The sequence below is a fragment of the Acidovorax sp. GW821-FHT11A03 genome (genome assembly GCF_058809075.1).
Window position 1 is genome coordinate 1 of the sequence record NZ_JBXASG010000005.1, and the last position, 55,729, is coordinate 55,729.

General features: G+C 68.7%; 51 protein-coding genes (1 of these 51 cut by a window edge). 36 read left to right on the top strand and 15 right to left on the bottom strand.

What is annotated here, in order from left to right; genetic code table 11:
• Positions 1-368: 368 nt before the first annotated feature.
• Entirely contained in the window at positions 369-1,448 is a 1,080-nt protein-coding gene (locus AC1RVY_RS13245) for an MBL fold metallo-hydrolase (RefSeq protein WP_492253997.1), read from the bottom strand.
• Positions 1,449-1,579: 131 nt separating this feature from the next.
• On the opposite strand from AC1RVY_RS13245, the gene AC1RVY_RS13250 reads away from it, so the two are divergent.
• The 10 genes from AC1RVY_RS13250 (at position 1,580) to AC1RVY_RS13295 (ending at position 11,191) form a co-directional block, all read left to right on the top strand.
• Positions 1,580-1,975, top strand: coding sequence for a MerR family transcriptional regulator (locus AC1RVY_RS13250; protein ID WP_218296297.1), 396 nt, complete (start codon positions 1,580-1,582; stop codon positions 1,973-1,975).
• A gap of 48 nt (positions 1,976-2,023) precedes the next feature.
• Positions 2,024-2,485 (top strand): PaaI family thioesterase, encoded by a 462-nt coding sequence (locus AC1RVY_RS13255; protein ID WP_492806821.1) that lies wholly within the window; start codon positions 2,024-2,026, stop codon positions 2,483-2,485.
• A gap of 41 nt (positions 2,486-2,526) precedes the next feature.
• Positions 2,527-3,717, top strand: a complete 1,191-nt coding sequence (locus AC1RVY_RS13260) for an isovaleryl-CoA dehydrogenase (RefSeq protein ID WP_218339915.1) — start codon at positions 2,527-2,529, stop codon at positions 3,715-3,717.
• Positions 3,718-3,751: 34 nt separating this feature from the next.
• The gene (can, locus tag AC1RVY_RS13265; protein ID WP_010466789.1) at positions 3,752-4,411 is read left to right on the top strand and encodes a carbonate dehydratase; all 660 of its coding nucleotides are present in this window, start codon (positions 3,752-3,754) and stop codon (positions 4,409-4,411) included.
• Between the two features lie 48 nt (positions 4,412-4,459).
• Entirely contained in the window at positions 4,460-6,265 is a 1,806-nt protein-coding gene (aceK, locus tag AC1RVY_RS13270; RefSeq protein ID WP_492244689.1) for a bifunctional isocitrate dehydrogenase kinase/phosphatase, read from the top strand.
• Positions 6,266-6,320: 55 nt separating this feature from the next.
• Positions 6,321-7,514 carry an acetyl-CoA C-acyltransferase gene (locus AC1RVY_RS13275; RefSeq protein ID WP_218339913.1) on the top strand — a complete coding sequence of 398 codons (1,194 nt, stop codon included), beginning with the start codon at positions 6,321-6,323 and terminating at the stop codon, positions 7,512-7,514.
• 46 nt (positions 7,515-7,560) lie between these two features.
• Positions 7,561-8,616, top strand: a complete 1,056-nt coding sequence (locus AC1RVY_RS13280) for a DUF695 domain-containing protein (RefSeq protein ID WP_369643485.1) — start codon at positions 7,561-7,563, stop codon at positions 8,614-8,616.
• A 13-nt stretch (positions 8,617-8,629) separates the two neighbouring features.
• Complete coding sequence (locus AC1RVY_RS13285) at positions 8,630-9,262, top strand: pyridoxamine 5'-phosphate oxidase family protein (protein ID WP_369643484.1); 633 nt, start codon at positions 8,630-8,632, stop codon at positions 9,260-9,262.
• An 87-nt stretch (positions 9,263-9,349) separates the two neighbouring features.
• The gene (locus AC1RVY_RS13290) at positions 9,350-10,018 is read left to right on the top strand and encodes an SDR family oxidoreductase (protein WP_369643483.1); all 669 of its coding nucleotides are present in this window, start codon (positions 9,350-9,352) and stop codon (positions 10,016-10,018) included.
• Positions 10,019-10,060: 42 nt separating this feature from the next.
• A complete protein-coding gene (locus tag AC1RVY_RS13295) occupies positions 10,061-11,191 on the top strand; it encodes an acyl-CoA dehydrogenase family protein (RefSeq protein ID WP_492806822.1) in 1,131 nt (376 codons plus the stop codon).
• Here the strand turns inward: AC1RVY_RS13295 and AC1RVY_RS13300 are convergent.
• The 4 genes from AC1RVY_RS13300 to AC1RVY_RS13315 all read right to left on the bottom strand — a co-directional run bounded on the left by AC1RVY_RS13300 (position 11,173) and on the right by AC1RVY_RS13315 (position 15,133).
• Positions 11,173-12,363 (bottom strand): hypothetical protein, encoded by a 1,191-nt coding sequence (locus tag AC1RVY_RS13300; RefSeq protein ID WP_492806823.1) that lies wholly within the window; start codon positions 12,361-12,363, stop codon positions 11,173-11,175. The two genes, AC1RVY_RS13295 and AC1RVY_RS13300, sit on opposite strands and share 19 nt — an antisense overlap.
• An 89-nt stretch (positions 12,364-12,452) precedes the next feature.
• Positions 12,453-14,267, bottom strand: coding sequence for a hybrid sensor histidine kinase/response regulator (locus tag AC1RVY_RS13305; protein WP_369643480.1), 1,815 nt, complete (start codon positions 14,265-14,267; stop codon positions 12,453-12,455).
• Complete coding sequence (locus tag AC1RVY_RS13310; RefSeq protein WP_218296287.1) at positions 14,264-14,458, bottom strand: hypothetical protein; 195 nt, start codon at positions 14,456-14,458, stop codon at positions 14,264-14,266. The genes AC1RVY_RS13305 and AC1RVY_RS13310 overlap by 4 nt, the downstream gene beginning before the upstream one ends.
• Before the next feature lie 21 nt (positions 14,459-14,479).
• Positions 14,480-15,133, bottom strand: a complete 654-nt coding sequence (locus AC1RVY_RS13315; RefSeq protein ID WP_218296286.1) for a LuxR C-terminal-related transcriptional regulator — start codon at positions 15,131-15,133, stop codon at positions 14,480-14,482.
• A 183-nt stretch (positions 15,134-15,316) separates the two neighbouring features.
• Here AC1RVY_RS13315 and AC1RVY_RS13320 point away from each other — a divergent pair, with 183 nt between their 5' ends.
• The gene (locus tag AC1RVY_RS13320; protein WP_369643479.1) at positions 15,317-16,384 is read left to right on the top strand and encodes a hypothetical protein; all 1,068 of its coding nucleotides are present in this window, start codon (positions 15,317-15,319) and stop codon (positions 16,382-16,384) included.
• A gap of 73 nt (positions 16,385-16,457) precedes the next feature.
• Here AC1RVY_RS13320 and AC1RVY_RS13325 read toward each other — a convergent pair whose 3' ends face one another.
• Complete coding sequence (locus AC1RVY_RS13325; protein ID WP_218296284.1) at positions 16,458-16,937, bottom strand: DUF421 domain-containing protein; 480 nt, start codon at positions 16,935-16,937, stop codon at positions 16,458-16,460.
• 132 nt (positions 16,938-17,069) lie between these two features.
• Between AC1RVY_RS13325 and AC1RVY_RS13330 the strand changes: the two genes are divergently transcribed.
• From AC1RVY_RS13330 to AC1RVY_RS13345, 4 genes are read left to right on the top strand one after another with little or no spacing between them, the layout of a single operon-like run.
• A complete protein-coding gene (locus tag AC1RVY_RS13330) occupies positions 17,070-17,768 on the top strand; it encodes a DUF4197 domain-containing protein (protein ID WP_218296283.1) in 699 nt (232 codons plus the stop codon).
• A 15-nt stretch (positions 17,769-17,783) separates the two neighbouring features.
• Entirely contained in the window at positions 17,784-18,236 is a 453-nt protein-coding gene (locus AC1RVY_RS13335; RefSeq protein ID WP_492806824.1) for a YchJ family protein, read from the top strand.
• A 50-nt stretch (positions 18,237-18,286) separates the two neighbouring features.
• Entirely contained in the window at positions 18,287-18,940 is a 654-nt protein-coding gene (locus AC1RVY_RS13340; RefSeq protein ID WP_218296282.1) for an HAD family hydrolase, read from the top strand.
• Between the two features lie 27 nt (positions 18,941-18,967).
• Positions 18,968-20,386, top strand: a complete 1,419-nt coding sequence (locus AC1RVY_RS13345; protein WP_369643478.1) for a patatin-like phospholipase family protein — start codon at positions 18,968-18,970, stop codon at positions 20,384-20,386.
• A gap of 57 nt (positions 20,387-20,443) precedes the next feature.
• On the opposite strand, the gene AC1RVY_RS13350 is transcribed toward AC1RVY_RS13345, so the two are convergent.
• Both AC1RVY_RS13350 and AC1RVY_RS13355 read right to left on the bottom strand, forming a co-directional pair.
• A complete protein-coding gene (locus AC1RVY_RS13350; protein ID WP_369643477.1) occupies positions 20,444-21,124 on the bottom strand; it encodes a glutathione S-transferase family protein in 681 nt (226 codons plus the stop codon).
• Positions 21,125-21,240: 116 nt separating this feature from the next.
• Positions 21,241-22,251: an AraC family transcriptional regulator gene (locus AC1RVY_RS13355; RefSeq protein ID WP_369643798.1), complete on the bottom strand. Its 1,011-nt coding sequence runs from the start codon at positions 22,249-22,251 to the stop codon at positions 21,241-21,243.
• A gap of 210 nt (positions 22,252-22,461) precedes the next feature.
• Here AC1RVY_RS13355 and AC1RVY_RS13360 point away from each other — a divergent pair, with 210 nt between their 5' ends.
• The 8 genes from AC1RVY_RS13360 (at position 22,462) to AC1RVY_RS13395 (ending at position 31,548) form a co-directional block, all read left to right on the top strand.
• Positions 22,462-24,198, top strand: a complete 1,737-nt coding sequence (locus AC1RVY_RS13360; protein ID WP_369643476.1) for an AMP-binding protein — start codon at positions 22,462-22,464, stop codon at positions 24,196-24,198.
• 22 nt (positions 24,199-24,220) lie between these two features.
• A complete protein-coding gene (locus tag AC1RVY_RS13365; protein ID WP_369643475.1) occupies positions 24,221-25,828 on the top strand; it encodes a carboxyl transferase domain-containing protein in 1,608 nt (535 codons plus the stop codon).
• Between the two features lie 17 nt (positions 25,829-25,845).
• Positions 25,846-26,355 (top strand): DinB family protein, encoded by a 510-nt coding sequence (locus tag AC1RVY_RS13370; RefSeq protein ID WP_218339893.1) that lies wholly within the window; start codon positions 25,846-25,848, stop codon positions 26,353-26,355.
• Positions 26,352-27,134, top strand: coding sequence for an enoyl-CoA hydratase/isomerase family protein (locus AC1RVY_RS13375; RefSeq protein WP_369643474.1), 783 nt, complete (start codon positions 26,352-26,354; stop codon positions 27,132-27,134). Before AC1RVY_RS13370 ends, AC1RVY_RS13375 begins: the two co-directional genes overlap by 4 nt.
• Before the next feature lie 171 nt (positions 27,135-27,305).
• The gene (locus tag AC1RVY_RS13380) at positions 27,306-28,025 is read left to right on the top strand and encodes a DUF4126 domain-containing protein (protein ID WP_369643473.1); all 720 of its coding nucleotides are present in this window, start codon (positions 27,306-27,308) and stop codon (positions 28,023-28,025) included.
• A gap of 2 nt (positions 28,026-28,027) precedes the next feature.
• Positions 28,028-30,055 carry an acetyl/propionyl/methylcrotonyl-CoA carboxylase subunit alpha gene (locus AC1RVY_RS13385; RefSeq protein WP_492806825.1) on the top strand — a complete coding sequence of 676 codons (2,028 nt, stop codon included), beginning with the start codon at positions 28,028-28,030 and terminating at the stop codon, positions 30,053-30,055.
• 63 nt (positions 30,056-30,118) lie between these two features.
• Entirely contained in the window at positions 30,119-31,039 is a 921-nt protein-coding gene (locus tag AC1RVY_RS13390) for a 2-hydroxyacid dehydrogenase (protein WP_492806826.1), read from the top strand.
• Positions 31,040-31,080: 41 nt separating this feature from the next.
• Entirely contained in the window at positions 31,081-31,548 is a 468-nt protein-coding gene (locus AC1RVY_RS13395) for a DUF3592 domain-containing protein (RefSeq protein WP_492806827.1), read from the top strand.
• A 19-nt stretch (positions 31,549-31,567) separates the two neighbouring features.
• Here AC1RVY_RS13395 and AC1RVY_RS13400 read toward each other — a convergent pair whose 3' ends face one another.
• The 3 genes from AC1RVY_RS13400 to AC1RVY_RS13410 all read right to left on the bottom strand — a co-directional run bounded on the left by AC1RVY_RS13400 (position 31,568) and on the right by AC1RVY_RS13410 (position 34,546).
• Positions 31,568-32,644, bottom strand: a complete 1,077-nt coding sequence (locus AC1RVY_RS13400) for a Bug family tripartite tricarboxylate transporter substrate binding protein (protein ID WP_492806828.1) — start codon at positions 32,642-32,644, stop codon at positions 31,568-31,570.
• 88 nt (positions 32,645-32,732) lie between these two features.
• Complete coding sequence (locus AC1RVY_RS13405) at positions 32,733-33,569, bottom strand: beta-keto acid cleavage family enzyme (RefSeq protein WP_492806829.1); 837 nt, start codon at positions 33,567-33,569, stop codon at positions 32,733-32,735.
• The gene (locus AC1RVY_RS13410) at positions 33,566-34,546 is read right to left on the bottom strand and encodes a 3-hydroxyacyl-CoA dehydrogenase family protein (RefSeq protein WP_492806830.1); all 981 of its coding nucleotides are present in this window, start codon (positions 34,544-34,546) and stop codon (positions 33,566-33,568) included. The genes AC1RVY_RS13405 and AC1RVY_RS13410 overlap by 4 nt, the downstream gene beginning before the upstream one ends.
• A gap of 88 nt (positions 34,547-34,634) precedes the next feature.
• On the opposite strand from AC1RVY_RS13410, the gene AC1RVY_RS13415 reads away from it, so the two are divergent.
• The 7 genes from AC1RVY_RS13415 (at position 34,635) to AC1RVY_RS13445 (ending at position 40,300) form a co-directional block, all read left to right on the top strand.
• The gene (locus tag AC1RVY_RS13415) at positions 34,635-35,546 is read left to right on the top strand and encodes a LysR family transcriptional regulator (RefSeq protein WP_492806831.1); all 912 of its coding nucleotides are present in this window, start codon (positions 34,635-34,637) and stop codon (positions 35,544-35,546) included.
• Positions 35,547-35,743: 197 nt separating this feature from the next.
• Positions 35,744-36,652, top strand: a complete 909-nt coding sequence (locus tag AC1RVY_RS13420; protein WP_218296266.1) for a hydroxymethylglutaryl-CoA lyase — start codon at positions 35,744-35,746, stop codon at positions 36,650-36,652.
• Positions 36,653-36,678: 26 nt separating this feature from the next.
• Entirely contained in the window at positions 36,679-37,206 is a 528-nt protein-coding gene (locus AC1RVY_RS13425; RefSeq protein ID WP_218296265.1) for a YbaK/EbsC family protein, read from the top strand.
• A complete protein-coding gene (locus AC1RVY_RS13430) occupies positions 37,203-37,478 on the top strand; it encodes a DUF1289 domain-containing protein (protein ID WP_218296264.1) in 276 nt (91 codons plus the stop codon). Before AC1RVY_RS13425 ends, AC1RVY_RS13430 begins: the two co-directional genes overlap by 4 nt.
• Complete coding sequence (locus AC1RVY_RS13435) at positions 37,475-38,128, top strand: 2-hydroxychromene-2-carboxylate isomerase (protein ID WP_218296263.1); 654 nt, start codon at positions 37,475-37,477, stop codon at positions 38,126-38,128. Before AC1RVY_RS13430 ends, AC1RVY_RS13435 begins: the two co-directional genes overlap by 4 nt.
• Before the next feature lie 173 nt (positions 38,129-38,301).
• Positions 38,302-39,963, top strand: a complete 1,662-nt coding sequence (locus AC1RVY_RS13440) for an MFS transporter (protein ID WP_218296262.1) — start codon at positions 38,302-38,304, stop codon at positions 39,961-39,963.
• A gap of 142 nt (positions 39,964-40,105) precedes the next feature.
• Entirely contained in the window at positions 40,106-40,300 is a 195-nt protein-coding gene (locus tag AC1RVY_RS13445) for a hypothetical protein (protein WP_218296261.1), read from the top strand.
• A 116-nt stretch (positions 40,301-40,416) separates the two neighbouring features.
• Here the strand turns inward: AC1RVY_RS13445 and AC1RVY_RS13450 are convergent, their stop codons facing one another.
• Positions 40,417-41,541, bottom strand: coding sequence for an ABC transporter substrate-binding protein (locus AC1RVY_RS13450; protein ID WP_492806832.1), 1,125 nt, complete (start codon positions 41,539-41,541; stop codon positions 40,417-40,419).
• Between the two features lie 140 nt (positions 41,542-41,681).
• Complete coding sequence (locus AC1RVY_RS13455) at positions 41,682-42,797, bottom strand: ABC transporter substrate-binding protein (protein ID WP_492806833.1); 1,116 nt, start codon at positions 42,795-42,797, stop codon at positions 41,682-41,684.
• Between the two features lie 184 nt (positions 42,798-42,981).
• Between AC1RVY_RS13455 and uvrA the strand changes: the two genes are divergently transcribed.
• From uvrA to AC1RVY_RS13470, 3 genes are all read left to right on the top strand, one after another.
• Positions 42,982-48,849, top strand: coding sequence for an excinuclease ABC subunit UvrA (uvrA, locus tag AC1RVY_RS13460; protein ID WP_492806834.1), 5,868 nt, complete (start codon positions 42,982-42,984; stop codon positions 48,847-48,849).
• A 167-nt stretch (positions 48,850-49,016) separates the two neighbouring features.
• Complete coding sequence (locus AC1RVY_RS13465; protein ID WP_492806835.1) at positions 49,017-49,517, top strand: hypothetical protein; 501 nt, start codon at positions 49,017-49,019, stop codon at positions 49,515-49,517.
• Between the two features lie 232 nt (positions 49,518-49,749).
• Positions 49,750-50,106: a hypothetical protein gene (locus AC1RVY_RS13470; RefSeq protein ID WP_218339872.1), complete on the top strand. Its 357-nt coding sequence runs from the start codon at positions 49,750-49,752 to the stop codon at positions 50,104-50,106.
• A gap of 34 nt (positions 50,107-50,140) precedes the next feature.
• Here AC1RVY_RS13470 and ctlX read toward each other — a convergent pair whose 3' ends face one another.
• Complete coding sequence (ctlX, locus tag AC1RVY_RS13475; RefSeq protein ID WP_492806836.1) at positions 50,141-51,124, bottom strand: citrulline utilization hydrolase CtlX; 984 nt, start codon at positions 51,122-51,124, stop codon at positions 50,141-50,143.
• 122 nt (positions 51,125-51,246) lie between these two features.
• On the opposite strand from ctlX, the gene AC1RVY_RS13480 reads away from it, so the two are divergent.
• From AC1RVY_RS13480 to AC1RVY_RS13490, 3 genes are all read left to right on the top strand, one after another.
• Positions 51,247-51,678: an Lrp/AsnC family transcriptional regulator gene (locus tag AC1RVY_RS13480; protein WP_218296254.1), complete on the top strand. Its 432-nt coding sequence runs from the start codon at positions 51,247-51,249 to the stop codon at positions 51,676-51,678.
• Between the two features lie 218 nt (positions 51,679-51,896).
• On the top strand, positions 51,897-52,859 hold the full coding sequence (locus AC1RVY_RS13485) for a Bug family tripartite tricarboxylate transporter substrate binding protein (protein WP_218296253.1): 963 nt from the start codon (positions 51,897-51,899) through the stop codon (positions 52,857-52,859).
• 293 nt (positions 52,860-53,152) lie between these two features.
• The gene (locus tag AC1RVY_RS13490; protein WP_492806837.1) at positions 53,153-54,667 is read left to right on the top strand and encodes an NYN domain-containing protein; all 1,515 of its coding nucleotides are present in this window, start codon (positions 53,153-53,155) and stop codon (positions 54,665-54,667) included.
• A gap of 219 nt (positions 54,668-54,886) precedes the next feature.
• Here AC1RVY_RS13490 and AC1RVY_RS13495 read toward each other — a convergent pair whose 3' ends face one another.
• Positions 54,887-55,729 carry the 3' portion of an HAD family hydrolase gene (locus AC1RVY_RS13495; protein WP_492244668.1) on the bottom strand. 15 nt of this gene lie beyond the right edge of the window, so only the last 843 of its 858 coding nucleotides appear in the window; its start codon lies off the right edge, out of view; the stop codon is at positions 54,887-54,889.

The window sequence follows — 55,729 nt, forward strand, 5'->3', positions numbered from 1 at the left end:
ACAGTGAAACGACTTTGCGCCGATGATAGTGCGGGTTCCCGTGTGAAAGTAGGTCATCGTCAGGCTCTTACAGCCCAGAAAACCCCAGTCAGCAATGACTGGGGTTTTTTGCTTTGGGGAACGGCAAAAAGCAAGCATCCATTCAGCTGGGTTCTCTGCTGGTCTGGACCTTGGTGAGCTCTATGAGCGTCTGGATGGGATGGACTCACCCTGGTCTTGTGCTCCCGCTTCGGGAAAAATCCCGCCACGCGTCTTCTTCATCACTCTGCGGCACCTGCTTATACGCGGGTAGCGCCTTTCCACCACTGCGCCACCCACACGCATGGCGAAGGCGCCTGAGCTCCAATTCACCGGCGGTTCGCGCAAGTTCAATGCTTGCGTGGGGGGGCAAACCTGTGAACGCCAGCGGCGTCGAGAACCCGATGCAGTTGGCTGTCAAACCACAGCAGGTGCAGATGGGCCAGCGCCTCGCCCATCGCAAAGGTCATCTGGTGGGCATCCAGCTTTCGCTTGAACATGATGGGCAGCACATCCGCCGCTGACAAAGGGCCCGATTTCGCAGCCTCCAGGATTTCTGCCAGCCGATCCCGGTGATGGTTCTGCAGTTGCTGGATGCGTTCATGCAATCCCTGGAAGGGTTTGCCATGAGACGGCAGGACAAGCGTGTCAGCCGGCAATGCGAGGTACCGGAGCAGGGAGGCCAAAAAAAGCCGCAGAGGGTCCGATTCGGGTTCTGCCGCGTGGACGCTGACGTTGGTGGAAATGCGCGGCAACACCATGTCGCCACTGATCAGGGAGGACAATTCTGCGCAATACAGGGCAATGTGCTCAGGCGCATGCCCGTACCCGCTGATGCACTGCCAATCGCGGCCACCGATTTCGATGACATCACCTTCCATAAGCCTGCGGAAGGTCGGAGGCAGGGCGGGCACCAGGGTCGGGAAGTACGACACGCGTCCCCGGACATGCTGGAGAAATTCCACATCCTGCATGCCATGCAGGGCATAGAAGTCGGCGCTGGCCTCGCCACCGAATCCATTGCGGTCGTATACCGCGGTTCTCGCCACGTTGTAGTCGGTGGCGCTGATCCAAAGGCGTACTTTCCATCGGTCGCACAGCCAATGCGCCAGCCCGATGTGGTCCGGATGCATGTGGGTCACGATCACGCGCAAAATCGGCAACCCTTCCAGGCTGCTCGCAAAAACCTGCTCCCATTGTGCACGCGTGGTCGCACTGTCGATGCAGCAGTCCACCACCGTCCAGCCGCTGACCATGGTGCCGTCGGCGTCGGGTTGCCGGTCGCGCAGCAACCACAGGTTGATGTGGTCCAGCGCGAATGGCAGGCCCATGCGGATCCACTTGACGCCAGGTGCGACTTCCATGGTGCCCCCCTGCGGAGGGAGTGCATCGCCAAGCGGGTAGTGGATCTGGTGTTCGAGTGGGTTCATGGCGGTCGTGGTATGGGTTAGCATTGACGTTAACGTTAACGTAAACGTCATGCATCCGATGCATTGTAGGGAGCTGCGGCCGCGGGGCTGTCTCCTGTGCGAAACCGACCTTGCTGCACGCAGTACCCACCATGGCCAACACCTACACCATCAGCGATCTCGCCAAAGAGTTTGATCTCACCACGCGGGCGATCCGCTTTTATGAAGACATGGGCCTGCTGCAACCGGAACGCACGGGACCAGCGGGCCGAAACCGCGTCTACAGTGCCCGTGACAGGACCCGATTGCGCCTCACGCTCCGCGCCAAGCGACTGGGGCTGTCGCTGACGGAGGCCAAGGAGATCATCGACCTGTACGACAGTCCCCGCGACACGGGCGTGCAGCTGCGCAAGTTTCTGGATGTGCTTGTCGTCCATCGCAAGCAGCTCGAGGAACAGATGGCTGACCTGCAGGCCAATCTGGAGGAGGTCCAGGAGCATGAAAACGAGGCGCGGGCACTCTTGCTGAAGGTCGAAAAGCAAAAATGATTCATAATTGACGTTTACGTAAACGTAAATGCTGATCAGGAGATTGCCTTGAGCACGCCCCCCCTTGAGCCCCGGTGCGCTGACTACGCGGAGCGCGTGCGCGCCAGCTTCGCCCTTCAGGGCGCCATGCAGACGTTGGGCGCGCGCCTGGCCCGCGTGGCGGCGGGGGCGGTCGACATCGAGCTCGAATGGGCTCCGGCACTTACCCAGCAGCATGGCTTCCTGCATGCCGGCATGGTGGCCACCGCCCTGGATTCGGCCTGTGGCTATGCGGGGTTCACCCTGATGGGCCCCGAGGCCGCCGTGCTCACCATCGAATTCAAGATCAACCTGCTGGCCCCCGCCAAGGGCCAGCGTTTTCGCATGGAGGGACGGGTGCTGAAGCCCGGCCGCACCATCACCGTGTGCGAGGGCCGTGCCTTCGCCATAGAAAACTCCCAGGAAAAGCTGGTGGCCACCATGGGGTGCACCCTCATGGCCGTCACCGGGCGCGACAACATCCAAGGCTGAACAAGCCACCTTCCACCATCTGTTTTGAGGAGACATTCACCATGAGCATTCCCGCCAACCTGCCTGGCCTCAACTTCCAACTGGGCGAGGATATCGATGCCCTGCGCGATGCCGTGCGCGACTTTGCGCAGGCCGAGATCGCGCCGCGCGCGGCCGAGATCGACCGCAGCGACCAGTTCCCCATGGACCTGTGGCGCAAGATGGGCGACCTGGGCGTGCTCGGCATCACGGTGCCCGAGCAATATGGCGGCGCCGCCATGGGCTACCTCGCCCACATGGTGGCCATGGAGGAAATCTCCCGCGCCAGCGCCTCCGTGGGCCTGTCTTACGGCGCGCACAGCAACCTGTGCGTGAACCAGATCAACCGCAACGGCAGCGAGGCACAAAAGGCCAAGTACCTGCCCAAGCTCATCAGTGGCGAGCATGTGGGTGCGCTGGCCATGAGCGAGCCGGGCGCGGGCTCCGATGTGATCAGCATGAAGCTCAAGGCCGAGGACAAGGGCGGCTACTACCTGCTCAACGGCAACAAGATGTGGATCACCAATGGTCCGGATGCCGACACCCTCGTGGTGTACGCCAAGACCGAACCCGAAATGGGCGCGCGTGGCGTCACGGCCTTCCTGATCGAAAAAGGCATGCCTGGATTCAGCATTGCGCAAAAGCTCGACAAGCTGGGCATGCGTGGCAGCCACACGGGCGAGCTGGTTTTCAACAATGTCGAAGTGCCCGCCGCCAATGTGCTCGGTGGCCTGAACCAGGGCGCCAAGGTGCTGATGAGCGGCCTGGACTATGAACGCGCCGTGCTCACCGGCGGCCCGCTGGGCATCATGCAGTCCGTGATGGACAACGTGATCCCGTACATTCACGACCGCAAGCAGTTCGGCCAGAGCATTGGCGAGTTCCAGCTCATTCAGGGCAAGGTGGCCGACATGTACACCGTGCTGCAGGCGGGGCGCTCGTTTGCCTACACTGTGGCCAAGAATCTCGACATGCTCGGCACCGACCACGTGCGCCAGGTGCGCAAGGACTGCGCCAGCGTGATCCTGTGGTGCGCGGAAAAGGCGACCTGGATGGCAGGCGAAGGCGTGCAGATCTACGGTGGCAATGGCTACATCAACGAATACCCGCTCGGCCGCCTGTGGCGCGATGCCAAGCTGTATGAGATCGGTGCGGGCACCAGCGAGATCCGCCGCATGCTGATCGGCCGCGAGCTGTTCGCCGAAACCTGCTGAGCTTCACTTCTTTCACTGACTCTCCAAGGACAACATGCCCTCCTCGATCGACGACCTGTTTGTTCACAACCGCGCCTGGGCGGCCCAGATGGAGCGCGAGCGGCCCGGGTTCTTCACCAGCCTGCTGGCCCAGCAAAAGCCCAAGTACATGTGGATCGGCTGCTCCGACAGCCGCGTGCCCGCCAACCAGATCACGGGCCTGGAGCCGGGCGAAGTGTTCGTGCACCGCAACGTGGCCAATGTGGTGGTGCCCACCGACCTGAACTGCCTTTCCACCATCCAGTACGCGGTGGACCAGTTGCACATCGAGCACCTCATGGTGGTGGGGCACTATGGTTGTGGTGGCGTGCTGGCGGCCCTGGAAGGCACGCGCGTGGGCCTGGCCGACAACTGGATCCGCCATGTGCAGGACGTGCGTGACCGCCACCGCGACCTGATTGCCGCCACCGCCCCGGAGTGGCGCCACGACGTGCTGTGCGAACTCAACGCCATCGAGCAGGTGGTCAACATCGCCCAGACCACGGTGATGCTCGATGCGTGGGGACGGGGCCAGAAGGTCACGCTGCACGGCTGGTGCTATGGGCTCAAGGACGGTCTCATCAACAACCTGCACATGTCCGTGGGCAGCACCGAAGGCCTGGACTCGCTGTACAAGGCGGCGATCGCTGGTGTGGCTGCCGTCAAAAGGCAATAGCCCGCCTCTTGCCTGACCGCATTGCGATGCCTGCGCTGAAAGACTGCCATGTTCCCGCAACGGCTTGATGCTCCCCAGGCCTACGGCATTGCCAAGGCCATGATGGACGGTTTCAACCGGCACTACCGGCTGTTCCGCACCGAGTCGGCGCGGGCCAAGCACCGCTTCGAAACCGGCGACTGGCACGGCCAGCAGCGGGCGCAGCGCGAACGCATCGAGTTCTATGACCTGCGCGTGAAAGAATGCGTGCGCCGGCTGGAGAAGGAATTCAACGCGGGCGCGCAGCCCATGGACGTGTGGCACCAGATCAAGCTGCATTACATCGGCCTCTTGGTCAACCACCACCAGCCCGAACTGGCCGAGACCTTCTTCAACTCGGTCACGACCAAGATCCTGCACCGCACGCATTTTCACAACGACTTCATCTTCGTGCGGCCCGCGGTCAGCACCGAATACATCGAGAACGAAGAGCCCGCGGCGCGCCCCACCTACCGCGCGTACTACCCCTCCGGCGACAACCTGCACGAGACGTTCCAGACCATCATCGAGAACTTCCAGTTGCAGCGTGAGTTTGCGGACTTGGCGCGAGACAGTGCCTGCGTGGTGGCCGCCGTGCGCGGCCGCCTCGACAAGGTGCGGCTGCGCGCCAACTTCCAGATCCAGGTGCTCACCAGCCTGTTCTTCCGCAACAAGGGCGCCTATGTGGTGGGCAAGATCATCAACGGCTTCAACGAAGTGCCGTTTGCGCTGCCCATCCTGCACGACGATGCTGGGAGGCTTTTCATCGACGCCGCGCTGTTCGGCGAAGACGATATGCAGATGCTGTTCAGTTTCGCCCGCGCCTACTTCATGGTGGACATGGAGGTGCCCAGCGCCTACGTGCAGTTCCTGCGCAGCCTCATGCCGCGCAAGCCGCGGGCCGAGATCTACAACGCGCTGGGCCTGGCCAAGCAGGGCAAGACCCTGTTCTACCGCGACTTCCTGTACCACCTGAAGCATTCCAGCGATCAGTTTCGCATCGCCCCTGGCATCAAGGGCATGGTGATGCTGGTGTTCGACCTGCCGAGCTTTCCGTTCGTGTTCAAACTCATCAAGGACTATTTCCCGCACCAGAAGGAAACCACGCGCGAGCAGATCAAGGCCAAGTACCTGCTGGTCAAGCAGCACGACCGCGTGGGCCGCATGGCCGACACGCTGGAGTACAGCGAGGTGGCCTTTCCCCGCGACCGTTTTGACGATGCGCTCATCGCCGAGATCGAGAAGTTCGCCCCCAGCCAGCTGGAGATCAGCGACCGCGATGGCGACGGCCAGACCGAAGTCATCATCAAGCACCTGTACATCGAGCGGCGCATGATCCCGCTCAACATCTACCTGCAGGAAGCCTTTGACACCGGGCTCTCCGACCCGCGTGCGCGCCAGCAGATGGAGCACAGCGTCATCGAATACGGCAACGCCATCAAGGACCTCGTGGCCGCCAACATCTTCCCCGGCGACATGTTGTGGAAGAACTTCGGCGTCACGCGCAATGGCAAGGTCGTGTTCTACGACTACGACGAGATCGAATACCTCACCGACTGCAACTTCCGCCGCGTGCCCACGCCGCGCAACGAGGAGGAAGAGATGAGCGGCGAGGTCTGGTACAGCGTGGGCCCGCGCGATGTGTTCCCCGAAACCTTCGGCCCTTTCCTGCTCGGCAACGACGCCGTGCGCGAGGTGTTCATGTCGCACCACGCCGACCTGCTCGACGCCGCGTTCTGGCAGTCGCACAAGGAGCGCATCCAGGCGGGCCACATGTTCGACGTTTTTCCCTACGACACGGACCGGCGCTTCGCGCAGGGCGCGCCGGCCCGGTAGTCCATTTCATTCAACCCCCGACTTTCGTCTGAACCCTTCCCAGGAGATTTGCACCATGTCCGCATCCACCCAAGACCCCATCGTCATCGTCGGCGCCGCGCGCACCCCCATGGGCTCGCTGCAGGGCGACTTTTCCAGCCTGGCCGCGCACGACCTGGGCGGCGCCGCGATCCAGGCCGCCATCGAGCGCGCCGGTGTGTCGCCCGACGCCGTGGGCGAGGTGCTGTTCGGCAACTGCCTGATGGCCGGCCAGGGCCAGGCGCCCGCGCGCCAGGCGGCCTTCAAGGGCGGCCTGCCCAAGGGCGCTGGCGCGGTCACGCTCAGCAAGATGTGCGGCTCGGGCATGAAGGCCGCGATGATGGCGCACGACATGCTGCTGGCCGGCACGCACGACGTGATGGTGGCCGGCGGCATGGAGAGCATGACCAACGCCCCCTACCTGCTGCAGAAGGGGCGTGGCGGCTACCGCCTGGGACATGACCGCATCTTCGACCACATGATGCTCGACGGCCTGGAAGACGCCTATGAAGCAGGCCGCAGCATGGGCACCTTTGGCGAAGACTGCGCGGCCAAGTACCAGTTCACGCGCGAGCAGCAGGACGCGTTCGCCACGGCCAGCGTGCAGCGCGCCAAGGCCGCCACCGAGTCCGGCGCGTTCGCGGCCGAGATCGTGCCCGTCACCGTCAAGACCCGCGCGGGCGAGACCGTGGTGTCGGTGGACGAAGGCCCGGGCAAGGTCAAGCTGGAGAAGATCGCCACCTTGAAGCCCGCCTTCAAGAAGGACGGCACCATCACCGCCGCATCCAGCTCCAGCATCAACGACGGCGCCGCCGCGCTGGTGATGATGCGCGAATCCACCGCGAAGAAGCTCGGGGCCAAGCCGCTGGCGCGCATCGTGAGCCACGCCACCCACGCGCAAGAGCCCGAGTGGTTCGCCACCGCCCCCCTGGGCGCCACGCAGAAGGCGCTGGCCAAGGCCGGCTGGGAAGTGGGCGACGTGCAGCTGTGGGAGATCAACGAGGCCTTCGCCGTGGTGCCCATGGCGCTGATGAAAGAGCTGGACCTGCCGCACGACAAGGTCAACGTGAACGGCGGCGCCTGCGCCCTGGGCCACCCCATCGGTGCCAGCGGTGCCCGCATCATGGTCACGCTGATGTATGCCCTCCAGGCACGGGGCCTGACCAAGGGCCTGGCCACGCTGTGCATCGGCGGCGGCGAAGCCACGGCGGTGGCGCTGGAACTCGTTTGATGCGGGAGGGAGATGGGATGATTTGGCTCTTTTCGCAAGGACAGTGATGACCGCACCCTCTCCCGAGATCACCGCCTTCTGGCGCGCGTTTTCCGATGCCCAGGCATCGCTCCAGGCCCAGCCGCTGCGCGAGCGGGTCGAGTCCGCCAACGCGCTCATCGAGCGCCACCTGGGCGGCCTGGCGCTGGAGATGTCCGGCGGCGACGGCGATGCGGTGGTGGACCTCATCGTCACCGCCCACGGCAGCACCGAAAAATTTCCACTGCTGATGCAGGCGGTGGCGGCCGCGCCCGCGCTGCAGAACTACCGCGTGCGCGCGTTCCGCGAGCGCACCACGCAGCCGGACTTTCCCATCGGCATGGACGGTTTCCAGCTGGCCACGTCCGAGGTGCTCATCGCCCTGGACCAGGATGGCGGGCAGGCCGCGCTGGAGATCCGCTTTGGCCGCGAGATCCCGAGCGACTACCAGGACCATGCGCGCAACATGGCGTTCATCATGCTCGACCATGTGCTCGGCGAGTACGATTTCGCCGTCAAGGTGGGGGCGGTGGATTTTGTCGGGCAGGCTGGCGACCCGCAGGCGCAGTGGGTCCCACTCAGCCAGTTGCCTCCGGTGTTTGATCGCTACTGGGTCGAGACGCTGGGCCGCACGGGAGACTTCCCGGCGGGTGAACACGACTGGTCGGGCATGACGCTGGCGTTCGGCGGCGAGCCCGGAGATGGCGACGGCGACGAAGGCCCCGGGGGGCGCGAGGACACCGCCATTGTCATGGTCAACCGCAGCGCCAGCCCCGTGGCCATGCGCGCCGACCTGTCGCACGCTCTGGTGCTGGACCTGGCCGTGGGGGACCGCGATGAGCTGGCCGCCGTGCAGGCGCTGCAGGACCAGGCCGCCACGCTGCTGGAGCTGCCCCAGCTGGGCATCCTGGCCTACACCCTGACCCGTGCCGGGCACCGCAAGGCCGTCTACTACGTGGGCGACGAGCAACTGGCCAGGCAGGCGCTGGCACCCCTGCTGCTGCGGGACGAGGCCGAGTCGCTGGTGCTGTCCACCACCTATGACCCGGCGTGGTCGGGCTACTTCGAATTTGCCGTGCATTGACCTGGACGCGACCATGATCGAAACCACCGAGCAGCTGCGCGCCCTGTATGCCGCCCCAAGCGAGCGGGCCCTGCACAAGCAGCAACCGCAGCTGGATGCGCACTGCCAGCGCTTCATTGCCCTGTCGCCGTTCTGCGTGGTGGCCAGTGGTGGTCTCCATGGCGCATTGCTCGATGCCTCGCCGCGCGGCGGTGCGCCCGGTTTCGTGAAGTCGCCCGATGCGCACACCCTGCTGCTGCCCGACGCGGGGGGCAACAACCGGCTCGACACCCTGACCAACCTGCTCGATGACCCGCGCATCGGCCTGCTGTTCATGATTCCGGGCGTGGACGAAACCCTGCGGGTGAACGGCACCGCGCGCCTGCGCGACGAGGCGCTGTACACGGACTTCTTCACGGCCGGGCGCCAGCGCCCAAAGATGGTGATCGAAGTGCGCGTGGCCGAGGCGTATCTGCACTGCTCCAAGGCCTTCATGCGCTCGCGGCTGTGGTCCGCCGATGCGCAGGTGGACCGCGCCGCGCTGCCCACGATGGGCCAGATGATCCACGACCAGATGGGCCTCGCCACCGAGCCTGAGTCGCAAGTGGCGATGCTGCAGCGCTACCGCGCCCAACTGGCGCAGGAGCAGCAGCTCGGCGACGCCTGAGGGTGTTGAGAGTGATTGCTACTATTTTGATAGCTATTGGCGCTTGATACATAGGCGCCAGGGCCCAATTCAATCCAAATTTCAACCATGAAATCCATACTTGTCATCGGCGCATCGCGCGGCATCGGTCTGGAGCTGGTGCGCCAGTACGCCGAGGCGGGCCGCCGCGTGATCGCCACCGTGCGCGACGACGCGGGCCGCGAACGGGTGCAGGCCCTGGGCGCCGAGGTGCTCACCGTGGACGTGGCCAACCCCGCCAGTGTGAGCGCGCTGGCCTGGCAACTGGACGGCGAAAAGATCGAGACCGCCTGGTACGTGGCGGGCGTCATCCGCCGTCCCAACGCGCTCACGCCGCCCACGCAGCAGGACTTCGACGCCGTCATGCACACCAACGTGCTGGGCGCCATGCAGGCGCTGCCGCAGGTCGCGCCCCTGGTGGCCGACGCGCAGGGCGTGTTCGCGTTCCTGTCCTCGTCCATGTCGCAGATTGGCAGCGTGCCGGGCAGCGGCTCCTGGCTGTATCGCACCAGCAAGGCGGCGCTGAACATGGCGGTGGCCGCGGCCCAGCATGACTACCCAGGCGCCACGCTCATCACCATCGACCCCGGCTGGGTGCAGACCGACATGGGCGGCGAAGGCGCCGCGCTGACGGTGCAGGACAGCGTGCGCGGCCTGCGCGCCACCGTGGCGGGCGTCACCGCCGCCGACAAGGGCCGCCTGCTGCACCACGACGGCCGCCGCGCCACCCACTGGTAACCCTTTCGACCGAACCCACAACGACTTCTGGAGACAACCCCGATGCTGCTGACCCAAGACCAGGAAATGATCCGCGACGCGGTGCGCGACTTCGCGCAGGAACAGCTGTGGCCCCACGCCGCGCGCTGGGACAAGGAACACCACTTCCCCAAGGAGGCGCACCAGGGCCTGGCCGCGCTGGGCGCGTATGGCATCTGCGTGCCCGAAGAATTTGGCGGCGCACACCTCGACTACGTCACCCTCGCGCTGGTGCTTGAAGAGATCGCGGCCGGCGACGGCGGCACCAGCACCGCCATCAGCGTGACCAACTGCCCGGTCAACGCCATCCTCATGCGCTACGGCAACGCCCAGCAAAAGCGCGACTGGCTCACGCCGCTGGCCCGTGGCGAGATGCTGGGCGCGTTCTGCCTGACCGAGCCGCATGTGGGCTCCGACGCGTCCGCACTGCGCACCACGGCGGTGAAGCAGGGCGATGAATACGTGATCAACGGCGTCAAGCAGTTCATCACCAGCGGCAAGAACGGCCACGTGGCCATCGTCATCGCCGTCACCGACAAGGGCGCGGGCAAGAAGGGCATGAGCGCCTTCCTCGTGCCCACCAGCAACCCGGGCTACGTGGTCGCGCGGCTCGAAGACAAGCTGGGCCAGCACAGCAGCGACACCGCGCAGATCAACTTCGACAACTGCCGCATTCCGGCCGAAAACCTGATCGGCGCGGAAGGCGAGGGCTACAAGATCGCCCTCGGCGCGCTCGAGGGCGGCCGCATCGGCATCGCCGCGCAAAGCGTGGGCATGGCACGCAGTGCCTTCGACGCGGCGCTGGCGTATTCGAAAGAGCGCGAGAGCTTCGGCACCGCCATCTTCAACCACCAGGCCGTGGGCTTTCGCCTGGCCGATTGCGCCACGCAGATCGAGGCCGCGCGCCAGCTCATCTGGCACGCCGCCGCGCTGCGCGATGCGGGCCGGCCCTGCCTGAAGGAAGCCGCCATGGCCAAGCTGTTCGCCAGCGAGATGGCCGAACGCGTGTGCAGCGCCGCCATCCAGACGCTGGGCGGCTACGGCGTGGTGAACGACTTCCCGGTGGAGCGCATCTACCGCGACGTGCGCGTGTGCCAGATCTACGAAGGCACGAGCGACGTGCAGAAGATCATCATTCAGCGCGCGCTGGCTTGACGTAACTCGCGCTGCAGCAGGGCCAGCCGCTCGGGCTCGGCATGGTGCCGGGCCACGGGGTGGACGCTGGCAAACGCCGCGAGTGCCGCTTCAGTGCGCCCGCTCCACGCCAGGGCCAGCGCGTAGTCGCAGGTGCAGACGGCCAGGGAAGGCCATGCACCCGGGGCCGTGCGCACCAACCCAAGGAACTGCCCGCAGGCTTTGCCCAGGAGACTCGCGGCCTCGCCAGCCAGGGCCGGGTTGCGCAGCGCGACGAGGCCCTGCACCCAGTCGATGAACGCCTGCCCATGGGGCGGCAACAGCGCGGACTGCAGTGCGCCCAGCAGGCGAGCGGCCTCTTCCGTGTGGCCTGCGCGTGCTTCCCCCAGGGCAAGATCCAGCTGCAGCGTAGGCTCTGCGGGGCGCGAGGCGATCAGTTCCCGCAAGCGCGCCGTAAAGCCGGCGTGGTCGCCCGTGGCCAGCGGCAGGGTATAGGTGCGAGCCAGAAACTCGTCTTCTTCCGGTGGGCGCATGGGATGGATGCGCAGGCGCAGGAGCACCGAGTCCACGCCTTCGGCGCGCGCCTCAAACCACGCCACGCGCACAGCCGCATCCCACGCGGGCTGACGCAGGAACCGGTGGCGCTCGGCGGAGCGGGCCAGCCGCTGTGCCAGCACTTCCAGGCGCGGGACATCGCCCGTGGCGTGTGCTTGAAGCACCTGCTGGTACATGCGCTGGAACCGGTGCATGTAGGCAAACAGGGCAAAGGGCACCAGCATTGCCACGATCAGGCTGCCCACCGCCCAGGGACTCCACTGGCGCCACAGGGCCACGGCCAGCAATGCGGCGCAGACCAGCAGCCAGGTGCGGTTGTTGCGCAGCAACTGGCGCAACGTGGTAGACAGGCCCGGGCGTTCCAGGGCCTCGATCTGGTCCCGCGCGAGCTGGCGCAGTGCCTTCACATCCAGAGGTCCCAGCACATCGTCTGCCATTTCGGTCATGGCGCGGGCGTACAGCCCTGAGGTGTGGAGCTGGATATGGCTCAGTGGAGGCTGTATCGCCGCAATGGCCTGCAAGGCCTCTTCGGCGGTCTTGGCGTGGACAAAGCCCTCTATGGGGCGGCCTTTTCCGTCGCTGGCCTGGTACAGCCAGCGTGGCTGGGATTCCTGGGCGGCGGTCTGGGTAGTGTTCATGGCGTGGCTCCCTCGGACGTCTGGCTGCCAGCGCGCGGTGGGCGCCGGTCTTTGCCGCGCATGTTAGAGGGACCTGCGCATGCCGCGCATCACGGGCCGACGGCCGGCGCCGTTGGCTCATCGGACGGCGTGTCCAGCCATCGCTCCAGCACCGCATGCAGCGCGCCCGCATCCATCGGTTTTTTCAGCACGAGGTAGCCCTGCTCCTGCGCTTCATGCAGTTCGAGGGCATCAAACTCGCCGCTCACCATGGCGCCCCGGGCGCCGGGGCACTGCGCCAGCAGCATCTGCAGCACATCGAAACCACTCTCGCCGGAGCGCAACTGCTGGTCGCACAGGATGGCGTGTGGCACGAAGCCTGCATCGAGGTGTGAAAGCGCCTCGCGCGCATCGCTGGCCAGTCGCACTTCGATGCCCCAGGCCTGCGCCAGCATGGCCCAGGCCCGCAGCACGTGGGGATCGTCGTCCAGCACCAGGCACCGGCCCTGCAGGCGGGGCCAGGTGCGTGGCGCGGCGGTGCCACGTGCGTCGGGCGCCAGCGCAGGCGCGGCCGTGGCCGGCAGCTCGATCCAGAAACACGACCCCCGCCCCGGACGCGAGGCCATGCCCTGGCGTGCACCCATCAGCGCCACGCAGCGCGCCACCACGGCCAGCCCCAGGCCGTGGCCTTCGCGGTGGAGGTGCCCCGCGCTCTGCGGGCGGTAGAAGGCCTGGTAGATGGCGGCCTGCTCCTGTGGTGCCACGCCTTCGCCGGTGTCCCACACCTCCAGCCGCCAGTGGCCACCGCGCTGCCGTGCGCCCACCAGCACCCCGCCCCGCAGTGTGTAGCGCAAGGCGTTGTGCACCAGGTTGGCCAGCGACTGCCGCACCAGCGCGGGGTCGGCCAGCACCGTGGCGTGCGCCGGGGGCGGGCGCATGCGCAGGGCCAGCCCGCGCGCGGTGGCTTCGGTGACGAACTGGTGGCGCAGGTCGTCGAACAGGTGGGCCAGCGGCACGGGCGCGGGCCGCAGCTCCACCGTGCCTGATTCGATGCGCGACAGGTCGAGCAGGGCGTCGAACATCTGGCTGAGCGAGTGCATGCTCAGCCGCCACTGGCCCAGCAAGGGGCCGATGTGCGGGTGGTCCTGGCCCTGCAGCGCAATGGCTTCGGCCAGCAACGCCATGGCGTGCACGGGCTGGCGCAGGTCGTGGGCGGCGGTGCTCAGAAACCGGTTCTTCTCGGCCAGCGCGGCTTCGGCCGCGTCGCTGGCCTCGCGGTAGCGCTCGGCCAGGTCGCGGCTGCGCTCTTCCAGCACCACCTGGCGCACGAAGAACCGGTGCGAGTTCATGGCGCTGCGGTAGATCACGGCGGCCATCACCAGCGTCATGGGCAGTACAAACGGCCACTGCGCCGGAAACGCCCAGGGGATCATCGCCAGCCCACCCACCGCACCCACGAAATACATGCGGTAGACAGCGAGCGTGGCGGTCATCTGCGCTGCGTTGGCGGCCAGAATGCCCGCCAGCGTGATATGCAGCAACAGCATGAATTCGTAGCTGGCGTGGCCCAGCGACAACGCTATCGAGAGTGAAACACCTACCCCGTGCACCAGGGCCAGGTAGCACACGCGGCGGGTCCAGGGGGGCAGCAGGGCTTCGGGCGGCCGCAAGGCGCGTTCGCGCCGGTACTGCCGGTGGCCCCACCCCACGAACAGCAACACGGGCAGGTATGCGCCTCCCCACGCCAGCAGCGGCATGGCCTGCCCACCCTGCCAGCCCAGCAGCAGGCCAAACAGCAGCCCCATGGCGGGCATGACCGACATGCCCAGCCGCAGGCGCGCAAAAGAGGCTTCGAGCAGCAGCAGCCAGCCTTGTGCGCTGGGCGCGCCGTGCGCGTGGCCCGGGGCCTTGGTGTTGGGCGTCATGTGCCTGCGAAGGTGGCCGCCGCCTCCCGGCGGCGCCGCAGCCGGCGCACCTGCCGCCACATGCCCAGGGCCGCGCGGGCGTGGACCGCGGTCCAGGCCGGGATGCGCACCTGGCCGCGCTCGCCCGGTCCGGTGCCGGCGCGGGGATGGGGGTGGGGAAACCAGCGGCGCGGCAAGAACTGGAGTGGCATGGGGCGCGGGCGGGCCGGTGTTCAGGCGGGTGGATCGGGCAGGACCAGCCGGCGCCCGCGCAGTCCCGTGATGGCCTCCACGCGGGTGCGTGCGCCCAGGCGCAGGAGGATGGCGCTCATGTGCTCCTTGACCGTGCTCTCCGACAGGTCGTACTGCAGCGCGATGCGCTTGTTGGGCAGCCCCTGCAGCACCAGCGCCAGGATTTCGCCCTGGCGCACCGACAGGCCCAGTTCGGCAGGCGTGACCGGCAGGTCGCGGCTGCGCGGGGGCTGGTTGCCGGGGGGGGCGGGCACAAACCAGGCCAGGCCGCCCAGCAGGGCCTCCACCGCCTGGGCGAAGATCTCTGGCGGAGTCTGCTTGTGGATGAAGCCGTGCGCGCCCGCCTGGCGCACGCGCTCCATCATGGCCGGGTCGTCGTCGCCGCTGACGACCGCCAGCGCGGTGCCGGGGCAGTGCTCGCGCACCAGCGCGATCAGGCCCAGCGCGGCACCTTCGGCCAGCCAGAAGTCGACGAGCGCGATGGCGGGGGCACCCCGCGTGGCCACCAGCGGCAGAAAGTCATCGGCGCACCCGGCCACGGCCACCTCCAGGTAGGGCAGGCGCAAGCGCAGGAATTCGGCCACGCCGCGTGCTACCAGCGGGTGGTCGTCCAGGATGAGTGCATAGGGTGACATGGGGGCCGGGGGGCGCTGCGGCGCCGGGCGCCAGGATGCCGCAGCAAAGCAAATTCTGCCAAGTGTGGACCGGAAGGGGCGGCGCGCAAACCCTACCTCGGTAGGGTTTTGCGGCGGGCGGCGTGCCGCACAGAATCCGCCCCTCTTTCACCCATTCATTCACCACCCAGGAGGTTTCCGTTCATGACCCCCACAAGCGCAAAGTTCACCCGGCACCACGCACGGCCCGCAGTCCGCTGGGCCCCTCTTGGGCTGGCCGCGGTGTTGCTGGCGGGCTGCGGGGGCGGCGATGGCGACGGCGGCACCACGCCCCCGCCCACGGCCGGGGCCTTCACCGTGGGGGGCTCCGTGGTCGGCCTGGGCGCCGGCAAGGCGCTGACCCTGCAGAACAATGGCGGCGATGACCTGGCCGTGAACGCCAACGGCGGTTTTGTGTTCGCGGCCCGGCTGGACCGCGGCGTGGCCTATGCCGTCACCGTCAGGACGCAGCCCGGCGGCCAGCGCTGCGCCGTGGCGCAAGGCACGGGCACCGCCACCGCGAACGTGGGCGATGTGCAGGTGCGCTGCGAGAACCTGGCGGCGGCCACCTTCACGGTGGGGGGCTCGGTATCGGGCCTGGCGGGCGGCGCTGTGGTGCTGCAGAACAACGGCGGCGATGACCTGTCCCTGGCCAGCAACGGCGGCTTCGCGTTTTCCACGGCGGTGGCCACGGGCAGCCCCTATGCCGTCACGGTGAAGACCCCGCCCGCAGGCCAGAACTGCGCGGTGCGCAACGGCAGCGGCACGGTGGGTTCGGCCCATGTCGGCTCGGTGGAGGTGGCCTGCGCCACGGCCGTGGCACTGCCGCAGGGGGACTGGAAGCAGGAGCGTTGCACGCCCATCGGCCCGGGCCAATGGGGCCGGTCGCTGTGGCGCATCGTGCGGCAAGGCGAGACCCGGGCCACGGTCAGCCTGGGCGTGGCGACCTACTCCGACGGGAACTGCACCGCCGCGGGCGCGGTCATTGGCGGGCAAGGGGGCGATGGGGGCAATTTCACGTTTGACCGCACGGGCGCGACACCCACGCTCGCCGCCTTCTGGGGCAGCTGGGCCCAGGTCACGGGGTTGACCTCGCGCACCGTGTGGGCGCGCAAGGGCCCCTACCTGTGCCCGCTGGGCGACCAGAACCCCAGCCTGTTCGGCTCGGCCGCCGCCGTGGAGGCCTCGGCCGACATCTCCATCCAGAACAAGGCCTGCTACACCCAGAACTGAACCCCCGTGCTCCCTGCGGGCCGTGGCGGCCCGTGGGCACGGCCGGGCGGCTGGACGGGGGGCGGGCGGAATTTCAGCCGCCACTGCCCCGGCGCCGCAGCACCACCGTGATCTGCCCATTGGTCTCGATGGTCGCGCGCTCCACCTCGTGCAGGTGCAGGCATCCGCTGGCGCGCAGCGCGGCCTCGAGGTCGTCCGGTGAAAGCAGCTCCTTGCGCAGGAGGTCGGCGTTCACCTGTCCCTGCTCCACCAGCACCCGCGGCGTGCCGTCGATCAGCCGCTCCATCCACGCGAAGCGGAACGTCAGCTGCGCCAGCACCACGTGGCAGCCGATGAGCGTGGTGGCCGAGACGAGTCCGCCCACCAGCGAGTTGTCGCCCGCGTTCATCGAGTTCTGCACCGCGTTGGACAGGATCAGCAGCAGCACGAGGTCGAACGGCGCGTACTGCCCTGTCTGCCGCTTGCCTGTCAGGCGCAGGAACACCAGCAAAAAGACATAGACCACCACGCCGCGCAGCACGAACTCCCACCACGGCACATTCATTTCCCACATTGCAGGCTCCTTCTTGGAGGGTTGTGTCGCGTGCCAGTCTACGGCGCTGAGCGAAAATCCCGGACATGCCACCTGCCAGGCCGGCCCACGCCCCGTGCGGCCCCGGTCCCTTCACAGAAAGAAAACACCTCCATGCAACGCCGCCAATTCCACCAAGCCAGTGCCCTGGGGGCGCTGCTGTGCGCCAGCTGGCAGCAGGCCTGGGCCCTGTCGCTGGGCGATCTCTCCAATGCCGATGCCACGGGCGGCCTCAAGGCCGCGCTGGGCCAGGGCGCCCAGGCCGCGGTGTCGCTGCTGGGGCGGCCCGACGGTTTCCTGGGCAATCCCAAGGTGCGCATCGGGCTTCCCGGCTACCTGGACGACGCGGCCAAGGTCATGAAGTCGCTGGGCCAGGGCAAGCGCGTCGATGAGCTGGTCACCTCCATCAACCGCGCCGCCGAGGCCGCCGTGCCCATGGGCAAGGACCTGCTCGTGGGCGCGGTGCAGAACATGACGGTGACGGACGCCAAGAACATCCTGGCGGGAGGAAGCACCTCGGTGACGGCCTTCTTCGCCGAGAAGACGCGCGTGCCGCTGGGGGAGCGCTTCCTGCCGGTGGTGGACCAGGCGACGGAGAAGGTGGGCCTCACCCAGAAGTACAACGCCTTCGCTGGCAAGGCCGCGGGCTTCGGACTGCTCAAGCCCGAAGAGGCCAACCTGGCGCGGTACGTCACCGGCAAGACGCTCGATGGCCTGTACACCATGATCGGCGAGGAAGAGCGCCGCATCCGCCAGGACCCGGCCGGCGCGGGCAGTGCCATCGCCCGCAAGGTGTTCGGCGCGCTGCGCTGATCGCCGTTCACCGCAATGCGCACCCCGCCCATGGCCCTGGCCGACAGCGCACCCTGCCCGTGCGGACGCACCGTGGCGCCCGCGGGCCGGCGCGCCGGCGGCATGGCCGCCGTGCTGCGTTATGCCGACTGCTGCGGCCGCTATGTGGACCATCTGGAAGCGGTGCCCGCGCCCGACGCCGAAAGCCTCATGCGGTCCCGGTACACCGCGTTCGTGGGCGAGCGGGCCGAGTACCTGCAGGCCACCTGGCACCCCACCACGCGCCCCGCGTCGATGGATTTCGATGCGGGCGCGCGGTGGCTCGGGCTTGCGGTGCGCGGCCACCGCGCCACGGGCGAAGGCCGTGCGGAAGTCGAGTTCGTGGCGCGCTACCGCGTGGGCGGCCGTGCCGTGCGCCTGCACGAGACCAGCCGCTTCGTGCGCGAAGGCGGGCGCTGGTTCTATGTGGATGGCGATGTCCACGGTTGAAATTTGCATGAAAATGACTTCAAGCCCTTTATCCATAAGCGCCATAAGCTATGAAATTTGAAGCAATACTGTTCGACTGCGACGGGGTCCTGGTGGACAGCGAACCGATCACCAACGGCGTGCTGCGCGACATGCTCGCGGAGGCCGGCTGGGCCCTGAGCGCCGAGGAGTGCATGCGCATCTTCATCGGCAAGACCGTGCGCAGCGAGGCCGCCCGCATCGAGACCCACACCGGCCGGCCGCTCACCGATGCATGGATGGCCGATTTCTATGCGCGGCGCAATGCCGAGCTGGACCAGCGCCTCACGGCCATCGAGCACATCCACGGCACCATCGAGCGCGTGCACGCGCACCACGGCGGGCGCATCGCCTGCGCCTCGGGGGCCGACCGGCACAAGGTGGAGATGCAGCTGGCCAAGGTGGGCCTCACGCCCTTCTTCGAGGGCCGCATCTTCAGCGGCCACGAAATGCCGCGCACCAAGCCCGCGCCGGACGTGTACCTGGCGGCGGCCGCCGCGCTGCAGGCGCAGCCCCTGCGCTGCGCGGTGGTCGAAGACACGGTGACGGGCGTCACTGCGGGGGTGGCGGCGGGCGCCACGGTGTTTGCCTATGCGCCGCTGGACGATGGGGAGGCCCTGCGCGCGGCGGGGGCGTCTGAGGTGTTTCGCAGCATGGCCGAGCTGCCGGCCTTGCTGGGCTGCTGACCGCTGCTGTTCGCACCAGGACACGCCATGCCCAAGCACAGCAGCCAGCTGCCACGGTGGCTACGCAACTGCGCCGCGCTCGCGGCCCTCGGCGTTCTCATGGGCTGCTCGTCGGTGCGCCCCTGGATCAACGAGCCGCTGCCGCCCGAAGACCGGGACATCCCCGTGCGCAAGTCCGAGCGCGACCCCACCATCCTGGTGGCCGTGACGCTTTCGGGCGGCGGCGCGCGCGCGGCCGCCTTCGGCTTCGGCGTGCTGACCGAGATGCAGCAGACCCGCTTTCGCTGGAATGGGCGGGACACCACCCTGCTGGACGCCACGGACGTGGTGAGCGGCGTGTCGGGCGGCAGCATTGTTGCCGCCTACTTCGCGGCGCATGGCATCGAGGGGCTGCCCCGGTTCGAGCACGACTTCCTGCGGCAGAACTTCCAGAACAGCCTCATCACCCAGGCCCTGCGGCCCGGCAACCTGGTGGACCTGACCTCGCCCTGGCTGGGCCGCACCCACCTGCTCGCGCGGCGGCTGGACGACCTGTACGGCGGGCTGACCTTCGGCGATGTGGAGCGGCGCCCGCGCCACCCGCAACTGTTCATCACCGCCACCGACATGTCGCTGGGCACGGGCTTCGAGTTCACCTGGGAGCAGTTCACGCTGATCTGCTCGGACCTGCGCAAGGTGCCGCTGTCGTTTGCGGTGGCGTCCTCGTCGGCCGTGCCGCTGCTGCTCAGCCCGATGACGCTCAAGAACTACGCCGACCAGTGCCCTGAACGCCGCACCGGCTCCACGGCCAGCGCGCGCGCCGCGGCCGCTGGCGACTACCGTGCCCGGCTGTACCGCGCGCACGAACTGAGCTACACCGACGCGCAGCGCAAGCCCTACATCCACCTGGTGGACGGCGGTCTGGCCGACAACCTGGGCGTGCAGCGCCTGCTGGACCGGGCCCTGGCGGGCGGCGGCCTGCGCCAGACGTTCAGCGAGGTGGGCATCCCGCCCGCCACCATCCGCAAGCTGGTGCTGATCACCGTGAACGCGGAGCGCGACCCGTCGGTCAACATCGACATGAGCGACCAGGTGCCCAACATGGCCCAGGTGGTGGATGCGCTGCTGTTCGGCACCGGCGCACGCGCCACGCGCGAGACGCAGGAGTTCCTGCGCGACATCACCCAGCAGTGGCGCCAGGCCCTGGCCGCGGGCTCCACGGGCAGCGGCGATGCCTTCGCGCCCGATGCCGAGATCCATGTGATTCCCGTGAACCTGCGCGACGCGCCGGACGACGTGGCGCGGCGGCGCCTGCTGCAGGTGCCCACGGCGTTCTCCATCTCCCACGAAGAGGTCACCGACCTCATCGAGGCCGGCGGCAGCGTGCTGCGGCATTCGCCCGAGTTCCGCGCGCTGGTGCAGTCATTGCTGCACGGCGCACCCAGGCCGCCGCAGCCGTCGCAGTGACAGAGGCGCGGGGCCGGTCGGCCGACAGCCCGCGCGGGCAGGCCTTTCGTCCCTGGCTCAGGGCCGCGTGTCGGGCGCGGGGGTGGTGGGCACGTCCTGGTCCTCGGCCGCTTCGATCTGCGCGGCCAGGGCCCTCTGGTAGCCGGGGCGCTGCTGCAGCCGCTGCCAGTAGGCGCGCGTGGCCTCGCCGAACTGCGGCTCCAGGTCCAGGTGCTGGGCCAGCAGCAGCGCATAGCCCACCGACACATCGGCCGCCGTGAAGCGGCCCGCGCACAGGTAGTCGCTGCGGGCCACGGCGGCCTCCACCGCGCGCAGGCGCGCCAGGAACCAGCGGCTGTAGTCCACCACCACCTGAGGCTGCTTGCGGTCCGCGGGTTCGAAACGCCCATAGCGCAGCACCAGCGTCTGCGGAAAGGTGAGCGTGGCCTCGCCCAGGTGCAGCCAGTTCAGGTAGGCGCCAAAGGCCGGGTCGGGGGGGCGCACGTCCAGCCCGGCGTCCGGGTGCGCGGCGGCCAGGTACTGGCAGATGGCGGCCGATTCGGTCATGCGCACCTGGTGTGGCGCCTTGCCCTGCACCAGCAGCGGCACGGTGCCCAGCGGGTTCTCTTCCAGGAACCAGCGGGCGTGCGCGCGCGGCGGAAACGGCAGCATGTGCAGCACGTACGGCAGCCGCAGCTCTTCCAGCATCCACAACGGGCGGAAGGAGCGGGCGCTGACGCAGTGGTACAGATGGATCATGGGTGCGGTGGGGGCATGGCGGTGTGGTGACCGGGCCCGCCAGTGTAGTGGCGGGTGGCGAAAGTGCGCTGGCCGGTGCCGTCCTGGCGACGCTCGTCACGCAGCGCCGCAACGCTTCATGCGGCGTTGCGCGCCTTGCGCCGGAACTCCGCCGGCGAATCCCCCGTCCAGCCGCGGAACGCGCGGATGAAGCTCTTCTCGTTGACGAAGCCCGCCGCCTCGGCCACCTGCTTGATGGGGCGGTCCGTGCGGTGCAGCAGGTCCACGGCGCGGCTTTGGCGCACCTCGTCCTTCAGGCCCTGCAGCGTGGCGCCTTCTTCCTTGAGCTGGCGGTGCAGCGTGCGCGGCGACACATGCAGCAGGCCCGCGAGCGATTCGGCGCTGTGCTGGGGCAGCGCATGCGCCAGTTGCCCGGCCACGGGGGCGCCCAGCAGCTGGCGCACGCGCTGCACCAGCAGCCGGTCGCGCCGGTACTGCAGCACCGTCAGGGGCAGGGCGTGCTGCAGCATCTGGCGCAGGGCCTGCTCGTCGCGCCGCAGGGGCAGGCTGAGGTAGCGCGCATCGAAGTGGATGGCCGTCCGCGGGGCGCCAAAGGCCACCGGGCCGCGGAAGAGCACCGCGTACGCGTCCGCATGCGGCGGCGCGGCGAACGCGAACTCGGCGGCGATCAGCGGTATGCGCGAATCCACCAGCCAGCAGGCCAGCCCGTGTGCATTGCGCAGCACCGAGACCAGGCAGAACTCGCGCAACGCGCCCAGGTCGCGTGCTTCGGCGATGCCCAGGGTGGCGGTGCCGCCCTGGGCCGTGAGGTGCAGCGCGATATCGTCCGCGAGCAGCCCGTGGTGGCGGCACCAGCGTGCCAGCGCCACCTGCAGGTTGGGCGAGCTGATGGACGCGCGCGCCAGCATGCCGTAGCTGCCCCAGGGCAGGCGCCGGCTGAACCAGCCCAGGGCCTCGTCGTCCAGCTCCTGCATGGCGGCATCGGAGATCTGCTCCATCTGCCAGGCGGTGATGCGGGCATGGGTATCGTGCAGCAGCTCCGGCGCGATCTGTGCCTGCGCCAGGGCGCGTTCGGGGCCCATGCCCCGGCGTTCGTAGGCCAGCGCGATCGCCCGCACGAAGGCCATGGGCGTCACGGCGGGTGCGCTGGTGGGGGCCAGGGCCTGCCAGGCCGGCTCGGGGGTGGGGGCAACGGGTTTCACACAAGGCAGTGTGCCCGATGCGTGGCACGATTTGCAACCTTTGTGGCAACCAGGGCCGGACCAGGGCTTCTATGCTTACGGATCGCCGCCCCCGCCGCCGCACGCGGGAGGAAGAGCCATGCAAGGAGACACAACATGACGACGACCCCTGCCGCCTTTGCCGCCGCGGCCCCTCTCACCGGCAGCCACGCCCGTGGCGCCAGCGGCGTCCCGCTGATCGAGCAGACCATCGGCGATTTCTTTGCCGGCATGGTGGCCCGCCAACCGGGGCGCGAGGCGCTGGTCAGCGTGCACCAGGGGCGCCGCTACACCTACGCCGAACTGCAGGTCCAGGCGCAGCGCCTGGCCAGCGCGCTGCTCGGCCAGGGCCTGGCGCCCGGCGACCGCGTGGGCATCTGGTCGCACAACAACGCCGAATGGGTGCTGATGCAGCTGGCCACCGCGCAGGCGGGCCTGGTGCTGGTCAACATCAACCCGGCCTACCGCACGTCCGAAGTCGAATACGCCCTGAACAAGGTGGGCTGCAAGCTGCTGGTGACCATGGCGCGCTTCAAGACCAGCGACTACCTGGGCATGCTGCGCGAGCTGGCGCCCCAGTGGCAGCACCAGCAGCCGGGCCAGCTGGGCGCGGTGAAGCTGCCCCACCTGCACACGGTGGTGTGGATCGACGAGGCGGGCCAGGGCGCCGACGAGCCCGGGCTGCTGCGCTTTTCGGACCTGATCGCGCGCGGCGATGCGGCCGACCCGCGCCTGGCCCAGGTGGCCGCCACGCTCAAGGCCACCGACCCCATCAACATCCAGTTCACCAGCGGCACCACGGGCTTCCCGAAGGGCGCCACGCTCACGCACCGCAACATCCTGAACAACGGCTTCTTCATCGGCGAATGCATGAAGCTCACGCCCGAGGACCGCCTGTGCATCCCCGTGCCGCTGTACCACTGCTTCGGCATGGTGCTGGGCAACCTGGCGTGCCTGACACACGGCGCCACCATCGTGTACCCCAACGACGGGTTCGACCCGCTCACCGTGCTGCAGACGGTGCAGGACGAGCGCTGCACCGGCCTGCACGGCGTCCCCACGATGTTCATCGCCGAGCTGGACCACCCGCGGTTCGCCGAGTTCGACCTGTCCACCCTGCGCACCGGCATCATGGCGGGCTCTCCCTGCCCCACCGAGGTGATGAAGCGCGTGGTGGAGCAGATGAACCTGCGCGAGATCACCATCGCCTACGGCATGACCGAGACCAGCCCGGTCAGCTGCCAGAGCAGCACCGACACGCCGCTCGACAAGCGCGTCTCCACCGTGGGCCAGGTGCAGCCGCACCTGGAGGTCAAGATCGTGGACCCCGACACCGGCGCCGTGGTGCCCATCGGCCAGCGCGGCGAGTTCTGCACCAAGGGCTATTCGGTGATGCACGGCTACTGGGGCGACGATGCCAAGACCCGCGAGGCCATCGACGAAGGCGGCTGGATGCACACCGGCGACCTCGCCACCATGGACGCCGAGGGCTATGTGAACATCGTCGGCCGCATCAAGGACATGGTGATCCGTGGCGGCGAGAACATCTACCCGCGTGAGATCGAAGAGTTCCTGTACCGCCACCCGCAGGTGCAGGACGTGCAGGTGGTGGGCGTGCCCGATGCCAAGTATGGCGAGGAGCTCTGCGCCTGGATCATCGCCAAGCCGGGCACGAAGCCCACCGAAGACGACATCCGCGCCTTCTGCAAGGGCCAGATCGCGCACTACAAGGTGCCGCGCTACATCCGCTTCGTCACCAGCTTCCCGATGACGGTGACGGGCAAGATCCAGAAGTTCAAGATCCGCGATGAGATGAAGGATCAGCTCGGTCTGGTCGAAGCCAAGACCGCGTGAAACACACAAGAAGCAACACAGCATGACCATTCTCGACACCCAACTCAACGCCCGCTCGGCGGACTTCCTGGCCAACGCCGCGGCCATGCGCACGCTGGTCGACGACCTGCGCGCCCAGCTCGACAAGGTCGCCCAGGGCGGCGGCGAAGCGGCCCGCGCCAAGCACACCGCGCGCGGCAAGCTGCTGCCGCGCGAACGCGTGCAGATGCTGCTGGACCCGGGCACACCGTTCCTGGAGCTGGCACCGCTGGCCGCGCTCAACATGTACAACAACGATGCGCCCAGCTCGGGGCTGATTGCCGGCATCGGCCGCGTGAGCGGCGTGGACTGCATGATCGTGTGCAACGACGCCACGGTGAAGGGCGGCACCTACTACCCGCTCACCGTCAAGAAGCACCTGCGCGCGCAGGAAGTGGCGCAGCAGAACCACCTCACCTGCATCTACCTGGTGGACTCGGGCGGTGCCAACCTGCCCAACCAGGACGAGGTCTTTCCGGACCGCGACCACTTCGGCCGCATCTTCTTCAACCAGGCCAACATGAGCGCCATGGGCATCTCGCAGATCGCCGTGGTCATGGGCAGCTGCACGGCGGGCGGCGCCTACGTGCCGGCCATGAGCGACGAGTCCATCATCGTCAAGAACCAGGGCACCATCTTCCTGGGCGGCCCGCCGCTGGTCAAAGCCGCCACGGGCGAGGTCGTCACCGCCGAGGACCTGGGCGGTGGCGACGTGCACACGCGCCTGTCGGGGGTGGCCGACCACCTGGCGCAAAACGACCTGCATGCGCTGCAACTGGCGCGCAATGCGGTGCGAAATCTGAACAAAAACAAGGCTCCAGCGCCCGCCGATCAAGCGCCAGTAGCTCCTAAATTTGTAGCTGAAGAGCTCTACGGCGTGATCCCCGTCGACACACGCAAGCCCTTCGACGTGCGCGAGATCATTGCCCGCATCGTCGATGGCAGCGAGTTCGACGAGTTCAAGGCGCGCTATGGCACCACGCTGGTCACGGGCTTCGCGCGCATCGAAGGCATGATGGTCGGCATCATCGCCAACAACGGCATCCTGTTCAGCGAGTCGGCCCTGAAGGGCGCGCATTTCATCGAGCTGTGCTGCCAGCGCAAGATCCCGCTCGTGTTCCTGCAGAACATCACCGGCTTCATGGTCGGGCGCAAGTACGAGAACGAAGGCATCGCGCGCAACGGCGCCAAGATGGTCACGGCCGTGGCCACGGCCAGCGTGCCCAAGTTCACCATCATCATCGGCGGCAGCTTTGGCGCCGGCAACTACGGCATGTGCGGCCGCGCGTACTCGCCCCGCTTCCTGTGGATGTGGCCCAACGCGCGCATCAGCGTGATGGGCGGCGAGCAGGCGGCCGGCGTGCTCGCCACCGTCAAGCGCGATGGCATCGAGGGCAAGGGCGGGCAGTGGAGCATGGAGGAAGAAGAAGCCTTCAAGGCACCCATCCGCCGCCAGTACGAAGACCAGGGCCACCCCTACTACGCCACTGCCCGCCTGTGGGACGACGGCGTGATCGACCCGGCCGACACCCGCCGCGTGCTGGCGCTGGGCCTGGCGGCCACGCGCAATGCGCCCATCGAAGACACCAGGTTCGGCCTGTTCCGCATGTGACCGTGCCGGGAGCCGTCATGGACGCCGTCGCCCACTTCACCCAGCTCGCACGCTACAACGTGTGGGCCACGGCGCGCCTGCTCGATGCCGTGCGGGCGCTGCCTGAAGAGGCCTACCGGCGCGATGTGGGCCTGTTCTTCAAGAGCATCCACGGCACGCTCAACCACCTGCTGGTGGGCGAACACCATCTGTGGTTCGTGCGGTTTGCCGAAGGCACCTCGCCCAAGATGGCGCTGGACGCCGAACTGGAAAGCGACCGCGCGCGGCTGGATGCCCGCCTGCGCGAGGGCGCGGCCCGCTGGGCACCGCTGATCGCTTCGTTCGCCCCAGGCCGCTGGGACGGTACGCTGGACTACACCACCATGCGCGGCACGGCGGCATCGCTGCCGTTCGCGGCCACGCTGGCGCATGTGTTCAACCACGGCACGCACCACCGGGGCCAGATCACCGCCGCATTGACCGCCCTGGGCCAGTCCAGCCCCGAGCTGGACCTTGTCTACTTCCTGCAAAACCCGCCCAAGCCATGAGCCAGAACCTGTCCATCACCCACACCGGCGCCGTGGCGCGCATCACGCTCACGCAGCCCGAGATCCGCAACGCCTTCAGCGACGAAGTCATCGCCGAGATCACCGCCGCCTTCATGGAGGTGGGCGGGCGTGCCGATGTGCGCGCCGTGGTGCTGGCGGCCGAGGGCCCCGCGTTCTGTGCGGGCGCCAACCTCAACTGGATGCGCCGCATGGCCGACTACACGCGCGACGAGAACGTGGCCGACGCCGCCAAGCTGGCCGAGATGCTGCGCGTGATCTATGCATGCGAGAAGCCGACGATTGCCCGCGTGCAGGGCGACGTGTACGCCGGTGGCATGGGCCTGGTGGCCGCGTGCGACATGGCCGTGGCGGTGGACACGGCGGGCTTTTGCCTCAGCGAGGTGAAGCTGGGCCTCATCCCCGCCACCATCAGCCCCTATGTGATCCGTGCCATGGGGGCGCGCGCCGCGCACCGCTATTTCCTGACGGCCGAGCGCTTCGGCGCGGCCGAGGCGCTGCGCATCGGCTTCGTGCACGAGGTCGTGGCGGCCGACCAGCTCGACGCCAAGGTGGACGAACTGCTGAAAGCCCTGACCAGTGCCAGTCCCAACGCCGTGCGCGTATGCAAGAAGCTGGTGATGGATGTGGCCGAGCGGGAGATCAACGCGGGCCTGATCGCCGCCACCGTGCAGGGCATTGCCGACATCCGCGCCAGCGACGAGGGCAAGGAGGGCGTGCATTCCTTCCTGAACAAGCGCAAGCCGAACTGGCTGATATGAGACACCCCCCTGAGGCGCTGCGCGCCTTCCCCCCGCTCTCGTTGCGCTGCGCGCACCGGGCAGGTGGACGACGCCCTCGCTGCGGGGCGGCCCTTGCTCGGCGTCCCTGGCCTGGGGCGCGCCAGTTGTCGCGGCCAGCGATCTTTCACAGTGTCGGGGAGACCTACTGACATGGACACCCTCTGGCTCAACATCGTGCAGTGGCTCCACACGCTGGGGCTGCATGTGGATGGCGGCACGGCGCGCGCCGTGGGTGACGCAGCGGCCACGGCCACCGCGCGGCTCGACATGCCCAGCCTGCTGGCGCTGGCCGCCGCGCTGGGCTGGGCCAGCGGCTTTCGGCTGTACGCGGTCGTGTTCCTCGTCGGCGGCATGGGTGCCATGGGCTGGATGCCCTTGCCCCCCGGTCTGCACGTGCTGCAGAACCCGCTGGTGCTGCTGGTGGCGGGCGGCCTGATGCTGGTCGAGTTCTTTGCGGACAAGGTCCCGTGGATCGACAGCGCCTGGGACGCCGTGCACACCGTCATCCGCGTGCCCGGCGGCGCCCTGCTGGCCGCGGGCGTGTTCGGTGCCGACAACGCCACCATGGGCGTGGTGGCCGGTTTGCTGGGCGGGTCGCTGGCCGCCACGTCGATGGCCACCAAGATGACCACGCGCGCAGCGGCCAACACCTCGCCCGAGCCGTTTTCCAACTGGCTGCTGTCGTTTTTCGAAGACGGCCTGGTGGTGGCCGTGGTGTGGCTGGCCACGCAGCACCCGGTGGCCTTCGGCATCGCACTGGTGCTGATGGTGGCCGTGTCGGTGTTGCTCCTGGTGGTGCTGTTCAAGTTTCTGCGCGCCGTGGTGCGGCGCTTGTCTTCTTTCTTTTCTGGTTCTGCCAAGGTGGCTTAAAAATGTTCAAAAAGATTCTGATTGCCAATCGTGGCGAGATCGCCTGCCGGGTCGCCGCTACGGCCAAGCGCCTGGGCGTGAAGACCGTTGCGGTGTACTCCGATGCCGACGCCAAGGCCAAGCACGTGGCCGTGTGCGACGAGGCCGTGCACATCGGTGGCAGCGCGCCCAAGGACAGCTATCTGCGCTGGGAGCGCATTATCGAAGCCGCCCAGGCCACGGGTGCACAGGCCATCCACCCGGGCTACGGCTTCCTGTCCGAGAACGAGGACTTCGCCCACGCCTGCGCGGCCGCAGGCCTGGTCTTCATCGGCCCGCCACCCTCGGCCATCAAGGACATGGGCCTGAAGGCCGAGTCCAAGCAGCTCATGGAAAAGGCCGGCGTGCCCCTGGTGCCCGGCTACCACGGCAGTGACCAGGACCCGGCGCTGCTGCAGCGCGAGGCCGACCGCATCGGCTACCCCGTGCTCATCAAGGCCAGCGCGGGCGGCGGCGGCAAGGGCATGCGCGCGGTGGACAAGAGCGGGGACTTCGCCGCCGCGCTCGAATCGTGCAAGCGCGAGGCCATCAACAGCTTTGGCGACGACGCGGTGCTGGTCGAAAAATACGTGCAGCGCCCCCGCCACATCGAGATCCAGGTGTTTGGCGACACGCACGGCAACTGCGTCTATCTGTTCGAGCGCGACTGCTCCGTGCAGCGCCGCCACCAGAAGGTGCTGGAAGAGGCCCCCGCCCCCGGCATGACGCCGGAACTGCGCGCACAGATGGGCGAAGCCGCCGTGGCCGCCGCCAAGGCGGTGAACTACGTGGGCGCGGGCACGGTGGAGTTCATCGTGGAGCAGCCCGGTGGCTACGAGCGGCCCGACCAGATGAAGTTCTACTTCATGGAAATGAACACCCGCCTGCAGGTGGAGCACCCGGTGACGGAGGCCATCACGGGGCTCGATCTGGTGGAGTGGCAACTGCGCGTGGCGTCTGGCGAGCCGCTGCCTTTGACACAGGACGCGCTGCGCATCACCGGCCATGCGATCGAAGCGCGCATCTGCGCCGAGAACCCCGACAACAACTTCCTGCCCGCCACCGGCGCGCTCAACGTGTATGCGCTGCCCGACTGCGTGACCTTCGAGCGGGGCGCGGTGCGCGTGGACTCCGGCGTGCGCCAGGGCGATGCGATCAGCCCGTTCTACGACTCCATGGTGGCCAAGCTCATCGTGCACGGCGACACGCGCGAGCAGGCACTGGCGCGGCTGGACGAGGCCCTGGCGCAAACGCACATCGTGGGCCTGGCGACCAACGTGCAGTTCCTGCGCCGCGTGGCGCGCACCGGTGCATTTGCCAACGCCCAGCTCGACACCGCGCTGATCCCGCGCGAGCAGGCGGTGCTGTTCCACCAGGAGCCGGTGGGCCTGCCCCTGGCCGCCGCAGCCGCCGTGGCGCAGACGGTGCTGCATGAACGCGCCACCGAAGGCGTGGACCCCTTCAGCCGTCGCGACGGTTTTCATTCCCACGCGCTCACGCGCCGCCGCTTCGAGTTCGAGTTTGGCGGCGAGCACGCCAAGGCCTGGCTCACCTATGAGCGTGACGGCACGCTGCACCTGGCGGTTGGCGAGGGCGATGCGGCCGTGGCAGGGCCGCTGGAATTCGCGGAACAAGGCGGCGCCATCGAACTGCAGTTCGCAGGCCAGCGCACCCGCGCTGCGGTGTACGCCCAGGGCGAGGTGGACCATGTGTTCACCCCGCGCGGCGCGACGCAGATCACCGCCATCGACCTGCTGGCCCATGCGGGCGAGGCAGCGGCCGAAGGCGGGCGCCTCACGGCCCCCATGCCCGGCAAGGTGGTGTCGTTCGCCGTCAAGGCGGGCGATGCCGTCACCAAGGGCCAGCCGCTGGCGGTGATGGAAGCCATGAAGATGGAGCACACCATTGCCGCGCCCGCAGACGGCGTGGTGCAGGAGCTGCTGTACGCCCCGGGCGACCAGGTAACCGAAGGCGCAGAGCTGCTCAAGCTGGTGGTGGCCGAAAAGGCGTAGGCGGCCGCAGGGCACCCCGCATGCGACAGCGCGCGGGGGGCAATGCCGTTACGCTTGGGCGCCATGAAAATCACCTTCTGCTGTACCGACACCAAGGCCGACCCCTGGCTCCAGGGGCTTTCTGCCGCATTGCCCGGCGCTGATATTTCCGTGTGGCAGCCCGGCGCGCCGCAGGCCGGCTACGCCGTGGTCTGGGCGCCGCCCCAGCAGTTCATGGACGAGCAGCCAGGCCTCAAGGCGCTGTTCAATATCGGGGCGGGCGTGGATGCGCTGCTCAAGCTGCGCCTGCCGCCCGGTGCGCTGGTGGTGCGGCTCGACGATGCGGGCATGGCCGTACAGATGGCCGAGTACGTGTGCCATGCGGTCATCCGCCACTTTCGCGAGTTCGACGGCTACGAGGCCGACATGGCGGCCGGGCGCTGGGGCTACCGCAAGCCGCGCCTGCGTGGCGACTACCCCATTGGCGTGATGGGGCTGGGCGTGCTGGGCGAGCGCGTGGCCAAGGCGCTGGCGCAGTTCGAGTTCCCGGTCAACGGCTGGAGCCGCAGCCCCAAGGCCATCGAAGGGGTGCGCGCCTTCAGTGGCGCGGAGCAGTTCCACGACTTCCTGGCGGCCAGCCGCGTGCTGGTCAACCTGCTGCCGCTCACGCCCGACACGGCCAATGTCATCAACAAGGAAACGCTGGGCCGCCTGCTGCCGGGCGCCTACGTCATCAACGTGGCGCGCGGCGCGCACCTCGTGGACGAAGACCTGCTGGCGGCCATCGGCAGCGGCCACGTGGCCGGCGCCACGCTCGATGTGTTCCGCACCGAACCGCTGCCCGCGGGCCACGCGTTCTGGAACCACCCGCGCATCACCGTCACCCCCCACACCTCGGCGCGCACGCTGCGCGAGGAGAGCATTGCCCAGATCGCGCGCAAGATGGCCGCGCTGCAGCGGGGCGAGACGGTCGCTGGCGTGGTGAACCCCGGGCGTGGGTACTGAGGCCGCTGGCCGGCGGTGTCTCCAGCGTTGAAAATGGGGGCATGAACACGTCAACCTTTCGCGGCTTGCTTGGCTTCCTGGGCTGGTTCCTGCTGGTGCCCGGTGCCCTGACCGCGCTGGGCGCGGCGTGGCTGCTGGCCTCGGGCATGAGCCTGCTGGGCGGCACGCTCACCGCCCAGGGCCGCGTGGTGGCGCATGAGGAGACCTTTGTCGGCCCCTCCCACCGCAAGGCGCTCGCCCGGAAAAGCATCGTGGAATTCGTGGCGGGCGACGGGCGAACCCTGCGTTTCACGGACTCGGTGGCGCGCCAGCTTCAGGCCGTGCACAAGGTCGGCGAGGCGGTCACGGTGCGCTATCCCGCCAAGGACCCCGCGCAGGCCGAGATCAGCAACTCCACCACGATCAGGAGCTTCATCGGCGTCGTGATGCTGCTGTTCGGTGCCGTGGGCATGGCGGCGGGCTGGCTGTTGCTGCGCCTGCGCCCGAGGGCCGCGGCCCCACCGCCCTGAGCCCCTGGCTGGCAGCCCGTCAATCCATCGTCACGCCCGCATCGCGCACCAGCTTGCCCAGGCGCTGCGAGTCGGCCTTGATCAGCGCGCCGAAGTCTGCCGCCGTGCCCGCCACCACCGGCGTGCCGATGGCCTCCCACTTGGCGCGGAAGGCGGGTTCCTTGAAGATCGCATTCACCGTGGCGTTGAGCTTGTCCACGGTGGCCTGCGGCGTGCCCGCGCGCACGGCGATGCCGTGCCAGCCGGTGATCTGGTAGCCCGGCACGCCCGCTTCGGCCATGGTGGGAACGTTGGGCAGCACCTTGGCGCGCTCGGCCGACGTGACCGCCAGCGGGATGAGCTTGCCCGACTGGAGGTGCGGCAGCGAGCTGCCCACGATGTCGAACATCACGTTCACCTGGCCGCCCAGCAAGTCGTTGAGCGCGGGGCCCGCGCCTCGGTACGGAATGTGGCCCATCTTCACGTGGGCGGTGGTGTTGAACAGCTCGCCCGCCAGGTGCTGCGGCGTGCCGTTGCCGGCCGATGCAAAGCTCAGCACCGGCTTGCCCGCCTTGGCCATGGCGATCAGCTCCGGCAGGGTCTTCACGCCCAGCGAGGGGTGCACCTCCAGCACCAGCGGAAAGGCCGACAGCTGCACCACGGGCACCAGGTCGGTCAGCGGGTTGAAGGGCATGCTGGCGTACAGCGACGGGTTCACCGCCATCGGGCCGCTGGCGGCCAGCAGCAGGGTGTGGCCGTCGGCGGGCGCCTGCTTGGCCACCTCGGCGCTGCCCGAATTGCCGCCCGCGCCGCCCTTGTTGTCCACCACCACGGTCACGCCCAGGCGGCTTTGCAGCTCGGGCTGCAGCATGCGCGCCATCAGGTCGGTGGGGCCTCCGGGCGGGTAGGGCACCACGAAGCGAATGGTCTTGGTGGGGAAGGCGGCCGGGGCCGTCTGGGCCACGGCGTGGCCTGCCATGCCCAGGGCCAGGGCCCAGGTGGCGGGCACGGCAAGCGCCAGGCGGATGGCCGTGCGTCGCGTGGCCTGGCGGGCCTGCGGTACGGGGGCGTGGGCGTGGGCGTGGGCGTGGGCGTGGGCGGTGGGGTGTTGTTGCATGGTGTCTCCTGCGGATGGATGAAGGCCCGTCTGGCGCGGGCTGATGGGTTTGATGGCGTAATGAGAATGGGCAGAGGCGGGCCGAGGCTCAGCCCGCGCCGAACCGCTGGCGGATGTCCTGCGCCGTGGCCAGCGGCCGCCCCAGCGCAGCCGCGGCCTCGACCGCCTGGCGCACCAGCGCCGCGTTGTCGGGTGCAGTGCTGCCGTCCTTGCGCAGCAGGTTGTTCTCGAACCCCACGCGGGCATGCCCGCCGAAGACCGCGGCGGCGGTGATGCAGGTGTTCTCGGCCGCGCCGAACGCGCACACGGCCCAGGGCTCGGGCCCTTCGTGGGCGGCCAGGAAGGGCAGCAGGTCGCGCGGGCTCGATGTCTGGCCCGCGCTGTAGCGGCCCAGCACGAACAGCAAAAACCACGGCGCATCCGGCACCACGCCGCTGGCGCGCAGCGCCTGCCAGCGGCGCAGGTCGGCCACGTCGTACAGGATGACCTGCACCATGCAGCGGCGCTGCACCAGGCCGGTGAAGAAGCGCTGCAGCCCCGCCTCGCCGATCTCGGGCTGGTCGATCTCGCGCAGGCCGATGGACACGGCCTCGGGCTGCAGCGCCTCGACCATCACGATCTGCGCCGGGGCGCGGTACACGCCCGCGGCTTCGCTCGTGACCTGCACCACCATCGCATCGCCCACGGCTTGGTGCACCACGCGCTGGGCTTCGCGGTAGCCTTCCACGTCCAGGCTGTGGCGGCCCTGGGCGTCGCGGATGTGCATGTGGATCATGGCCGCGCCGGCCTCCAGGCAGGCCTTGGCGGTGGCGGCCAGCGTGGCCGGCGTGGTCGGCACGGCGGGGTGGTCGCTCGGCAGCTTGTAGGCACCGTTGGGCGCCACGGTGACGATCAGCGGGTCAGGCCATTGGCTGGTGGCGCTCATGGCGTGGCTCCCGGCGTGGTGTGTGTGCTGGCGGGCTCGATGGCAGGCAGCTCGCTGGCCAGCAGGGCCAAGCCCTGGCGCAGCAGCGTGTCGTAGCGGGTGCGCTCGGCGCGTTTGCGGTCCTCGGGCCAGTCGAAGAAGCCCTTGCCGGTCTTCATGCCCAGCTCGCCGCTGGCCACGCGGTCGCGCAGCGCCTGGGCGGGCACGTCGGTGTTGGAAAGCGTGGGATACATGGTGGCCGCGGCCGCGCAGTGCACCTCGATGCCCGCGTGGTCGCGCTGCAGCACCGGCCCCGCCGCCAGGAAGCGAAAGCCAAAGCCAAAGCGCACGGCGGCGTCCACGTCTTCGGGCGACGCGATGCCTTCGTCGATGAGCGCAAACGCCTCGCGCGACAGCGCATGCTGCATGCGGTTGGCCAGAAAACCCGGCTTGTCCTTCTTCACCAGCACCGGCACGCTGCCGCAGCGGCGCATGAAGCCGTGCAGCCACTGGCCCAGCGTGGGGTCGCTGCGCTCGCCCAGCACCACCTCCACCAGCGGCACCAGGTGCGCCGGCATGAAGAAGTGCAGGCCCAGCATGCGCCGCGCGGTGGGCAGGCCCTGTGCGATGGCGCTGATCGGAAAACCCGAGCTGTTGCTGGCCAGTACCGCGCTGGCCGGGGCGATGGCTTCCAGCTCGGCAAACAGCTGCTGCTTGGCGGCCAGCTGCTCGGTGATGCATTCGACCACCAGCACCACGCCGTCCCAGGCCACGTCCTGCAGGCTGGCGCACACCTCCACCGGGCCCGCGCTCGTGGCCAGGCCGGCGGCGTCGAGCTCTGCGGCAATGTGCGGCAAGAGCAGATCGCGGCGTGCGGTGTGCGGGTCCACCACCGTGACCCGGGCGCCGCCGCGGGCCAGGACCACGGCCACGTCGGCGCCCATGGTGCCCCCGCCCACGACCACCGTGCGTGCATTGCGCGGCGAACTGATGTCCATGCTGGTGTCTCCTTGTGTTGTCTTGCGGTGCAGTCTAGGCAGGCCGAATTGCGCGGTCCAGACGTATTTTTCGATAGACTGATCGGCCATGAAGATCAATTGGTCGGCCCGCGAGGTCGATGTGTTCCTGGCGCTGGCCGACACGCTGAGCTTTCGACGCACCGCGCTGCAGATGCACCTGTCGCAGTCGGCGGTGTCGGGCACGCTCGCGCGGCTTGAAGAGATGCTGGGCGCGCGCCTGTTCGACCGCACCACGCGCACGGTGCAGCTCACGCAGGCGGGCGAGGTGTTTGCCGAGCAGGCCCGCTTTCTGCGCCACCAGATGGATGAGACCGTGCGCCGCGTGCAGGCCGTGGCCCAGGTGCAGGTGGGGCGGCTGGCGCTGGCGGCGCTGCCGTCGCTGGCGGCGGGCGTGGTGCCCCGTGCGTTCGCGCGCTTTGCGGCGGGGCACCCGGGCGTGCACCTGGAGCTGTTCGACAGCCTGGCGGGCCCGGCGTTCGACATGGTGCGCGCAGGGCGCGTGGACTTCGCGCTCACTGCCGCCAACCCCGCGTATGCCGACCTCGACTACACCCCGCTGTCGTCCGACCGCTTCGTGCTGCTGCTGGCCCGCGCCCACCCGCTGGCGCGGGGCCGCGGTGCGCTGGCCTGGGCCGATGTGGCAGACCTGCCGCACATCTCCATGCCGGCGGGCACCAGCGTGCGGCAGTACGCCGACGAGGCGCTGCTCACGCACCGCATCCGCTTTGCGCCGCGCTACGAGGTGGAGCACCTGGCCACCATCGCGGCCATGGTGGCCGCGCAGCTGGGCGTGAGCGCGCTGCCCGAGCTGGCCGCGCAGGTGGTGCGCCGGCCCGAGGTGGTGGCCCGCCCGCTCAAGCTGCCCTCGCTGCGGCGGCCCATCGGCCTGGTCACGTTGCGCGGGCGGCGCCTGTCGCTGGCGGCGGTGCAGATGGTGGCGCTGCTGCGCCAGGAGATGGAGGAGGGGGCTGCACGCTGAGGCCCCGGACGCCGGCGCCGCAATGGCAGGAGCGGGGAAGGGTCTGGCAGGATATGGGGTGGTGCCGTCCCCGCGAAGCCCGGACAATAGAAGGCCTGTTCCCGGCCGTGGTGCCCGGGCTGCAGCGGCGCCGCCCGGGCGCTGCCGCCGCCAGGCCCGGCCTGTTTCCCGTTTCCTTTTCTTTCAGGTAGCCGCCCATGAGCATTCCTTCCCGCGTCAAACTCATCGATGTCGGTCCGCGCGACGGGCTGCAGAACGAAAAATCGCCCGTGCCCGCCGACGTCAAGATCGCCCTGGTGCACCGCCTGCAGGACGCGGGCCTCAAAGAGATCGAAGTCACGAGCTACGTGAGCCCCAAGTGGGTGCCGCAGATGGCCGACAACCACGAGGTGATGCAGGGCGTGAACCGCGTGGCCGGCGTGCGCTACTCGGTGCTCACGCCCAACCTCAAGGGCTATGAAGCCGCGGTGGCGGACCGGCCCGACGAGATCGTGGTCTTCGGCTCGGCCAGCGAGGCGTTCAGCCAGAAGAACATCAACTGCTCCATCGCCGAGAGCATCGAGCGCTTCGCGCCCGTGGTCGAGGCGGCGCTGGCGGCCGGCATCGGCGTGCGCGGCGCGATGAGCTGCACCGTGGGCTGCCCGTACGAGGGCGAGATCGCCCCCGGGCGCGTGGAGTACCTTGCCGGCCTGCTCCAGGGCATCGGCGTGCAGCGCGTGGACGTGGCCGACACCATCGGCGTGGGCACGCCGCGCAAGGTGCAGCGCGCGCTGGAAGCGACGCTGAAGCATTTCGGCATCGACGATGTGTCTGGCCACTTCCACGACACCTACGGTCAGGCGCTGTCCAACACGCTGGCCGCGCTGGAGCTGGGGGTGTGGAACTACCAGTCCTCCGTGGCGGGCCTGGGCGGCTGCCCGTACGCCAAGGGCGCCACGGGCAACGTGGCGACGGAAGACGTGGTCTACATGCTGCACGGCATGGGCATCGAGACCGGCATCGATCTTGATAAGCTCATCGATGCGGGGGCCTACATCAGTGGCTTCCTGAACCGTAAACCCAATTCCCGCGCAGCGAATGCACTGCTGACCAAACGCGCGGGATAGCGCCATCGGCGCAGGAGAAAACTACCGTGTGCGGAGCTGAACTGAAGAATTTGCCGGACGGCGTGCAGCGCGTGGCCGCGGCGCTGCAATCGCAGGGCCATCCCCACATGCCGCAGATGCTCGACGACGCCGCGCGCACCGCGCAGCAGGCGGCCGATGCACTGGGCATCCTCGTGGGGCAGGTGGCCAAGAGCATCATCTTCCGGCGCAAGAGCGACGACGTGGCCGTGCTCGTGGTCACGTCGGGCGACCGGCGCGTGGACGAGAAAAAGGTCGAGGCCCATGTGGGCGGCAAGATCGGCCGGGCGGACGCCGAGTTCGTGAAGTCGCGCACCGGTTTTTCCATCGGCGGCGTGTCGCCCGTGGCGCATGCCACGCCGCCCGTCACGCTGATCGACCAGGACCTGCTGCGCTTTGACGTGGTGTGGGCCGCGGCCGGGCATCCGCACAGCGTGTTTGCGCTGCATCCGGGCGACCTGCAGCGCCTGACCGGGGCGCCCGTGGTCGACGTGGTGCAGGCGCCCGTGGACACCAGCGTGCAGCCCGCCGCATGAATGCTATTGATTTGCTAGCTGATCGTGCCCGCCAGTTGGGCGCTGGCGGCCATTTTGATGCCCGGAGCATGGAGCCCGTGCCCTCGCCGTGCATCTCGGTGTGCCGCATGTCGCCCGACCGCAGCCATTGCGAAGGCTGCTTTCGCACGCTCGACGAGATCCGCATCTGGTCGCGTGCCGACGCCAGTTTGCGCCGGGGCATCTGGGCGCAGCTGCTGGGCCGCGCTGGCATCCCGGCCGCCCCGCAGAAGGCACAGGAGACATCGCCGTGAAGCGCATCACCTTTTACCTGGACTTCGTGTCCCCCTACGCCTGGCTGGCGTTCGAGCGCCTGCCCGAGGCGCTGCAGGGGCTGAGCTACAGCGTGGCCTACCAGCCCGTGCTGCTGGGTGCGCTGCTGCAGCAGCATGCCAACCCCGGGCCGGCGGGCATCGCCCCCAAGCGCGACTGGACCTACCGCCATGTGACCTGGCTGGGCCACGCGCAGGGCACGCCGCTGCAGATGCCCGCGCGCCATCCGTTCAACCCGCTGCCCCTGCTGCGCACGGCGCTGGCCTGCAGCGACGACGGCCACATCAACCGCTTCGTGGCCGGCACGGTGCTGCGCCATGTGTGGCAGGGCGGGCACGATGCGCTCGACCCGGCGCGCCTGGCCGATCTGGCCACGCAACTCGCGGACCAGCTGCGTCCCGGCGAGGATGCGGCCAGCGATGGCCCCAAGGCCCTGCTGCGCGCCAACACCGAAGCCGCGCAGGCGGCGGGCGTTTTTGGCGTGCCGGCGTTCGAGGTGGACGGCAAGCTTTTCTGGGGCCTCGACGGCCTGCCGATGCTGCGCGCGTACCTCGACGGCGACGCGTGGTTCGACGGTCCGGGCTGGGAGGCTGTCAGCCAGCTCCCATCGGGTTTACCCGGCAAGGTGTGAGCGATTTCCGGATGCTGAAAGGGGCGCTGCGGGTTTCACCCTAAGTTGTCAGAGAGCGGTCAGTTTGGTGAAAGCTCGTGTTGGTTTCGCGTCAGAGCGTGGTCAGTGCCATCTCCAAGAATGCGTGCAGCCCGCCGCAGCGCGGTCTGAACAACCAACAGGAGACACACACCATGGCAACCGTTCATCCCGCACCGCGGCCGATGTCGCCCGAAGAGAGGAAGGTCATCTTCGCGTCGTCCCTCGGCACCGTTTTCGAGTGGTACGACTTTTATCTGTACGGCTCGCTCGCGGCCATCATCGCCAAGCAGTTCTTCAGCGGCCTGGATGCCGGCTCGGCGTTCATCTTCGCGCTGCTGGCGTTTGCCGCGGGCTTCATCGTCCGCCCCTTCGGCGCCATCTTCTTCGGCCGCCTGGGCGACATGATCGGGCGCAAGTACACGTTCCTGGTCACCATCCTGATCATGGGCCTGTCGACCTTCATCGTGGGTATCCTGCCCACGTATGCATCGATCGGCGTGGCGGCTCCCGTCATCCTGATCGCACTGCGCCTGCTGCAAGGCCTGGCGCTGGGCGGTGAGTACGGCGGCGCGGCCACCTACGTGGCCGAGCATGCCCCGCACGGCAAGCGCGGCGCCTACACGGCCTGGATCCAGACCACGGCCACGCTGGGCCTGTTCCTGTCGCTGATGGTGATCCTGGGCACCCGCACGGCCATGGGCGAGGAAGCCTTCGCCGACTGGGGCTGGCGCATCCCGTTCATCGTGTCGATCCTGCTCCTGGCCATCTCGGTCTGGATCCGCCTGTCGATGAACGAATCCCCCGCCTTCCAGAAGATGAAGGCCGAAGGCAAGACCTCCAAGGCGCCGCTGACCGAGTCTTTCGGCCAGTGGAAGAACCTGAAGATCGTGATCCTGGCGCTGGTGGGCCTGACCGCCGGCCAGGCCGTGGTGTGGTACTCGGGCCAGTTCTATGCGCTGTTCTTCCTGACGCAGGCGCTGAAGGTCGATGGCGCCACCGCCAACATCTTCGTGGCCGTGTCGCTCTTGATCGGCACGCCGTTCTTCATCGTGTTCGGCGCGCTGTCGGACAAGATCGGCCGCAAGCCCATCATCCTGGCGGGCTGCCTGCTGGCCGCGCTGACGTACTTCCCCGTGTTCGGCGCGCTGACCAAGGCGGCCAACCCCGCCCTGGCCGAAGCACAGGCCAAGAACCAGGTGATCGTGACGGCAGACCCCAAGGAATGCTCGTTCCAGTTCAACCCCACCGGCACCTCCAAGTTCACCAGCTCGTGCGACATCGCCAAGCAGGTTCTGGCTGGCGCTTCGGTGAGCTATGAGAACGCCACGTCCGCCGCCGGCACGCCCGCCTCGATCAAGATCGGCGAGACGGTCATCACCTCGTACTCCAGCAAGGGCCTGCCCGCTGACGAAGCCAAGAAGAAGGACGGCGAGTTCAAGAAGGCCGTGGCCGATGCTCTGAAGGCCGCCGGCTACCCCACCAAGGCCGATCCCGCCCGCATCGACAAGGTCATGGTCACGGTCATCCTGACCTACCTGGTGCTGCTGGTGACCATGGTGTACGGCCCCATCGCCGCCATGCTGGTGGAAATGTTCCCCACCCGCATCCGCTACACGTCGATGTCCCTGCCATACCACATCGGCAACGGCTGGTTCGGCGGCCTGCTGCCCACCACGGCATTCGCCATCGTGGCCCAGACCGGCAATATGTACAACGGCCTGTGGTACCCCATCATCATCGCGGGCGCCACCGTGGTGATCGGCGGCCTGTTCGTCAAGGAAACCAAGGACGTTGACATCTACGCCAACGACTGACCGTTTCTGATCGGTGTGCAGGGCCCGCCCCGCAAGGGTCGGGCCCTGTGTTCCATCAAGGGGCTTGTGCTGCACCAGTACAACCTACAACGCCGCGCTCCAGGCCCCTTGATTGAACAAACCCATCCAAGGAGATATTGATATGTGGAAGATTGTTGTTGGTTTCGTCCTGTTCGCCGCGTTGTCGATGTACGTGATCATCAAGGCGGGCGACAAGGCCGACATGGGCGGCGAGAAGCACGGCGCCGATGCCGTGCATGCGCCCGAGCCTGCGGCCAGCGCGCCGGCGGCGGCTGCGCCCGCGTCGGCGCCGGCTTCGGCCGCCAGCGCGCAGTGATGCGCTGAGTCCATGGCGGCCCCGGAGCGCGGGGTGCGTGCCTCGGGGCCCTGCGGGCCTCCATGAAAAAGCCCGAAGCCACTGGCTTCGGGCTTTTTCTTTTGCGGGGGCCTCGCTCAGCGCTTGAAGCGGCCGTCGCTTCCGATGATGGACAGGTCGGAGAAATCCAGCCCGCTGTGGTCCGTGGCGCTGTAGCTCAGTTCCAGCCCGCCCAGGTCCCATTTCCGGATGCTCTCCAGCCCGGCCTGCAGCCTGGCGCGGTCCGGCTTGGCGCCCGCGCGCTTCAGTCCTTCCACGAGCACCTTGGCGCTCACGAAGCCTTCCACCATGGCGGGGGTCAGCTCGCCCAGGTTCCTGGCGCGCACCAGGTCCATGGCCTCCTTGATCACCGCGTAGTTCAAGGACCGCTCCGACGGGAACACCTGCGTGACCACCACGCCCCGGGCCTGCTCGCCCAGCGCCTTGACGAAGCCGCCCGAGGCATTGTTGGACAGCGTCACGATCTGCCCGGTCGCGCCGGCGGCGCGCAGCGCCTTGATGCCGTCCACCACGGCCGCGCCCGTGCCGATGAAGATGATGGCCTGGGGCTCCTTCTGTGCCACGCGCGGGGCGATGGTGCTGTAGTCGGGCTTGGCGCGGTCGAACTTCTCGACGAAGAGGGCTTCCAGCTGGTTGGCCTTGAACCCGGACTGCGCGCCCGCCAGGCCGTCGGCGCCAAAGGTGTCGTCCACATGCACCACGCCGATGCGCTTGATGCCCAGGGTGTTGAGGTGGGTGATGGCCTTTTCCACTTCGCGCTGGTAGGGGGCGCGCACGTTGAAGATGTACTTGTTCACCGGCTGGTGCAGCGCGATGGCGCCCGTGGAGGGGCCCACCAGCGGCACGGCATGCTGTTCCAGCAGCGGAATGATCCCCTGGGTGTGGGGCGTGCCGCGCGTCATGAACAGCCCGATCACGCCTTTTTCCTCGATGAGGGCGCGGGTGTTCTCCAGCGTCAGCTTGGGGTCGAACTTGTCGTCCATCGACACGACCTCCACCTTCTGGCCGCCCACGCCGCCCTTGCTGTTGACGTGGTCGAGGTAGAGGGCGGCACCCCGCATGGATTCGGCCACCGTGGCGGCGGCGGAGCCGGTGATGCCCACCGTCTGGCCGATGAGGATCTGCGCGTGGACCTGGGCCGCGCCGAACGCCAGGGTGAGCAGCGCGGCGGCGCATTTCGCAAGGGTGCCAGGGACTGTCATGGTGCTCCTCTCTTCATTGAGGTGCCCGAGTTTAGGGACTGGGCACCGCAGGGCATCCGTAGAAGTGCGTAGCGGCCAGGGGGTGTTTTCACTGATTTGTCAACAATTTCTTCCTGGGTTTGCGGGTATTTCGCAACACCTCAGCGGCGGAACTTGCCGTCGGTGCCGATGATGGACAAGTCCGCGAAGTCCAGGCCCGTGTGGTCGTCCGGGCCATAGGAGACCTCCAGGCCGCCCAGGTCCAGTTTCCGGATGCTCTCGAGCGCCGCATGGATCTTTTCGCGGCTGGGCTTGGGGCCGGCGCGCCTGAGCCCTTCCACCAGCACCTTGGCCGCGGCAAAACCCTCCAGCATGGCGGGCGTGATCTCGGTGAGGCCCTTGGCCCGCGCGAGTTCCTGGGCCTCCTTCACCATGGCATAGGTCACCGCGCGCTCATTGGGATACACCTGCGTCACGATCACGCCGCGCGCGTTGTTCCCCAGGCTCTTGATGAAGCCGCCCGAGGCGTTGTTGGACAGCGTCACGATCTGCGCGGCCGAGCCCGCGCCGCGCAGCGCGTTGCCCGCGTCCACCACGGCCGACCCCGAGGCGATCATCAGCACGGCCTGGGTATCGGCCTTGGCCACCTTGGCGGCGATGGGCGCGAAATCGGGCTTGGCGCGGTCGAACTTTTCCAGCACCACGGGCGTGAGCTTGGCGGCCGCCAGGCCCTTCTGGGCGCCGGCCACGCCGTCGGCGCCAAAGCTGTCGTCCGCGTACACCACGGCGATGCGCGAAATGCCCATGGAGGCTAGGTGGGTCATGGCCTTTTCCGCCTCGCGCTGGTAGGTGGCGCGCACGTTGAAGATGTATTTGCGCACCGGCTGGTGCAGCACCATCGCGCCCGTGGACGGGCCCACCAGCGCCACGCCATGCTTCTCCAGCAGGGGGATGATGGCTTCGGTGTGGGGCGTGCCGCGCGTGAGGAACAGCGCGGACACGTTGTTCTCCTCGATCAGCTTGCGCGCGTTCGCGGCGGCCAGCTTGGGGTCGAACTTGTCGTCCAGCGAGGTCAGCTCGATCTTCTGGCCGTGGACACCGCCCTTGGCATTGACGGCCTCGATGTGCAGCAGGGCGCCATCGGTGGTCTCCTTCACGCCCGCCGCCACCTGCCCGGAGAAGCCCGCGGTCTGGCCGATCAGGATCTGGGCATGGCCGGTGCCGCACAGCGCGGCGGCCAGGGCGGTCGCGGCTCCCCATAGTGTCCATGTGTGCATGGTCGTCTCCTTTGAATTGTCCGGCCACTCTAGACAAATGTCCTCGGTTTGCGAATCGGCATAACCCGAAGGTGTGACAGGACTTGTCAGCAGATGTGCGATCAGGGGCTATTGCGGCATGGCCGGACGGGGTCCGTGGCGGTGCCTAGAATGTCCCGCCTCACCCTCGAAAAAGACTGCCTCCATGACCCAGGGACTGATCCGTATCCGCGGCGCACGCCAGCACAACCTCAAGAACCTGGATCTGGACATCCGCACGGGGGAACTCACCGTGGTCACCGGCCCCAGCGGCTCGGGCAAGTCCAGCCTGGTGTTCGACACGCTGTACGCCGAGGGCCAGCGCCGCTACGTGGAGACCTTCAGCGCCTACGCGCGCCAGTTCCTCGACCGCATGGACAAGCCGGCGGTGGACAAGGTCGAGGGCGTGCCGCCCGCCATCGCCATCGACCAGACCAACCCCGTGCGCTCCAGCCGCTCCACCGTGGGCACGATGACGGAGCTCAACGACCACCTGAAGCTCCTGTTCGCGCGCGCCGGACAGCTGTTCGACAAGCAGACCGCCCAGCCGGTGCGCCACGACTCGCCCGAGACCATCTACGCCGAGCTGCAGCGCCGCGGCGCCGAGGCCGGCGACCCCCGCATCGTGCTGACATTCCCCGTGGAGCTGCCGGGCGGCACGTCGGCCGAGCAGGTCGAGCAGTGGCTGTCCGCCAGCGGCTTCACCAAGGTGCAGGCCGAGCGCGAGGTGGCCACGCCCACGGGCCCGCGCAAGGTGCTCGATGTGGTGGCTGACCGGTTCCGCCTGGGCCATGCCGAGAAGGCGCGCGTGGTCGAGGCCATCGAGGTCGCGCTCAAGCGCGGCACGGGGCGCCTGAACGTGTACCGCCTCGTGGACGAGGGCGAGCCCGAGCTGTGGCGCTTCTCGACCGGCCTGCACTGCCCCGACAGCGACCTGCGCTACAGCGACCCCATTCCCTCGATGTTCTCGTTCAACTCCGCCGTGGGCGCCTGCGAGAGCTGCCGGGGCTTCGGCCGCGTGATCGGCGTGGACTACGGCCTCGTGATCCCCAACGACAGGCTCACGCTGCGCGCGGGGGCGATCAAGACCATCCAGACCCCCGCCTGGAAGGAAGCGCAGGACGACCTCATGCGCCATGCCGAGGCGGCCGGCATCCCGCGCGACACTCCCTGGTACAAGCTCACCGACGACCAGAAGAAATGGGTCACCGGCGGCACGCCGGGCTACAAGGACGGGCAGTGGAGCAAGCAGTGGTACGGCATCAAGCGCTTCTTCGAGTATCTGGAGAGCAAGGCCTACAAGATGCACATCCGCGTGCTGCTGTCCAAGTACCGCAGCTACACGCCGTGCCCCACCTGCGCGGGCGCGCGCCTCAAGACCGAGAGCCTGCTCTGGCGCGTGGGCAGCAAGGAGGATGCGGACGCCGCGGTCGATCCTGCCCGCCGCTTCATGCCCGAGGGCGTGTTGTGGTCGCGCGAGCAGCTCGAAGCCCTGCCCGGCCTGTGCCTGCACGACCTGATGCTGCTGCCCATCGACCGGCTGCGCCGCTTCTTCGACCGCATGGAGCTGCCCGTGGGCGACGCCGCGGCCGGTGGCGATGCGCAGGCGCTGAAACTCCTGCATGAAGAAATCACCACGCGCCTGAAGTACCTGTGCGACGTGGGCATCGGCTACCTCACGCTGGACCGGCAGAGCCGCACGCTCAGCGGCGGCGAGGTGCAGCGCATCAACCTGACGACCGCATTGGGCACCAGCCTGGTCAACACGCTGTTCGTGCTGGACGAGCCCAGCATCGGCCTGCACCCGCGCGACATGCACCGCATCACCGAGGCCATGCTGCGCCTGCGCGACGCGGGCAACACCCTGGTGGTGGTCGAGCACGACCCGGCCGTGATGCTCGCGGCCGACCGCATGATCGACATGGGCCCCGGCCCCGGCCGCCTGGGCGGGCAGATCGTGTTCGACGGCACAACGGCCGACCTGCGCCATGCCGACACGCTCACCGGCGCCTACCTGGGCGGGCGCAAGCACGTGGGCTTCGGCTTCAAGCGCATGGTGACCGAGTCCACGCCGCGCCTCATCCTCGAAGGGGCGCGCGAGCACAACCTGCAGAACGTGTCGGTCGAATTCCCGCTGCAGCGCCTGGTCACCGTCACCGGCGTGAGCGGATCGGGCAAGTCGAGCCTGATCCAGGACGTGCTGGCCCCCGCGCTGCTGCGCCACTTCGGCAAGGCCACCGACTCGCCGGGCGCGCACGACCGCATGCTGGGCGCGGACCACCTCTCGGACGTGGTGTTCGTGGACCAGTCGCCCATCGGCAAGACGGCCCGCTCCAACCCCGTGAGCTACGTGGGCGCCTGGGACAGCATCCGCGAGCTGTACGCCGTGGCGCCGCTGTCCAGGCAGCGCAGCTACACCGCCAGCAAGTTCAGCTTCAACAGCGGCGACGGGCGCTGCCCGACCTGCGGCGGCTCGGGCTTCGAGCATGTGGAGATGCAGTTTTTGTCGGACGTGTACCTGCGCTGCCCCGATTGCGACGGCAAGCGCTACCGGCCCGAGATCCTGGAGATCACCATCGAGCGGGGCGGCAGGGCCCTGAACGTGGCCGACGTGCTGGCCCTCACGGTGGCCGAGGCCGCCGCGCTGTTCGCCGCCGACCGCGACGTGATCCGCGCGCTGCAGCCCATCGTGGACGTGGGGCTCGAATACGTGGCGCTGGGGCAGCCCGTGCCCACGCTCAGCGGCGGCGAGGCGCAGCGCCTGAAGCTGGCGGGCTTTCTGGCGGAAGCGGCCCGCGTGCAAAGCAAGTCGCGCCAGACGATAGCGCGCAAGGGCACCTTGTTCCTGTTCGACGAGCCCACCACGGGCCTGCACTTCGACGACATCGCCAAGCTCATGCGCGCGCTGCGCAAGCTCATCGACGCGGGGCACTCGCTCATCGTCATCGAGCACAACCTGGACGTGATCCGCGCGAGCGACTGGCTCGTCGACCTGGGCCCCGAGGGCGGCGACGCGGGCGGCCTCGTCGTGGCCGAGGGCACGCCCGAGGACGTGCGCCAGCACGCCACCTCGCACACGGGCCTGGCGCTGCGCGACTACGAACTCACGCTGGGCATCGGCGGCCACTCGGTGCACGAAAAAGCCGCGGCGCTACGAAAACAGGAGCGCTCTGCGCTCATGGATAAAGCGCCAGCGGCCAAAAACGCCATTGAAATCGTCAACGCCAAGGAGCACAACCTCAAGAACCTGAGCGTGAACATCCCGCGCGGCCAATTCAACGTGGTCACGGGCGTGAGCGGCTCGGGCAAGTCCACGCTCGCGTTCGACATCCTGTTCAACGAGGGGCAGCGGCGCTACCTCGAATCGCTCAACGCCTATGCGCGGTCCATCGTGCAGCCGGCCGGCCGGCCCGAGGTGGATGCGGTGTACGGCATACCGCCCACCGTGGCCATCGAGCAGCGCCTGTCGCGCGGCGGGCGCAAGTCCACCGTGGGCACCACCACCGAGGTGTGGCACTTCCTGCGCCTGCTGTACGTCAAGCTCGGCACCCAGCACTGCGTGAAGGACGGCGCGGCCGTGCAGCCGCAGACGCCCGAGAGCATCGCCGCCCAGCTGCTCACGCAGTTCCGGGGCCAGCACATCGGGCTGCTCGCGCCGCTGGTGATGAACCGCAAGGGTGTGTACACCGAACTGGCGGACTGGGCGCGGCCGCGCGGCTACACGCATTTGCGGGTGGACGGCAATTTCCTGCCCACCACCCATTTCCCGCGCATCGACCGCTTCAAGGAGCACACCATCGAACTGCCCGTGGCCAGCGTCGAGGTGTCCGCAGGGAACGAGGCGCTGCTGCGCGCCTCGCTGGCCGAGGCCCTCACGCACGGCAAGGGCGTGGTGCACGTGCTCAGCAGCATCGGCGACCTGCGCGCCGCCATGGAAAGCGGCCAGCCCACGGCGGGCATCGGCCAGCTGCAGGCCTTTTCCACCAAGCGCGCCTGCCCCGTGTGCGCCACCAGCTATGCCGAGCTGGACCCGCGCCTGTTCAGCTACAACAGCAAGCACGGCTGGTGCCCCGATTGCGTGGGCACGGGCGTCAAGCTCACCCGCGACCAGCGCAAGGTGTTCGACGACTCGGTGCAGGACGACAAGGAAAAGGGCCGCGAGCAGACCTTCGCCGAGCCCGAGGTGGAAGACCTGGCCGACACCGCCTGCCCCAGCTGCCAGGGCACGCGCCTGAACGCCACGGCGCGCGCGGTGCGGTTCGCGGGCATCGGCATCACCGACATCGCCGCGCTGTCGGTGACGGACGTGCGCCGCTGGATCGAGACCCTGCAGATCGAAGGCGGCATGAGCCGGCGCGAGGCCGACATCGCCCGCGACCTCGTGCCCGAGATCCAGAGCCGGCTCGAATTCCTGGAGGAAGTGGGCCTGTCCTACCTCACGCTCGACCGGGGGGCGCCCACGCTCAGCGGCGGCGAGGCGCAGCGCATCCGCCTGGCCGCGCAGCTGGGCAGCAACCTGCAGGGCGTGTGCTACGTGCTCGACGAGCCCACCATCGGCCTGCATGCGCGCGACAACCAGATCCTGCTCAACGCCCTGCACAAGCTGGGCGACAAGGGCAACACGCTGGTGGTGGTGGAGCATGACGAGGACACCATCCGCCGCGCGGACCACATCATCGACATCGGCCCGAGCGCGGGCAAGCGCGGCGGGCGGCTGGTGGCGCAGGGCAGCGTGGACGACATCACCGGCGCGCCCGAATCCCAGACCGGCCGCTACCTGCTGCACGCCATGAAACACCCGCTGCAGCTGCGCCGCAGCATGCTGCCGAGCGAGCTGAGCGCCGAGGCCCTCGCGCTGGGCGAACCCGCCGACGCGCCCAAAGGCCGGCAGAGCGCCGCGGTCAAGAAGCGGGCCGCGGCGGCGGCGGCGCTCACGGCCGATGCGCTGGCCGATGCCAAGGCGCGCGCCGCGATCCGCTGGCTTACCGTGCACGGTGCGCACCTGCACAACCTGCAGGACGTGACGGCCACCGTGCCGCTGCACCGCCTGGTGGCCGTCACGGGCGTGAGCGGCTCGGGCAAGTCCACGCTGGCGCGCGACGTGCTGCTGGCCAACGTCCAGGCCTGGGTGCAGCAGCGCGCCACCAAGGCCGGGCGCGACGCGATGGACGCGGGCAAGGCGCCGCCGCTGGTGGGCTGCACGGGCCTGTCGGGCTTCGAGAGCATCGACCGCGTGCTCGAAGTGGACCAGACCCCCATCGGCAAGACGCCGCGCAGCTGCCCGGCCACCTACATCGGCTTCTGGGACACCATCCGCAAGCTGTTCGCCGAAACGCTGGAGGCCAAGGCGCGCGGCTACGCGGCCGGGCGCTTTTCCTTCAACACCGGCGAGGGCCGCTGCGCGAGCTGCGAGGGCGCGGGCGTGCGCACCATCGAGATGAGTTTCCTGCCCGACGTGAAGGTGCCCTGCGAGACCTGCCACGGCGCGCGCTTCAACCCCGAGACGCTGGCCGTGACCTGGCGCGGCAAGAGCATCGGCGACGTGCTGCAGATGGAGGTGGACGAGGCGGTGGAGTTCTTCGCCAGCATGCCCTCCATCGCGCACCCGCTGCAGCTCCTGAAGGACGTGGGCCTGGGCTACCTCACGCTGGGCCAGCCCTCGCCCACGCTCTCGGGCGGCGAGGCGCAGCGCATCAAGCTCGTGACCGAGCTGACGAAGGTGCGCGACGAGGTGGGCCGCCGGGGCCAGAAGGTGCCGCACACGCTCTACGTGCTGGACGAACCCACGGTGGGCCTGCACATGGCCGACGTGGACAAGCTCATCCGCGTGCTGCACCGCCTGGTCGACGGCGGCCACAGCGTGGTGGTGATCGAACACGACCTCGACGTGATCGCCGAGGCCGACTGGATCATCGACCTCGGCCCGGAAGGGGGCAGGGAGGGCGGCCGCATCGTGGCGGCCACCGTGCCGGAAGAGGTGGTGCGGCTGGGCACGCACACCGGCAAGGCGCTGGCGGCGGTGCTGGCGCGGTGACCGGAGGGCCCGGCGGTGGCGCACGCCACTGTCGGCCCATGTCCTACGCACGGCGCGGAACATGGCGCACGCGCGGCGCGGGGTGAGGTTTCTAGGATTCAGTGCAGGGGTTGGCGCCAGGCGCAGCGGCCCCGCACATCTCCACCAACTCCTACGGACCCATCACCATGAAATCACTGCTCAAGACCTGCGCTGCCCTTGCAGCCACCTCCGTTCTGCTGGTCGCCTGCGGCGGCGGCAATGACGACGATCCGACGCCCAGCAATGAGCCCGGCGTGCTCACCGTGAGCAGCGCCACCCTGGACAGCCTCAACGGCGTGTATGGCAACGGCACGCTGAACCTCACGGACGTGGACAAGGAAAACCCTGTCGGTTCCGTGCCCGAGCTGTGCGCCTTCCGCTTCGACGGTGCCAACAAGGTGGGGTCGTCGGCCACGGCCTTTGGCGACATCCGCTACCGCCCCGACGCCACCGGCCTGCACCAGGTGTTCCTGACCTTCGACGGCAAGGAATACGCGAGCGGCGAGCCCACCGACACGGCCGTGGTGCGCGAGAGCAACCAGGTGCGCTTCATCGGCAAGACGCTCACCGCCACCGACGGCTCCAGCGCCACGCTGCGGGTCTCGGGCATCGTCCCCATGCGCCCGAACCGCCCGCTGGGATGCTGATGCGGCCTTGCTGATTCCGGGGCAGCTCGCTCCCCCTTGCTTGTCTCCCTCTCCCGGTCCTCTCGACCGGTTCAGCCCCCGTGGCCCCGGCCGCGCGGGGCTTTTTTGCGTGCATGCCCCTGCGGCCGGCCTGCGGGCGCGCCACGCGCCCATGCGTGCATGGCGCCACAATGCAGGCCTGAGCGCAGCGGCCCGAGGCCGCTGCGCGCGGTCCATTCGATCCGCTTTCTCCATGCCCGCACAATCCCCTGGTCCGCACGCCGTGGTGTGGCTGCACACCCAGGCACCGCCCAAGCCCCCGGAAGGCGCGCCCTGCAATGGCTGCGGGCTGTGCTGCCTGGCGGAGCCCTGCCCGCTGGGCATGCTGGTGTCGCGGCGCCGCACGGGGCCGTGCACGGCCCTGCGCTGGAGCGATGCCGACCAGCGCTACTGGTGCGGCATGGTGGCCGACCCCGGCGGCGTGACCGGCCTGGACCACCCCTGGGCCGTGCGCGCGCTGTCGGCGCTGGCGCGGCGCTGGATCGCCTCGGGCGTGGGGTGCGATGCGCGGCTGCACACGCAGGCGTTGCCGCCGCCTTCCCGGGATTGAGTTTGCTATTGAATATATAGCGCGCCGCGCTTGTTCATCCGGCGCTGGTGGCCATTTCGATGTGAATTCCCGTGGGTGCGGGGGCATGGCGCCGCGCCAGATGGATGCCCGCCAGCATGCAGCGCACCGAGCCTCCGGCCAGTTCGATGGTGGGCACGGCCAGCGGCAGCAGGCGGGCGCTGCGCTCGATCACGGCCTTTTGCGCGGGCGCCAGGCTGGCCGCCGCGCGCGACGACAGGGCCAGCACGCGGCCCTGGGCGCCCGTGAGTTCCAGCGCGTTGCCTGCGAAGTCGGCGATCTGGGCCGCGCTCAGTTCGATCACCTCGCGCCCGGTTTCGCGCAGGCGCTCGCGCACGGCCTCGCGCCGCGCCGGGTCGGTGATCATGTGGAACCCGCCCAGCGCGAAATCGGTGCCCACGCAGAGCATCACGTTGGTGTGGTAGCAGGGCTGGCCCCGCGCGTCGGCGGTGGCGAACACCATGGGCTCGTAGTTGAAGTGGGTGCAAAAGCGCTCCAGGGCCACGGGGTCGGCGCGGTTCGACTGCGCGGTGTAGGCGACCCGGGAGATGTGGTCGAGCACCATGGCGCCCGTGCCTTCGAGGAACATGCCGTCGGCCTCGAGGCCCGAGTAGTCGATCACGTCCTGCACGCGGTACTCGGCCTTGAGCAGGTCCAGCACGTCGCTGCGGCGCTCGCGCCGGCGGCTCGCGGCGTACATCGGGTACACGGCCACGTGCCCGCCCGCGTGGGTGGAGAACCAGTTGTTGGGAAACACGGCGTCCGGCGCGTGGCGCTCGCCCCGGTCCTCGAACAGGTGCACGCGCACGCCCGCGGCTTCGAGCCGCGCGGCGGCCTGCGTGACTTCGGCATGGGCTTGGAGCGCCGTCTCTGCCGCGGTGGCGTTCCACGGCCGGGTTTGGAAGGCGTTGTCGTGCGCGGTTTCCGGGTTGGGGTGAAAGTGGTGCGGGCGCACCATCACGACGGCGCGAGGGGCCTGGACGGAAGCAGGTGTGGGCATGGCGGTGGATGGGTGCAAGGGAGGGGGTGGGAGAATTTTGCTGGCAGCCCACGCCAACCAATAGCCTTAGAACTGGTCAAAATGCTGCAAAATCTGCCACTCTGATAGCAATGGGGCCCACTATGAACAGGCTGGACGACACCGACCGGGAAATCCTCAGCATCCTGCGCGCCGACGCGCGCACCCCCGTGGCCACCCTCGCGCAGAAGCTGCGCGTATCGCGCGGCACGGTGCAGAACCGGCTGCACAAGATGGAGGAGGGCGGCGTGATCGTGGGCTACACCGTGCGCCTGCGGCCGGATTCCGAACCGCAGCGCATCCGCGCGTGGATGAGCATCGCGGTGGAGGGCAACGCCGCGCCCGAGGTGATCCGCGCGCTGCGCGGCGAGCCCATGGTGGGCACGCTGCACACCACCAACGGCCGCTGGGACATCGTGGCCGAGGTGCGCGCCGAGAGCCTGGAGGCGTTCGACGCGGCGCTGGGCCGCATCCGCCTCACGCCCGGCATCGCCAACACCGAGACCAGCATCCTGCTGTCCACCTACAAGGCTTGAACCCCGGGGTTGGCGGGCAGCCCATTCCGGCCCATGCTTGCCCCACCGGCGCGGCGCGGGCGAGCGGCGGCGGCGGCCCCTGGCGGTGGCACCGAGGCGCGAAACGCGGCCCAGGGGTGCCGCGTTGGCGACAGCGGCTAGGGGGTTTCCGCATGCCCCGGCCGCCGTGGCTGCAGTCCAATGAAGGGGTCTTCGTTTTGCCTTTTCAGGAGCCCTCCATGCAACGCCGCCAGATCATCCAATGGGGAGCCGCCAGCCTCGCCGCCCCCGCATTCCTGGCTCAGGCCCAGAGCTTTCCCAACAAGCCCATCAAGCTCGTGATCGCCTTCCCGGCGGGCGGCCCCACCGACATCACCATGCGCTCCCTGGCCGACAACGCCAGCAAGATCCTGGGCCAGCCCGTGATCGTGGAGAACAAGCCGGGCGCCGGCGGCACGCTGCCCGCGCAGGCGCTGCAATCGGCCGCTGCCGATGGCTACACGGTGGCGCAGATCCCGCTCGGGGTGTTCCGCCTGCCCTACACCACCAAGATCAACTGGGACCCGGTCAAGGACATCAGCTACGTGCTGAACGTCACGGGCTATGCGTTCGGCCTGGTGGTACCCGCCGACTCGCCGCTCAAGACCTGGACGCACTTCGTCGCCTGGGCCAAGGCCAACCCCGGCAAGCTCAGCTACGGCTCCACCGGCACCATGACCAGCCCGCACCTGACCATGGAGCTCATCGCGCAGCAGCTGGGCATCGAGCTGCTGCACGTGCCCTACAAGGGCAGCGCCGACCTCATGCAGTCCATCCTGGGCGGGCAGATCATGGCGGCGGCCGACTCCACCGGCTTTGCGCCGCAGGTCGAGGCCGGCAAGCTGCGCGTGCTCAACACCTGGGGCGCCGAGCGCCTGGCCAAGTTCCCCGATGCGCCCACGCTCAAGGAGCTGGGGCTGAACCTGGTGCAGAACTCGCCCTTTGGCATCGGCGCGCCCAAGGGCACGCCCGATGCGGTGGTCAAGCGCCTGCACGACGCGTTCAAGCAGGCCATGGAGCAGGAAAGCTACCGCACGGCCCTGGCCCGCTACGACATGGTGCCCATGTACATGAGCACGGCGGCGTACAAGAAATTCGCGCAGGACACCTTCACGCGCGAGAAGGCGCTGGTCGAAAAGCTGGGCCTGGCAAAGCCGAGTTGAAGTGAGCTCCCCCTGAGCGGCTGCGCCGCTTCCCCCTCTCTCGCTGCGCTGCGCTGGCGGGAGGGGGACGCCCCCAGCGCACGGAAGTGAAGCGCCGCAAGCGGCTTGGCGGCCCTTGCGCGGGGGCACGAGCCTGGGGCGCGCCAGTTGCGACGTTCGCTGGCGAGCCGTTCGCAGCGGACAATGCCCGTTGACCACGCTCATGCACCATGGCGCGGCGGGTTCTCATGAAGGGCCCGGGGCGTTCCGTGTGATGATCCGTCCCAACATTGAACGGAACACCGCGAGCATTTATGGCATCCCCCTCCGACAGCATCAGCATGGCCCTGTTTTGCGACTTTGAAAACGTCGCCCTGGGCGTGCGCGATGCGCAGTACGAAAAGTTCGACATCAAGCCCGTGCTGGAGCGCCTGCTCCTCAAGGGCTCCATCGTGGTCAAGAAGGCCTATTGCGACTGGGAGCGCTACAAGGGCTTCAAGGCGACCATGCACGAGGCGAATTTCGAGCTGATCGAGATCCCCCATGTGCGCCAGTCGGGCAAGAACTCGGCCGACATCCGCCTGGTGGTGGACGCGCTGGACCTGTGCTACACCAAGTCGCACGTCAACACCTTCGTCATCATCAGCGGCGACTCGGATTTTTCGCCGCTGGTGTCCAAGCTGCGCGAGAACAACAAGCAGGTCATCGGCGTGGGCGTGAAGCAGTCCACGTCCGACCTGCTGATCGCCAACTGCGACGAATTCATCTTCTACGACGACCTCGTGCGCGAGAAGCAGCGCGCGCTGGCCCGGCGCCAGCCCCCCGGCGCGGCACCCGCACCGCGCCGGTCCCCCGAGGAAGAGCGCCATCGCAAGGAAAGCCAGGAGGTGCGCCGCGCCCAGGGCGTCGAGCTGGCGGTGGAGACCTTCGAGGCCCTGACCTCCGAGCGTGGCGACAGCGGCAAGATCTGGGCCTCGGTGCTCAAGGAAGCCATCAAGCGCCGCAAGCCCGATTTCAGCGAGGGCTACTACGGCTTTCGCACCTTTGGCAACCTGCTCGAAGAAGCGCAGGCGCGGGGGCTGCTGGAGTTCGGGCGCGACGAGAAATCGGGCGCGTATGTGTTCCGTGGCCACGGTCCCGCGGCCACGGGGGCCGAGCCCGTGGGCCGAGCCGACGCGCCCGCCGAGCGGCAGGGCGGGGCGGGGTACTTTCGCCATGATTTCCATGCGGTCGCGTCGGTGCCGGAGGCATCCGCTGGCGGCAGCGAGGGCGGTGGGCGTGGCGGTCGTTCGCGCGGGCGCCGGGGCGATGCCGCTGCGCGCGCCGGGGCGGTGCCGCCGGATGCGCGCCAGGACGTGTCGGCAGAAACCCGTGCCGAGCCGCCGGCTTCCGGCGCGCGCGACGATGCGCTGCCGGAGCGCCCGGCGGGCAGCTACTTTCGCCAGCAGCTGCCGGCGCCCGTGACGGCCCAGGCGCAATCCGGCCACGAGACGGCGCGGGGCGAGGACCTCGCGGACGAGGAACCCGTGCACGTGCACGTGCAGGCGCCCGTGGCGGCGCCGGCGGCGGAAGGGACCGCGAGCGATGCGCTGCCCGATGCTCCTGCGCCGGCACCCGCGCCCCGCAGCCGCCGCCCCGCATCCACCCCGCGCAAGAGCAGCGGCGGGCGCAAGGCCGGCGCAGCGGGCGCCGCAGCGCCGGCCGAGGCCGGGGCCCCGGCCGCGCCATCGTCCAAGGCGGCGGCCCCTGCGGCCGCGCCCGCCAAGGCAGCGGCAACCCGCGCGCGCAAACCGCGCGGGGCGGGCAAGCCGCCCCAGCCCGCCGAATAGGCCTGCGACGCTTGCCAAGCCTGCCAAAGTTGCCACGGAGCCGCCGGGCCGTGCAGCAGCGCATGCCGACGCGGCACGGCGCCCGGGCGCCTTGCGGCGCGGCCTTCGGTACGTGTCCTGGCGCGCCGCCTGCCCGCGCACCCGCGTGGGGTCGGGTGGTTAATTTGCTATAAAATATGTAGCTATTGGCGCTTGCCTATCAAGCGCCAGGCGGCGTTTTCATTCAAGCCCAGGGGTGGCTCGCTGGGCGCTCGGCGCCTGGCCGCGCCCGTGGCCCGACAGGATGGCCCGCGCCACCTCGGCAAACCCCGCGCCGCGTTCGCCCTTTGTCACATAGCGCGGCAGGTGCCGCAGCTGCGGCACAAAGCGCGCGATGTTGGCCACGCCCACGCTGTGGGTGAAGTGCTCGAACATCGCCTGGTCGTTGCCCGAATCGCCCACGAACACCCAGCGGTCCAGCTCCTGCGCCAGGTCCCGGCCCCACAGCGCGCGCACGATCCAGTTCGCGCCCTGCCACTTGTTGAAATCACCGAAGCAGCCGTGGATGTGGATGCTGCTCACCGTGGTCTGCATGCCCACGCGCTGCAGCACGGCCAGCACCCGCTGCACGGTGTCGGGCGTATGCCGGGCGAACTCGGCGTAGTCGAACGCGATGTCCGTCTCGCGCCCCGCGCTGTCGCTGCTCAAGTCCACGCCGGGCACTTCGGCCGCCACCAGGGCCGCGATCTCGCGCATGCGCGCCTGGTTGGCGCTGCGCGTGGCGGCGTCCTGCTGGTAGCGCTTGGCCAGCGGCTGCCCGGAGCCTGGGCCCCGCGCAAACGCCACGGCACCGTTCTCCGCCACCATCGCATCCACGGGCCAGGCCGCGCCCGCGCCTGCGGTCATGAAGGGCTCGCACCAGCCGATCGGCCGGCCGGTGATGGGGATGACCACGAGGCCCGCCGCCTTCAGGTCGGCCAGCGCCTGCAGCGCGTCGGGCGTGATGGCGCCCTCGGTGGTCAGGGTGTCGTCGATGTCGGTGAAAACGCCTACCAGGTCGCGGCGGGCCTCCGGGGGCCAAAG

Coding starts and splice junctions, on each gene's coding strand:
- AC1RVY_RS13405 (WP_492806829.1), bottom strand. CDS start 33,569: ATGAGCGCCACCAGCCAATGGCCTGACCCGCTGATCGTCACCGTGGCG.
- AC1RVY_RS13445 (WP_218296261.1), top strand. CDS start 40,106: ATGTGGAAGATTGTTGTTGGTTTCGTCCTGTTCGCCGCGTTGTCGATG.
- AC1RVY_RS13320 (WP_369643479.1), top strand. CDS start 15,317: ATGACCCCCACAAGCGCAAAGTTCACCCGGCACCACGCACGGCCCGCA.
- AC1RVY_RS13300 (WP_492806823.1), bottom strand. CDS start 12,363: ATGAACACTACCCAGACCGCCGCCCAGGAATCCCAGCCACGCTGGCTG.
- AC1RVY_RS13415 (WP_492806831.1), top strand. CDS start 34,635: ATGAAGATCAATTGGTCGGCCCGCGAGGTCGATGTGTTCCTGGCGCTG.
- AC1RVY_RS13455 (WP_492806833.1), bottom strand. CDS start 42,797: ATGCACACATGGACACTATGGGGAGCCGCGACCGCCCTGGCCGCCGCG.
- AC1RVY_RS13290 (WP_369643483.1), top strand. CDS start 9,350: ATGAAATCCATACTTGTCATCGGCGCATCGCGCGGCATCGGTCTGGAG.
- AC1RVY_RS13310 (WP_218296287.1), bottom strand. CDS start 14,458: ATGCCACTCCAGTTCTTGCCGCGCCGCTGGTTTCCCCACCCCCATCCC.
- AC1RVY_RS13485 (WP_218296253.1), top strand. CDS start 51,897: ATGCAACGCCGCCAGATCATCCAATGGGGAGCCGCCAGCCTCGCCGCC.
- AC1RVY_RS13340 (WP_218296282.1), top strand. CDS start 18,287: ATGAAATTTGAAGCAATACTGTTCGACTGCGACGGGGTCCTGGTGGAC.
- AC1RVY_RS13465 (WP_492806835.1), top strand. CDS start 49,017: ATGAAATCACTGCTCAAGACCTGCGCTGCCCTTGCAGCCACCTCCGTT.
- AC1RVY_RS13275 (WP_218339913.1), top strand. CDS start 6,321: ATGTCCGCATCCACCCAAGACCCCATCGTCATCGTCGGCGCCGCGCGC.
- AC1RVY_RS13280 (WP_369643485.1), top strand. CDS start 7,561: ATGACCGCACCCTCTCCCGAGATCACCGCCTTCTGGCGCGCGTTTTCC.
- AC1RVY_RS13430 (WP_218296264.1), top strand. CDS start 37,203: ATGAATGCTATTGATTTGCTAGCTGATCGTGCCCGCCAGTTGGGCGCT.
- AC1RVY_RS13250 (WP_218296297.1), top strand. CDS start 1,580: ATGGCCAACACCTACACCATCAGCGATCTCGCCAAAGAGTTTGATCTC.
- AC1RVY_RS13285 (WP_369643484.1), top strand. CDS start 8,630: ATGATCGAAACCACCGAGCAGCTGCGCGCCCTGTATGCCGCCCCAAGC.
- AC1RVY_RS13295 (WP_492806822.1), top strand. CDS start 10,061: ATGCTGCTGACCCAAGACCAGGAAATGATCCGCGACGCGGTGCGCGAC.
- AC1RVY_RS13350 (WP_369643477.1), bottom strand. CDS start 21,124: ATGATCCATCTGTACCACTGCGTCAGCGCCCGCTCCTTCCGCCCGTTG.
- AC1RVY_RS13325 (WP_218296284.1), bottom strand. CDS start 16,937: ATGTGGGAAATGAATGTGCCGTGGTGGGAGTTCGTGCTGCGCGGCGTG.
- AC1RVY_RS13480 (WP_218296254.1), top strand. CDS start 51,247: ATGAACAGGCTGGACGACACCGACCGGGAAATCCTCAGCATCCTGCGC.
- AC1RVY_RS13315 (WP_218296286.1), bottom strand. CDS start 15,133: ATGTCACCCTATGCACTCATCCTGGACGACCACCCGCTGGTAGCACGC.
- AC1RVY_RS13260 (WP_218339915.1), top strand. CDS start 2,527: ATGAGCATTCCCGCCAACCTGCCTGGCCTCAACTTCCAACTGGGCGAG.
- AC1RVY_RS13365 (WP_369643475.1), top strand. CDS start 24,221: ATGACCATTCTCGACACCCAACTCAACGCCCGCTCGGCGGACTTCCTG.
- AC1RVY_RS13400 (WP_492806828.1), bottom strand. CDS start 32,644: ATGCAACAACACCCCACCGCCCACGCCCACGCCCACGCCCACGCCCAC.
- AC1RVY_RS13450 (WP_492806832.1), bottom strand. CDS start 41,541: ATGACAGTCCCTGGCACCCTTGCGAAATGCGCCGCCGCGCTGCTCACC.
- AC1RVY_RS13335 (WP_492806824.1), top strand. CDS start 17,784: ATGCGCACCCCGCCCATGGCCCTGGCCGACAGCGCACCCTGCCCGTGC.
- aceK (WP_492244689.1), top strand. CDS start 4,460: ATGTTCCCGCAACGGCTTGATGCTCCCCAGGCCTACGGCATTGCCAAG.
- AC1RVY_RS13410 (WP_492806830.1), bottom strand. CDS start 34,546: ATGGACATCAGTTCGCCGCGCAATGCACGCACGGTGGTCGTGGGCGGG.
- AC1RVY_RS13375 (WP_369643474.1), top strand. CDS start 26,352: ATGAGCCAGAACCTGTCCATCACCCACACCGGCGCCGTGGCGCGCATC.
- AC1RVY_RS13385 (WP_492806825.1), top strand. CDS start 28,028: ATGTTCAAAAAGATTCTGATTGCCAATCGTGGCGAGATCGCCTGCCGG.
- can (WP_010466789.1), top strand. CDS start 3,752: ATGCCCTCCTCGATCGACGACCTGTTTGTTCACAACCGCGCCTGGGCG.
- AC1RVY_RS13490 (WP_492806837.1), top strand. CDS start 53,153: ATGGCATCCCCCTCCGACAGCATCAGCATGGCCCTGTTTTGCGACTTT.
- AC1RVY_RS13360 (WP_369643476.1), top strand. CDS start 22,462: ATGACGACGACCCCTGCCGCCTTTGCCGCCGCGGCCCCTCTCACCGGC.
- AC1RVY_RS13390 (WP_492806826.1), top strand. CDS start 30,119: ATGAAAATCACCTTCTGCTGTACCGACACCAAGGCCGACCCCTGGCTC.
- AC1RVY_RS13370 (WP_218339893.1), top strand. CDS start 25,846: ATGGACGCCGTCGCCCACTTCACCCAGCTCGCACGCTACAACGTGTGG.
- AC1RVY_RS13440 (WP_218296262.1), top strand. CDS start 38,302: ATGGCAACCGTTCATCCCGCACCGCGGCCGATGTCGCCCGAAGAGAGG.
- AC1RVY_RS13380 (WP_369643473.1), top strand. CDS start 27,306: ATGGACACCCTCTGGCTCAACATCGTGCAGTGGCTCCACACGCTGGGG.
- AC1RVY_RS13420 (WP_218296266.1), top strand. CDS start 35,744: ATGAGCATTCCTTCCCGCGTCAAACTCATCGATGTCGGTCCGCGCGAC.
- AC1RVY_RS13330 (WP_218296283.1), top strand. CDS start 17,070: ATGCAACGCCGCCAATTCCACCAAGCCAGTGCCCTGGGGGCGCTGCTG.
- uvrA (WP_492806834.1), top strand. CDS start 42,982: ATGACCCAGGGACTGATCCGTATCCGCGGCGCACGCCAGCACAACCTC.
- AC1RVY_RS13345 (WP_369643478.1), top strand. CDS start 18,968: ATGCCCAAGCACAGCAGCCAGCTGCCACGGTGGCTACGCAACTGCGCC.
- AC1RVY_RS13395 (WP_492806827.1), top strand. CDS start 31,081: ATGAACACGTCAACCTTTCGCGGCTTGCTTGGCTTCCTGGGCTGGTTC.
- ctlX (WP_492806836.1), bottom strand. CDS start 51,124: ATGCCCACACCTGCTTCCGTCCAGGCCCCTCGCGCCGTCGTGATGGTG.
- AC1RVY_RS13245 (WP_492253997.1), bottom strand. CDS start 1,448: ATGAACCCACTCGAACACCAGATCCACTACCCGCTTGGCGATGCACTC.
- AC1RVY_RS13355 (WP_369643798.1), bottom strand. CDS start 22,251: ATGGCCTTCGTGCGGGCGATCGCGCTGGCCTACGAACGCCGGGGCATG.
- AC1RVY_RS13305 (WP_369643480.1), bottom strand. CDS start 14,267: ATGACGCCCAACACCAAGGCCCCGGGCCACGCGCACGGCGCGCCCAGC.
- AC1RVY_RS13470 (WP_218339872.1), top strand. CDS start 49,750: ATGCCCGCACAATCCCCTGGTCCGCACGCCGTGGTGTGGCTGCACACC.